A 57193-nucleotide genomic window follows, 5' to 3' on the forward strand; every position below is an offset into this window, starting at 1 on the left:
GCCCGTCCTTTTTGGACGGGCGGGACGCCCATCCCACTTTCAAGAGTGGAAGTTATTTAATTCTCATTCCTTAGAGTAGAACGCTATTAAACTGTAACAGGCTAATTAAAAGCTCAAACTTTGTGTTCCGTTTGGGTTGGTATCCAAATGCCACCTCTCCAGGAAATTTGGCAAGTATATCTACGTCGTTTGGCTATAGAGCATTAGTACCGCGAGTGCGAAACAAACCTGGCATTGGACAATTCCGAAGCTGAGCACTCAGCCAACAGTGTCAACGATGGAGTGATTTGAGGCCATTGCTGACCGGGCAATTATGGTTAGCTAAAAATTTCGTGAGGGAAATTCGTCTACCCAGGCCTTGGCCCCTCCCTGAATTGACCCCGGTCTGGGTTGCACGGTCAATGCTGCCAATTTTAATTAAGATTGGGAGTCCGGCTGTTGCTCCCAAACTAGAAAGGAAATTCTGCCGGATGGCAAACAGGAAAACTTCCCACTCAAAGAGGTCGCTATCCTGTGGTGAAAAAGGGTAAAAGTCGGTTTAAAAAATTGCCAAAATTCATCAGTTAACCTCTCCTGTTCTCTCGCCGATCAACCATTTTTTCCACGAGCGCGTTAGCTGAGTCAAGTTGCGATCCGTCTAAACTCCAGCCTGAACTTTGACCGACTAAATGGACTACTCGAATTTCTGGGACATAGTTTTCGGAACGCCTCTACCATAAAATCGGCGCGAATCGTTCCTAAAAATGTCGAAACTAATAATTATATTTCCTGGCCTACTTGTGCTAAAAATTTGTTAATTAATTTTGTTTTTGGAAAAAGCTCGATTTCCAGCTTCAGCTTGGCATTGTTTGATGGCTGCTGGAGGAACCGCCGCACTCAGCAACAATTGTCGAAGCCGTTGATTGAAGTTTCGTCGAGACGCTCGACTCATTTGACATCTCAATTATCAGTGATATTAAAACATGATGATAGGCAACAGCGAAACAAAACATCTCGCGCTAAACTGCTAAAGAACTGACAAGCTTACCCAGCACGAGTTAAAGTATATTTGATTATGGTCAACCGTCTTGCTCAATCCCAAAGCCTTTACCTGCGGAAACACGCCGAAAATCCGATCGACTGGTGGCCTTGGTGCGACGAAGCCTTAGAAGCGGCCCGGAGCGAAAACAAACCGATTTTCCTGTCAATTGGCTACTCTAGCTGCCACTGGTGTACGGTGATGGAAGGAGAAGCATTTTCCGATCGCGCGATCGCCCAATACATGAATTCGCACTTTATACCGATAAAAGTCGATCGCGAAGAACGCCCAGATATTGACAGCATTTATATGCAAACCTTGCAAATGATGACCGGTCAAGGCGGTTGGCCGCTCAACGTTTTTCTCACTCCCGACGAGCGAGTTCCCTTCTACGGAGGCACTTATTTCCCCGTAGAGCCCCGCTACGGACGGCCTGGATTTTTAGAAGTTCTGCAAGCAATTCGCCGCTTTTACGACACAGAAAAAGGTAAAGTAGAAGCCTTCAAAGCAGAGATTTTAGGCAACCTCCAACAGACGGCAGCGCTGTCTGGAGTAACCGCAGAATTAAATCGCGAGATCTTTCAAAAAGGCTTAGAACTCAACACGGGAATTGTGGCCGGCAACAACCCCGGGCCCAGTTTTCCGATGATACCTTATGCTGAGCTAGCACTGCGGGGAACGCGATTTAATTTTGAATCAAAATACGACAGCAAACAAGTCTGTACTCAGCGGGGATTAGACTTAGCATTGGGTGGCATTTACGACCACGTAGCAGGGGGATTTCACCGCTATACGGTTGATGCGACTTGGACTGTGCCACACTTTGAAAAAATGCTCTACGACAACGGTCAAATTGTTGAGTATTTAGCAAATTTGTGGAGCGCGGGAATACAAGAACCGGCTTTTGAAACTGCTATTGCGGGGACAGTAGAATGGTTGAAGCGAGAAATGACCGCGCCCACAGGCTATTTTTATGCTGCGCAAGATGCTGACAGCTTTACCGCCCCAACTCCCCCTTCCCAAGGGGGGGCAACGGAGGGGTCAGAACCGGAAGAGGGAGCATTTTATGTCTGGACTTACGCCGAACTGGAACCACTATTAACTGCTGAGGAATTGGCGGAAATAAAAGCACAGTTTACTGTTAGCCGTAGTGGCAATTTTGAAGGCAAGAATGTATTGCAGCGCCGCCATCCGGGAAAACTGAGCGACACGGTAGACACGGCTTTGGCTAAACTCTTTCAAGTTCGCTACGGTGGCAATCCCGATACTGTAAAAACCTTTCCGCCAGCCCGCAACAATCAAGAAGCTAAAAACGAGAGTTGGCCGGGTAGAATTCCCGCAGTTACTGACACGAAAATGATTGCTGCTTGGAATAGCTTAATGATTTCGGGTTTAGCCCGCGCTGCGGCTGTTTTTGGGAATTGGGAATATCTGGAATTAGCTGTGAAAGCTGCTAATTTTATTTTAGACAATCAGTGGACGGATGGGCGGTTTCAGCGGTTGAATTATGACGGACAATCTGCTGTTACCGCGCAGTCGGAAGATTATGCTTTGTTTGTGAAAGCTTTGTTGGATTTGCATCAAGCGAGTTTGACTTTAGGAAACGGGGAAGAGGCAAAACAGTTGCCGAATTCTCAGTTTTGGTTGGAGAAAGCTGTGCAGGTGCAAGAAGAGTTTGATGAGTTTTTGTGGAGCGTGGAATTGGGAGGATATTACAATACTGCTAAGGATGCTAGCGGAGATTTGTTGGTGCGGGAACGCAGTTATATAGATAATGCAACTCCGGCGGCTAATGGAATTGCGATCGCCTCTTTGGTTCGCCTCGCACTGCTGGGCCAGAATCTAGAATGTCTCGATCGCGCCCAACAAGGTTTGCAAGCTTTCAGCAGTATTGTACAAGATTCTCCGCAAGCTTGTCCCAGTCTACTTGCTGCTCTGGATTGGTATCAGCATTCTACGCTGATTCGCACGTCGCCGGATCAAATTTCCGGGTTGATTTCGCAGTATTATCCGACTGCTGTTTTTCAGATTGAGGCTGATTTGCCTGAGGGTGTTATCGGGTTAGTTTGTGAGTGTTTGACTTGCAAAGAACCGGCGAAAAGTCAAGAGCGGTTGTTGGCAGAAATCTTGCAAAGTCAAACGCGGGTTTAGCACTAATACTGTCTATATTATTGAACCGCTTTCGACGCGTTAGGCGAAGCCGCGCGTAAGCGCTAGGACGCGAAGGAAGAAGGAGGAAGCAGAAGGAAGAAGTAGATTATCTTCTACCGGGAAGGGATGGCATCTTCAGTCTGCCCCTCCATCTTCCAAAATCTCGACCAAATCTTCCATCGTCACATCGAAAGCGCGGGCGATTTTGTAGACAGCAGAAATATCGGCTGTGTTCAAAGCATCGCGCTGAACGTAGCTTCTAACAGTGTTGTAATTGACTCCCGATCGATCGGCAACTTGCTTTAGAGTCCAACCTTTTTGCTCAGCTAGTTCTCGAATCCGCAGTCTAACGTAGCCCATTAGTGCGATCGCCCCTACTATTCCAAAAACTCGACCAAATCTTCAATCATTACATCAAAAGCAAGGGCGATTTTCTGAACTGCGCTCAGATCGACCATACTCATCCCATCATCCCGTCTAGCGTACCCTTTCAGCGTATTGTAATTAACCCCTGAGCGCTCGGCCACGTCTTGCAGCGTCCAGCCCTTTTCTTCTGCCAACTCTCGAATCTTTAGCCTAACTCGCCCCATTTGTGCGCCCTCAATCTTCCAAAACCTCAACTAAATCTTCCATAGTCACATCGAAGGCGCGGGCGATTTTGTAGACAGCAGACAGATCGACTGTGTTCAAAGCATCCCGCCTCCCGTAGCTTTTTACCGTGTTGTAATTGACTCCCGATTGATCGGCAACTTCTTTGAACGTCCAACCCCTTTGCTCAGCTAGTTCTCGAATTCGCAGTCTAACGTAGCCCATTAGTGCGATCGCCCCTACTATTCTAAAAACTCGACCAAATCTTCAATCATTACGTCAAAAGCAAGGGCGATCTTCTGAACGGCGCTAAGGTCAACCGTACTCAAACCGTCATCCCGTCTAGCATAGCCCTTAACCGTGTTGTAATTAACCCCAGACCGATCTGCCACATCTTGCAGCGTCCAGCCCTTTTCTTCTGCCAATTCTCGAATCTTTAGTCTAACTCGCCCCATTTTGCCCTTGACAACAGGTTGGTATCAACCTTATATATAAGAATAACTTAAAACGATCGCCCTCTTAGCCTCGAAAACTTAAGGGCGATCGCCTTTTCTACCACACCCCGTAAACACGGGGAAGGATTAACCTATGATACCAACATCAAAGCCCAAATTAAACCCTCATCCCTGGTGTATCGTGCGGTAATTGCCAAATATGCAGCGATTGGTAGTTGCTCGGTTCCACCGCCGAGGCGATGCTGAGGGATATCTCCAGATTTTACGGCGGTTGTTGCCGGCGGCCAAACACGCGATCGTATTTGATACGACAGGGGCCGAGAAATTGCCAGAAGTTCGATCGGCTAATTGCCAGCGAATGTTGTAATTGATGGGAGCGAGATCCTTTTTTGTTTTAACTGGAAAACCGATTAATAGAAAAGGGCTCTCGTCCCTTCCTGACAAAAAGCAACTAGGTTGCTCTAATTAAACGTCAAACGTTCTTCTGTTAGATACCCGACTTGTTAAAGAAGTCGGGTATGTGAGGATTCTCTTTTTTTAAGTGGGCTTAATTAGCTTTAAATGCTTAAGAATCTCCATGCAGCTAACAGCAAACCGTTAGCAACTAACAACATAAGCTTTTTTTATCTTGACGGCGCACAATTTATTAACTATAATTACCAGGCCAAAAATAACAAAAATCTTACGGCTAACAGTTTTTCTCAAATAACCGTTAAACTATTCTAACGTTGGCTCGTACCCAACGTCGCAGACAAAACCTATATCTGTTAAGGATTCGTCCTGATTCATAGGAGCAAGATTTTAAAATATGCATCTCAGCGAACTGACTCACCCAAACCAATTACACGGCCTCTCGATTCATCAACTCGAACAAATTGCCCGACAAATTCGAGAAAAGCATTTAGAAACTGTAGCCGCTAGCGGCGGCCACCTCGGGCCCGGATTGGGTGTAGTCGAACTGACCTTAGCACTCTACCAAACACTCGATCTCGATCGCGACAAAGTTACCTGGGATGTCGGCCACCAAGCTTATCCTCACAAATTGATAACCGGCCGCTACAACCAATTCCACACCCTGCGCCAAAAAGACGGCGTTGCAGGCTATCTCAAGCGCTGCGAGAGCAAATTTGACCATTTTGGTGCCGGTCACGCTTCCACAAGCATCTCAGCAGCTTTAGGAATGGCGATGGCCCGCGACCTCAAAGGCGAAAATTTCAAAGTGGCGGCGATCATTGGCGACGGCGCATTGACTGGGGGCATGGCACTAGAAGCGATCAACCACGCGGGCCATATGCCGAAAACCAATCTATTAGTTGTGCTCAACGACAACGAGATGTCAATCTCGCCCAACGTCGGCGCCATTACCCGCTATTTGAACAAAATGCGACTGTCGCCGCCGGTGCAGTTTCTCAAAGATAACTTAGAGGAACAATTCAAGCAAATTCCCTTTGTCGGCGAAACTTTTACCCCAGAAATGGAACGCCTCAAAGAAGGCATGAAACGCTTGGCCGTGCCGAAAGTTGGAGCCGTAATTGAAGAATTGGGCTTTACTTACATGGGCCCGGTAGACGGACACAATTTGGAAGAATTAATTACTACTTTCAAACAAGCTCATACTATTCAAGGGCCCGTGCTAGTTCACGTGGTGACGGTGAAGGGCAAAGGATATGCGATCGCCGAAAAAGACCAAGTAGGATATCACGCCCAAAATCCCTTTAACTTAGCTACCGGCAAAAGCATTCCCTCCACCAAACCCAAACCTCCCGCTTACTCGAAAGTCTTTGCCCACGCCCTAGTAAAGCTAGCAGAAAGTAATCCGAAAGTTGTCGGCATTACCGCTGCTATGGCAACCGGAACAGGTTTGGATAAACTTCAGGAAAAACTGCCGAAACAGTACATTGATGTAGGAATTGCCGAACAGCACGCCGTGACTTTATCCGCTGGTTTAGCCTGCGAAGGAATGCGCCCGGTTGTGGCAATTTACTCGACATTTTTGCAGCGGGGGTACGACCAAATAATTCACGATGTTTGCATCCAAAACTTGCCAGTTTTCTTCTGTTTGGATCGAGCCGGCATTGTCGGTGCTGACGGCCCAACTCACCAAGGAATGTACGACATTTCCTTCTTGCGGTGCCTGCCAAATATGACAATTATGGCACCAAAAGATGAGGCAGAATTGCAGCGGATGGTAGTCACAGGAATCAACCACACCAGCGGCCCGATCGCCATGCGTTACCCGCGCGGCAACGGTTACGGCGTGCCTCTGATGGAAGAAGGTTGGGAAGAGTTGCCGATCGGCAAAGCCGAAATTCTCCGTAACGGCGACGATTTGCTGATATTGGGTTATGGTTCAATGGTTTATCCGGCGATGCAAACCGCCGAGATTCTGAGCGAGCACGGCATTGAAGCAACTGTGATCAATGCGCGTTTTGTCAAGCCTTTGGACACCGAATTAATCTTGCCTTTGGCACAGCGCATCGGCAAAGTTGTCACAATGGAAGAAGGCTGTTTGATGGGAGGCTTTGGTTCAGCCGTAGCCGAAGCTTTGTTGGACAATAATGTTGTTGTTCCAGTGATGCGGTTGGGTGTACCCGATACATTGGTAGATCATGCAAGCCCCGAACAATCCTTTGCAACATTGGGTTTAACTCCGGCGCAAATGTGCGATCGTATTTTGGCAACATTCAGCCGCAAACCGTCCGCCGTCAGCGTGTAAATATCTAGAATCGGGAGCTAATATGGCGTCCGGTCGATGTAAGGTTTGTAGTGAGGACTAAAGTCCTGACTACAAACTGTTGTGAGTGCGGGCGAAGCGAAGCGCGTTGCTGAGGGAACTGACCGGACACTACCTAATACCATGTCCGGTCGAGCGATCGCGATTTTTGTAGGGGCGCGTTCACCAACAGTACCTGCCCACAATCTCTCATCTCAAAAACCCGCCCCGACCGGGATATTATGGTTAATCGATCGGACATGATATAATACCATTTCTTTAAAATCCTGCCGAGCGTATTTAGTGCCGATAGAATGTAATCCCATCCGGTTATCGATGCTATTGTCTACCTTAAAAATTTTTCAATAAAAGCGCCGACTTTTTCTTTAATTTCCTGTAAATTTTCATAAATCTCCCAGCTCAATTCTTGTTTTATATGTTGCCAGACTCTCTCGATCGGATTCAATTCAGGCATAAGGTATAGGCCTCCGTGGGCATACCTCACCACCCTTGAGAACCGCTATATCTTCCACCCAGACCGCAATTTATTTATAACTCTTAAACTCGCAGTTTTCCTCACTAATTTTTGTTGATATTCCGGAGATTACTTCTTGGGTAATTACTCGCTCTCCCGTCGATCCGCGCAGCTTTAATAATTCTAATAAACCGCCATTACTACATTGCTTTAACCATCTTTGGACAGTAATTCTATGTACTGGCAAAAGTTCAGCTACCTGTGTAACGCTCGGGTTAGACCCAGATTTTAACCAATAAAGTGCCAGCACTTTTGTCGGGCGCGTTATTGTTCGCTGTCGCTGTATAATTATTTTTAACTCAGTTACAGTTGCCTCAATTCTTTCTTAGGAGTTTAGTGTCATAAAATCATCTTTAAACTCTCAGGCAATTATAGCATTCATTAGGGGCACTGGTATAATTCGGCTAAAAAATTTTCCTTTCTTGATAATTTTATTGAAATAAAGAAAATATTTTGTTATACTCTCAAGACCGTACTAATTTTAGGTTAGAGGTTTCCGGCTGAAAAAACACCGTCAGCCATACATTCTTATTTTGACAGATGGTGGTCAATTTGACTGCCTCTTAAACTATAAAACCCTGACATCGGGAGTTTAAACATTATCCAGCCGGATTATTGGGTGCAAGCGATCGAAAAAACCTCACGCAGATGTCGGAAAACTCTCTCCCGGCGAGGTTTACAATCAACTACCCCACGATTTTTGACGGCGACTTATGATGAAATTTCCTGGATACCAAATTCTGGCACAAATCTACGAAAGTGCTAATTCCGCAGTCTATCGAGCTAGGCGAGAACAGGACGATCGAGCAGTTATCCTCAAGGTTCTCAAAGAAGACTATCCTACACCTGCGGAACTCACTCGATACAAACAGGAATATGAAATCACTAGCAGCTTAGATTTAGAGGGGATAGTTAAGACTTATGGATTAGAACCATATCAAAGAACATTAGCGATCGTCCTTGAAGATTTTGGTGCACTCTCATTCAGACAATTGCTCGACAATCGTCTCGAATCAATTTATGACTTTTCTGTCCCAGAATTTCTGAAAATTGCTATCAAAATCACTGAAATTTTAGGTCAAATTCACAGCAGCAATATTATCCACAAAGATATCAACCCCTCCAATATCGTCTTCAATCCAGAAACCAGGCAAGTCAAAATCATCGACTTTGGCATTGCCACCCAGTTAACCCGCTCCAATCCTACCCTCAAAAATCCCCATGTTTTAGAAGGCTCTTTAGCCTATATGTCGCCGGAGCAAACGGGACGGATGAACCGTTCTTTGGATTATCGCACGGATTTTTACTCTCTCGGTGTCACCTTCTACGAATTGCTGACAGGAAAGCTACCGTTTGAGACAGATGACGCGCTCTCATTGGTGCATTGTCATATTGCTAAACAACCAGTACCCCCCAATGAGGTTGATGCAAATATTCCTCAAGCAGTTTCATCTATTGTGATGAAACTGATGGCAAAAACGGCAGAAGAACGCTATCAAAGTGCTTGGGGAATTAAAGCGGATTTAGCAGAATGTCTCGATAGATTGCAGGAAACAGGAGAAATTTCCTCTTTTCCTTTGGCGACTCAAGATATTTCAGATAAATTCCAAATTCCCCAAAAACTCTACGGACGCGAGGCAGAAGTTGAAACCTTACTGGCAGCATTCGATCGGGTAGCTGCCGGGGGCGGGGGCGGGAGCGAACTCATGCTGGTAGCAGGTTATTCCGGTATCGGTAAGTCAGCACTGGTACAAGAAATTTATAAACCCATTACCGAAAAACGCGGCTATTTCCTAACTGGGAAATTTGACCAATTTCAGCGCAATATTCCCTATTGGGCCGTAGTTAGCGCCTTTAAGGGATTAGTGCGGCAACTGTTAACGGAAAGCTCTTTAGAACTAAATCTTTGGCGAGAAAAACTCTTAACCGCATTGGGTGCCAACGGTCAGGTAATTATTGATGTAATTCCGGAAGTAGAACTGATTGTAGGGAAACAGCCAGCCGTACCGAAGTTAGGGCCAACTGAGTCGCAAAACCGCTTTAATCTTGTCTTCCAAAACTTCATCCGGACATTTTGTACAAAAGAGCATCCCTCAGTCATATTTCTGGACGATTTACAGTGGGCAGACTCCGCCAGCCTCAAGTTAATTCAACTGATGATGACGGATACAGATATGCAATATCTGTTTCTCATTGGGGCGTATCGGGATAACGAAGTCACCCCCACTCATCCCTTGATGATGACGCTTGAGGGATTGTCCAACAAAGGAGCAACAATTAACCAGATTACCTTAACTCCCTTAGATAGCGAGCATATTAGCCAGCTCATAGCCGACACGTTGCACGGTGACATTACATCAGTAAGACCATTGGCATCCCTGATAGTGCATAAAACAGAGGGGAATCCTTTTTTTGTCAATGAATTTCTCAAAACCCTGCACGCCGAAAACGAACTCACCTTTGATTTTGAACGCCACGCATGGCAATGGGATATTTCAAGTATTGAAGCCAAGGGCATCACCGATAATGTGGTGGAGTTGATGATTGGAAAGCTGAAGAAACTACCTACAAACACACAGCAGGTTTTACGATTAGCGGCTTGTATAGGGGCCCAATTCGACTTAAACACCCTCTCTATCATCTTGGAAAAATCAAGCTCAGATGTTGCTGGTGACCTGACAGTAGCCGTTCAGTCAGGGTTAATCCTGCCCCTATCAGAATTAGACGAGCAACTAATAATTCAAGATTATAAATTCCAGCATGACCGCATTCAACAAGCCGCTTATGCCTCGATCGATGAGGAATTCCAAAAAGTAGTTCATTTACAAATCGGTCGCAATCTGGTGCAAAATACCGCTCCTGAGACCTTATCAGGCGAGATATTTAAAATCGTCGATCATCTCAATCTTGGGGCTGAATTAGTAACCCATCAAGCCGAGCGAGATGAAATCGCCAAACTCAATCTAATGGCAGGTAAAAAAGCAAAGTCAGCAATGGCTTATGAGGCAGCGGTTAATTATTTGAATGCTGGCGTCAATTTCTTAGCAACAGATTCTTGGCATACTCAGTATGACCTGACGCTCAATCTCCATGTAGAAACGGTGGAAGCAGAATACTTAAACACCAACTACGAGAGAACAGAAATACTTTCTAGTGTCGTCCTCCAACAAGCCAAGGCTGTGCTAGATAAAGTCAGAGTGTACCAAATAAAAATTCAGTTTTATATAGCTCAAAATAAAATGCGATCGGCGGTAGATACAGGGCTACAAGTTCTAGAAATGTTGGGCATACCCCTACAGGAATCGCAGCCCACTGATGTGATTATTGAAAACCTCTACAACCAGCCGCCAATGACAGAACCCGATCAACAGGCAGCAATGCGAATATTAATGACAATATCTCCTCCTGCTTATATTGTTAATCCCGCGCTGTGGTCGTCAATTATATTCACAATGGTTGAGCTAAGTATTAAGAATGGGTCCTCGCCCCCAGCCGCTTTCGGCTATGCTTTTTATGGCATGCTCCTGTGTGGTGTGTTGGGAGATATAGAGTTGGGTTATCAATTTGGCAAATTGGCTTTGAGCTTGGTAGAAAACTTTGATATCAGGGAAATAAAATGTCAAGTACAAACCATTTTTTATAGTGGCATCAGGCACTGGAAAGAGGCATTCAGGGAATCCCTACAACCTGTGCGCGAGACAGTTAAAGTAGGTCTAGAAATGGGAAATATAGAATTCACTTCTTATCTTGCTTTTTACTGTTGCTCCTACCCATTTATGAGTGGAGATAATCTAGACGTTGTTTGTCAGCAACAGCAGCAATATATTGAATTAATTCAGCACAAACTCAAACAAGATTTTTCCTTGTATCAAGCCCAGATATGGGGACAATTGGCACTGAATTTAAGTGGCAAAGCAGCGGAGAAAAAACGTTTGCTTGGGGAAGTTTTTAATGAAGATAAAATTTTGCCAATTTTGCGAGATGCAAATAATCTGATATCTCTGTTTGTTGCTTATATGGTAAAATGTATGCTCAGTTATTTATTTCAGGATTACAAGGCAGCGGTTGCCAATGGACAAAGTGCGTCAAGCTACGAACATGGCGCACGAGGAACATTCATGCTTACCCAAAACTATTTGTACTATTCTCTAGCTCTCCTAGCTTTGTATCCTACGAGAGAAAGCAACGAGCAAATAGAAACCTTAGAAAAAGTAGTCGTCAACCAGCAAAAAATGAAAAACTGGGCTAACCATGCCCCGATGAATTTTCAGCATAAGTATGAGCTAGTAGAGGCGGATAAAGCGCGAGTATTGGGTCAAATCGTTGAAGCAGAAGAGCTTTATGAACGAGCGATTAAAGGAGCAAAAGATAACGGATATTTTCAAGAAGAAGCCTTAGCTTATGAGTTGGCAGCAAGGTTTTATTTATCTCGTGGTATGGACAAAATTGCCCAAACTTATATGAAAGAAGCTCACTATGGCTACATCCGCTGGGGAGCTACGGCCAAGGTCGAAAATTTAGAAGCAAAATATCCGCAATTACTGCCAAAATCACCTGCTACCAAAAGCATTACTTCTACTTCCACAACGATCGCCAATTCCACAAGTAGCTCTGGCTCGGGTGAAGCTTTGGACTTAGCTACCATAATGAAAGCCTCTCAAGCCATTTCCGGCGAAATTGTCCTCGATAAGTTACTCGCTTCCTTGATGAAAATTCTCATTCAAAATGCGGGAGCGCAAACAGGCTTTCTAATTTTGGACAAAGCCGGACAATGGGCGATCGAAGCCTCTGGGGAGGTGGATGCCGATCGCATCAACGTATTGCAGTCAATCCCCATTGACAACCGCTTACCCGCATCAATCGTCAACTATGTTGCCCGTACCAGAGAAACAGTTGTCAAGAACGATGCCGCCAATCGAGGTCAATTTACACAAGATCCGTACATTCAAGCGAATCAAATTAAATCTCTTTTGTGCGCGCCACTGCTCGATCGAGGTCAACTCAGGGGCATTGTCTATCTGGAAAATAATTTAACCACAGGAGCCTTTACCCCCGACAGATTGGAAATTATCCAACTATTATCTGGACAAGCCGCGATCGCGATCGCCAATGCCAAACTCTACGCCGAAGTTAAAGAAAGCGAAGGACGGTTGACTCAATTCCTAGAAGCAATGCCTGTGGGTGTCGCTATCCACACACCGACGGGACAACTCCACTATGCCAACCAGACAGCACAACAGTTACTCGGCCTCAACATAGCACCAGAATCCAAAACCGAGCAAATAGCCAAAGCATATCAAATTTATCGTGCTGGTACCCAGGATTTGTACCCCACTGACCAACTGCCGATCGTGCGTTCCCTCGCCGGTGAAACAGCCAAAGCAGACGATTTAGAACTTCACCAACCAGATAAGATAGTTCCCTTAGAAGTTTCCACCACGCCAATTTTTGATGATACAGGCAAGATTGCATACGCGATCGCCGCTTTCTTCGACATCAGCGATCGCAAACAGGCTCAGAAAATTCTCGAAAACTACAACCGAACTTTAGAAAATCAAGTTGCCGATCGGACTCGGGAATTGAAAAACACCCTCGACACTCTCCAAGCCACTCAAAACGAGCTAATTCAATCGGAAAAAATGGCTGCCCTCGGACAACTGGTTGCCGGGGTAGCCCATGAAATTAACACGCCTTTGGGAGCAATTCGCGCCGCCTGTGGCAACACGGATAAAGCCTTAGAAGCCTCGTTGTTTCAACTGCCCCAACTATTGCCCCAACTCACCGAGCAACAGCAAGCCGACTTTTTCAGCGTCCTCAAACAAGCTCTGAGCAATCAATCGGGCCTCAGTACCCGCGAAAAACGCCAAATTAAACGCACGCTGACTCAACAGCTTGAATCTCATAACATTGCCAATGCCAAACAACTGGCTCACCTGCTAACAGAAGGAGGAATACATCAGAGTTTTGACTCTCAACTGTCTTTGCTGCAAACGCCCCAAGCCAATCAAATCGTGCAAATTGCCTACGATATCGCCCGCCTGCAAGCCAACAGCCAAAACATTAACAACGCCGTCGAACGAGCTTCAAAAATAGTCTTCGCCCTCAAGAGCTACGCTCGTTACGACCACACTGGGGAAAAACGATCGATCCAGATTACTGACAACATTGAAACCGTGCTCGAATTGTATCACAATTATCTCAAGAAAGGTGTCGAGGTCACTCGTCACTATCAACCCGTACCAGAGATTCCTTGCTATCCCGACGAACTCGTGCAAGTGTGGACAAACTTAATTCACAATTCAGTTCAAGCTATGGGTGGCAAAGGGACGCTGGAAATCGGCGTGCATCAGAAAGAGCAAAATATTGTAGTAGAAGTCACCGACTCGGGTTGTGGGATTTCTCCAGATATTCAAGAGCGAATTTTTCAACCTTTCTTCACTACCAAACCAGCAGGAGAAGGCAGCGGTTTAGGGCTGGATATTGTCAGGAAGATCGTGGAAAAACATCAGGGAACAATTACTTTTGCCTCTGTCTGTGGCAAAACTACCTTCACGGTGACGCTGCCTATGTCGTAATATAGATGACAACATCAATGATTTTTTTTAATCTCGTCTTTGACGGGCCTTTCATATCATATCCGGTCGAGGAACCGCGATTTTTGTAGGGGAGGGTTAGCCAACAATACCTGCCAACAATCTCCCATCTCAAAAACCCGCCCCCACCGGGATATTATGGTTAATCGATCGGACATGATATGACAGTAACACAAGAGGTTTGTAGTGAGGAATGCGCGTCCGCATTTGGCTCAAATCCGTAACAAAGGACTGAAGTCCTTACTACAAACATATAAGGGTTAGATGACCGGACACGAACTCAATTCGATAACCATAAAAATATGACTGAAGTAGCAATTCTCTGTGTTGATGATGAAATAGTTATCCTAGAAGCTATTCAAGAGCAAATTAGCCGTCACTTTGGCGAGCAATTTTTGTATGAATCTGCCGAAAGTGGTGAGGAAGCTCTAGAAATTATTGAAGAGCTAACTGAGGGGGGAGTCAAGATTCTTGTAATTGTCTCTGATTGGTTGATGCCCGGAATGCGGGGAGACGAGTTTTTAGTTCAAGTCCACCAGCAATTCGGCGATATTACCAAGATTCTGTTAACCGGACAAGCCGATCGGGAAGCTATTGAACGAGCCAAGCGGGAAGCTAATCTGTACTGCTGCATTCATAAACCCTGGCGGCAAGAAGAGTTGCTCGAAACCATCACAACAGCCCTGAAATTAGGATGAACGAACTAGCAATTCTTGTGGTAGATGACGAACCGATGCTGTTGGAAGGTCTTGCTGAGGAATTACAAAGAAACTTCGGTCAAGATTATCAGATTGAAGCGGCCCAAAGCGGTGAAGAAGCCCTAGAACTTCTCGAAGAACTGCAAGCAGAAGGTATCGAAACTGCTGCGGTTGTTTCTGACTATCTGATGCCGGGAATGAAAGGCGACGAACTCCTCTGTCAGATTCATGCCCAATATCCCAATGTATTGAAGATTATGCTCACCGGTCAAGCCGCAGCAGATGCAGTGGGCAATGCTGTGAATTCAGCTAATCTCTACCGTTATATTGCCAAACCCTGGGATGCTACGGATCTCCATCTGACGGTTAAAGAAGCTCTCAGCAAGTATTGGCGAAGTAAAAAACTCGAAGAACAGAATGCTCAACTGCGGGAAAATGAACGTCGCCTGACTCAGATTTTAGAAGCAATGCCCATTGGTGTGACAGTTCACGATAATGGGGGAAAAATAACTTATGCCAATCAGAAAGCCAAGGAATTACTCCAGCTAGACATTTTACCTGAAACCCAAATCGAGCAAAGTTCAACGGATTTCAAAATTTATCAGGGGGGAACTGAGGAATTATATCCGGCAGAGAAATCGCCGATCGTGCGCGCTTTAGCCGGGGAAACAGTTCGTGCTGAGGATATCGAAATTCATTACCCCGATCGGATCGTTCCTTTAGAAGTCTCGGCTACACCCATTCGGGATAAAAAAAGCCAAATTTCTCAGGCGATCGCGGCTTTCCACGATATCACCGATCGCAAACAAGCTGAAGCCGAACGAGAACAGTTTACCCAAGAATTGTTCCAACTTAATGAAGCTTTTTCCCGGTTTGTTCCCCGTCAATTTTTGCAATTCATGGATCGAACAAACATCAACGAAATTAAACTGGGAGAATCTATTGAGAAAAAAATGTCGGTTTTGTTTACCGATATCCGTGCTTTCACAACCCATTCGGAGCAAATGACCCCAGAAGATACGTTTAAGTTTATCAATGGCTATCTCCGGCGCATGGAACCTGCAATTATTGAAAATAGTGGTTTTATTGATAAATATATTGGTGATGAAATCATGGCACTGTTTGAAGTGAGTGCCGATAGTGCGGTGAATGCAGGAGTGACTATGTTGAAAATCCTCGCTGAATACAACCTCAGCCGACAACTACTCAACCGCCAACCCATAGAAATTGGCATTGGCATCAATACAGGAAATTTGAGGCTAGGAACTGTAGGCGGTAACTTTCGCATCGATACCACCGTCATTGGCGATGCAGTTAATCTCGGTTCGCGCCTCGAACAGTTAACAAAAGTCTACCAAGTTCCGTTTCTGATTTCCCACACCACCTTAGCTGCGCTCGAAGAACCGATGAAGTATGCCCTGCGCCTCGTCGCTCAGGTGCAAGTTCGAGGAAAAGCTCAAAAAGTGGGGGTGTTTGAGGTATTTGAGGCCGATCCTCCCGCCCAAAAACAAGCTAAATTGGAAACGAAACCGATTTTTGAATTAGCTTTGATTCGCTACTATCAAGGCTCGATCGAGGATGCCAAATTCCTGTTCGCTAGGTGTTTGGAAACAAATCCCAGCGATTGTGTTGCCCAAAGCTATCTAAAACGGTGTGCTTAACCCAAACTTACTCCCGGCGGGCAATATTTTATCGATCGAAATGATATTTTATTTGCCAAGATAGCCCGTGAAAAATACCTCAAAGCTAAGTTGCACGTCTTTCGGATAGCTCGAACCGGAGCTTGTGGTACAATACGGTAGGAAAAGGTACCATAAGAGAGAAAAAACAAGGAATAACGTGCAACCAAATCGTACCGTGCGGCGGGGAAGATTGTTCCCCGAAATTCAGTGGTCAGAAGAAAAAAAAGCCCAGTGGCGCGCTGAAAGAGCGGCATTTCGCAAGCGTTGCAAAGTAATTTTCGATCGCCATAAACCAGACTTAATTGAAACTCACTACAACTGGTACATGGCGGTTGAACCTGATAGCGGGGAATATTTTATGGACAAGGATGATATGGCGGCTACCAAAATGTGCCGCCAGAAACACCCAAATGCTATCCCCTACCTTTTCCGCATCAACAATACAGGGGCGTGCGGCTCAATATGATTGAAGGAAGATTTGGTGATGAGGACGAGCTATTTTTTGAAGTAGAATTGATTGCTAATAACGGCTTAGAATTACCTGTTGATACTCTGCTAGATACAGGTTTTTGGGACTGGCTAGCGATTGAAGAATTGAAGAATTGAAGAATTGAAGAATGGAAGAATTGAAGAATTAAAGAATTGAAGCAAGCGACTTGACGGATGAATCCGGGGGCTTGTATCCTGGTGGGTGCTGGAGTACCGTCCGCCAGTGGCTGAAAAGTCGGCGGTTAGTAGTTGATATGTCTGCGGGTATTTTGACATTGGAAGCGAGTTAAAAGCAATATGAATTTAAAAAGTTTTGACATAGTAATAGTAGGAGCAGGCCCAGCAGGGGGTCACTGTGCGAGAATCCTAGCCAAATCCGGCCACAAAGTCTTGCTGGCCGAGCAAAACGACAATTTTAATAAAAATGACTTTTCTAGCGCAGCCACGCCTCTAGAAACCCTTTCTAAATTCAATTTACCAGAATCCGTTATCGGCAGTTTTTGGCACAAACTTACTATTGAAACTAGCAAAGTCAGTCAAAGTTGGCAGTCTCCCGAAAGCTTGGGAGTTGTTCTCAACTTTGCTAAATTTAGAGCATTTTTGGCTAGCGAAGCTGAGCGATTTGGCGCTGAAGTTTGGCTTGGTTGTCGCTACACCGGACATTCACAAGCCAAGGGCGAAACAACGGTAGAATTTAAACAGTTATCCGACGGTCAAATTATCAAAGTTACCACGAAAGTATTGGTTGATGCTACTGGCTTTGCTAGGGCGATTATGTACGAAAAAGAGAAGGATAAGCCAGATTTTTTGTCGGGAACCGGAATCGAATATTTAATTGAAGTAGAGCCAGAAGTTTACAATAAATACAGCGGTGATTTAATCTTCTTTTTGGGCGATAAATGGATGCCGAAGGGTTATTCCTGGATATTCCCAATGGAACAAAACAGGCTGAAAGTTGGTGCGGGTCGCATTTTTTTAGATCCGAAAACGGTGAGGCATTTGTCACCTCTGAAAAAATATATTGATTTACTGATTGATGAATATCTGAAGTCTAAAAATTATAAAATTATTGACAAACACGGTTCGACTCTGAAGTACAGTCCTGGTTTGAAGGATATTTATTGCAAGGATAATATAATTGCGATCGGTGATACTGTCTCGACAGTAAATTTTTTGGGCGGTGAAGGGATTAGACACGGGATGGATGGTGCGGAAATAGCGGGGAAATATATTCAAAGCTATTTGGAGGGGAAAATCTCAGATTTTCGGGATTATGAGACCAAAATGCACCACAAGTTTGATAAGAAATGGAATATTTCTGAAAGGTTGGCGGTGAGAAAATATATTGATGATGTTAATGATGAACTGACAGATAAAATGATTTCTTATTTAAAGTATATGAAAACTGAAGATGTGATGGATATTTTATTTGATTATAAGTTTGAGAAGATTTCCCGAGGGTTAGGCGGTTATTTGCAGCGGAAAATTAAGGGATGGATTGAGAAATTTCACTGGTAAGGTGCGTCATATCATGTCCGATCGATCGCCCATAATACATAGCCGGGGCCCGTTTGTGAGATTGTCCGTTTTTGGCAAATATTATTGGCTCACGGGTCCCTACAGGAATCACGGTAATCGACCGGATATGATATCATATCGTTTCCGGTTGCATGGGCACGATCGAGTCAAGGTCAATAATTCCATATTCCCCGACTCCCCACTCCCCATCATTCCGGTGTAACCGGAATTGATATCAGTTGAGAGATTATTAGTTGAGGGAAAATCGCGCTGGCTGACGAACCCTACAATCTTAATTGTAAGGTATTTTCTGCTGTAAGTTGAAAGCGCGGCAGCGACAGTAAAGCATCGTCAAAACTGCTAAAACTTGACCTATATGATACACCAAAAGTATACCCGCTCGCTCCAATTAAATGCGCTACTATTGGATCGAAATCCCCGTAAGGATAGGCAAAACATTTAACAGATTTCTCTAATCCCTGTTCCAAGATAGCACGGGATTTCGCCCCCTCCCGCACAATTTCTGTCGGCGACAATGCAGTCAGGGGTTGATGGGTAGCAGACATAGAACCGAATTCAATCCCTGCATCCCGCAGTTGCAAAATTTCCGGCCATCCCATTACCTGCACTTCTTCAAATTCGGCTTTTTCCCAACTATTTGTCTTTCCTATCGACTCCGCTACTAGAAAAACAGTTGCTGTAAAATCAAAGCGTTTTAGCACAGGCCAAGCATATTGGAAAAAGTCGAGATAGCCGCCGTCAAAAGTCATCAATACAGCTTTACCGGGTAAAGGAGTTTTAGCCTGTTTAGCCCTTTGCCAATCTTCCCAACTCGCACTGTAATAACCATGCTGTTTGATATTTTGTAAGTGCTGTTCAAAAACCTGCGGAGTAATTGCCTCTAAACCGTCAGGAGAAATGCGGCGGTAGGCGAGAATCGGCAGCCTTTCTGTAACCCTATGATTGTCAAAAACTTGAGGTTTCACCGAGTGAGAAACTTCTCTATGCGGCGCTTTTGGCAAAATGATTTCCGGTGCGTAAAATACTTGCTTTGGCAACTCGTTATCTAAGGGAATTTGGATTCTCGGTTCCCCCGCGATTGCGGCGGCTGACTCGATTTCCGGCAGCGCCGCCGCCGGGAGTGCGGCCCGGCGGCTGACACTGGTCCCTGCCGCACCCTCGCGCCTGCCGAACATCACGGCATTTTGGGGGTAAATGCCCCCAGCACCCGGTGCATTCAACGAGTCGTGCAAATCGGACCTTTGTTTAGCAGAAGAGGCTAAGCGCTCGCGCAGGGACATTTTGCCGTTGAGGGGTTTTCCCAGCAAAGCTTCTCGCACGGTGGCGACGCACAACTCAAAACCGCTATTTAGATTAATTGTCGAGCGCAATTTTTGAGCCGAAACAAAATTATTTTCCACCGCAACAGTGACAATATCGATAGCAACGCCGCCTACTTTCACCAGCACGTCAATTTCCGAAAGCTCAACTTTTATATTAGCCAATTCCTCGCTAACTTCTAAGGCTATCAATTTTTTTTCTAGCGTAATTGTTGGGACTTTCTCTGCTATTTCTGGCTTGTAGAAATCCTTCAAATGCCAATGGGGACGCCCCCATAATTCTTGCAAAAATAGCGTCCAGTCATGTTTAGCGTGGAATGGTTCCACCAAAGTTTCCCACAATTTATTGCCTTTTTCCCAGCGATTGCGTTGAAAGAAGCGATCGATAATTTGCCAAGCAAACTGGGCTGCAACCGCATCCGCCAACACCGAAGCCGCAACCATCCCCTCGCAGACTGGCAATTCAATAATACCGAGTTCGATTCCTTCTAATTTGATGGTACAGCAGAGGATATCGCATATTTTCCCAAGAGCGCCAATATCAGAAATTGGTTCGCTCACTTCCACCGCAACTTTCCAGGCAATTTCACCATTTATTCGCTTTATATTATCTAAAATATATCGGATTTCATTTCTATTAAAATTTTTATGATATTTGTGAACCTTACTGGTTTTGATATCTCTCTCAATTCCTTTATGCCAAGGTAGATTTAAACTGAGCTTTGCGGCTTTTTCTTGATAATTAACGAGCATTTTATCGTCATATTCAATGCCCATAAATTTACAAATTTCTCTTAATATTTTTGTTTGGTCGTCTAAAAGCTCCTCATATTTAACTAATATATGATTGGATTTATTAACATATTTGTGGCTAGTTAACATCGCGTGTTCCCAGCGACCGATACAGTGGTTTAAATCCCAACCCGCGCCCCACAACTCGTTAAAACTCTTAGTAGCTTCATACATAGAAGCTATGGTATCCATACCGTTTCGCAAAATATGTATGAATTTTGCATCGGGCAAAAAGCGCTCTATGTCATCAATAAAATACATATGTTCCGGCGTTTTTTCCAACCAAATGCTTTTGTTTTGTTCCGCAGCCAAACCATCCAAAACTCCGACAAACCAACTAACTTTAGTTTCGACAGTTTGACTGTCATCAAAATCTTTTAAAAGTTCAGGACGATTAATTTCATCCTTAAAAAAAGCTTCCATCCTACTTGGCAACTTTCCCGCAAACTGGTCGTACAGCAAATAGTGAAAAAACTTAGATTCAGGAAAAGAAATAACTTCTGGATGAGCGGCTAATAAACTTTGAAGAATTGTTGTGCCACTGCGAGGGGATCCTACTAAAAATATCCGTTTCATTTTTATATTTTATAAGGTGTTTGTAAATGAATTTTTTTAGGACAGAGAGCGCAGAGGGCACAGAGGAAGAGAATAAAGAGGTAGGATTCCTGTTCCTATGTGTCCTCTCTCCGGTTAAAAACTCTTTTCCTAACTCCAAGTAAAATCCTCTTTCAACAAATCAGAAAGCTCCTGATTGTAAGGTTTGAAGTAATTTGTCAATTGTTGTTCGATTTCTGGCGGCATTTTGCTGTAATCCTCGATATTATTAATCTCATATTCTTTAATTGCACTGGCAGTAATGTCCAAGAAATCTAACACTTCTGAAAATACTTTGCGGGGATTTGCCAGAAAATCTTCGCTCTTGAGAATCAACAACTGTTCCCGGGGAAAATAGTCGAGCCAATTTTTGATTTGTTCAACATAAATTCCTCGCGACAAATAGGAATAATGCTGGTGATTGAAACTGTAATAACCTTCATCGGCTTTGATTTTTTCAATTTCACCTTTTAGCCGCTCTGGTTCTGAAGCGATCGCTTTTTCAAATTCCAGCTTTTCGCAGCCGATCGCCACTTCTAAATTATAGTGCATCCACGCTCGTTTTACCGGGTTTCGCAGCATTACAATCAGCTTAACATTTGGGAAACACTTGTAAACCCGCTCTGCCACTAACGGATGATAAATATAGTAAGGAGTCGTCTCCCACAGCAACACCTTCTCACCCGCCACACTGCGCGTCAACTGCTTGCTGTACCACTCAACACCGCGCTCGAAATTTAATTCAAAAAAGTGAATTTCGCGGGAACCTTCTTTAATAATTTGCAAGTGATTTGCTAGATAGCCGGATAGAGGTTCCGTGCCGCACTTTTGAGCGCCAATAATTAAAAAGTCCGGTTGTTGCTTATTTTTCAACTGAGTTGAAATCTTGGCGTAGCCGGGATTATTCTTATTCAAAGCGTGAGTTTGAGTGGCTGGTTCGGGTAAATCCGCCACCTGCATTTTGCCGTCAAATTCCCAGCGGTACGGCGGACAAAGAATCGTTTTTTGGTGTACAGTCGATCGCACGTACAGCGGATAAACGTGCCAGTGATAATCGTAGGCGTAAGCCCAACTCTTCTCGTAAACCCCAGCATTCACGTAATACTGGCCGTTTCCTAAATCCAGCCTGTCTACGTGCAGGCGGATTGTGCCTTTACCGAACGCCAGCGGTAGCAACCGACCCATTTGATTAGTATTAGTCTCAAAACAGCTTTGACCGTCTTCCCGGCTGATTACCACGCCAAAAATAGCAGCACCAATCGCTTTTGGCACCGAATAATGAATTTCAATAGTAATAGCATCACCACTATTTATTTCCTCATCCGGCAACACTTTTACATCCGTAATTTCTACTTCCAAAGAACCAAATCGATTTTCATTAACTCGCAGATGCGCACCCGTACTTGTAACTTCAGGAGGACGCATGGGAGTGCGTTTTTCAGTTTCCGAGCGCATTTCCGACAAATACTGACCTGCCACCACTTCCGGTTCCCCGTAAGCGACGATTTCACCGGATTTTAGCCACAAAGCCCGATCGCACATTTTCTGAATTTGCGCCGCGCTGTGAGAAATCAAAACAATCGCACATCCTTGAGCCTTAAACTCAGCGATTCTGTTCAAACATTTAGTTTGAAAAGCCACATCACCAACCGACAAATATTCATCAATTAACAGCACTTCCGGATCAGTATGAACCGCCACCGAAAAAGCCAGCCGCATTTGCATCCCCGTACTGTAAGTGCGCATCGGGCTGTCAATAAACTGTTTCAACTCTGCAAATTCGACAATATCGTCAAATCGGCGCGCCGCTTCCCGGCGTGTCAAACCGGCCACCACCGCACCCACAAGCACATTTTCTCGGCCAGTTAAATCCGAGTGAAAACCCGCACCCAAATCTAACAAACCGCCAATTCTGCCGTTAACTTTAATAGTTCCTTCCTCAGGGGTGCCGATACCGCCGAGAAGTTGCAGCAGCGTCGATTTTCCCGCGCCATTTTTGCCGAGAATTCCCAGCATTTCCCCGGGAGAAACAGTGAAATTGATATCCCGCAGCGCCCAAAAACGCGCCTGCGGTTTCATCCGCCCCCAACCCGATAAAGCGGCCTCCATAATCGTATAAGGTCGATCGGCACTGTAGCGGTTGAAGCGTTTCCCCAAACCCTTGACAACAATAGCCTGACGCATTTACAATTCCTCCACAAAAGTATTGCTTTGCCGTCTAAAAATTGCCAGTCCGATCGGCAAAATAACAGCCACAACCAAGCTCACAATTAATAGCGCCTGCCAATCCGGCTGCGTACCTTTGAGCAGTATGGCGCGGTAAGCTTCGATCAGTGGCACCATCGGATTTAACTGATATAAAGGCTGAAATTCTTTCGGGACGCTGTTGAGGTCGTAGAAAATCGGAGTTAGGTAAAACAGCATCTGCAAAAGGACGCCCAAAGTGTGCTGAGTATCGCGAAATGTGACATTCAAAGCGGCGAGGGGATAAGCCAAACCGACTGTCAAAACAAACTGAATAACCATCAGCAGCGGTAATACAAACAGCACTGAACTCGGTCGAACGCCATCAACTGCCAGAAAGATAATTAACACCGGCAAAGCTAACAGAAAGTGAATTAGCCCCGTCATCGTCGTGACTACCGGCAAAATAGCCGTGGGGAAATTCGGCTGTCTGATTAGTGCTTTATTGCTGGTAATTAATCCCGTTGCTTGAAATAATGCCGTTTGAGACCAAGTCCAGATTAACAAACCGCTGAAAGCAAAGGAAGAAAATTGCGGAATGTTAATCGGTATAACAGAGCGAAAGACAAAGGAAAATACAGCTAACTGCAACAGCGGATTGATTAAAGTCCAAGCAATCCCCAAAGCCGATCGCTTGTAAAGTAATTTCATATCGCGATCGACCAACACCCGCAGCAAATCGAAGAAATGAGCGATTTGGCGCCTGTAAACCAGCGTTGGAACACTTCTCACCGCGCACCTCCGGCGACTTGCTGCGCTTGGGGCTGTGGCTGCTCGATCGGCTCAATCTCAGCTAACTGCTGCGCCTGCAACTGCGCTTTTCTGTAAGCAAAAGGACTGTCTAGAGCTCCCAGCAACTCGCTGACTACCAACTTGCGCGGCAGCCAACGCGGATACCCCAAGCGGCGCACCAGCCACCAACCGAACCAATTAAGCGTGGCAAATTTCAAAAGTTCCAGGCGCGGCACAGTGCGGTTGCGAGCGCAGGTAAGTAAAAAAGCCCCAAAACCGCGCCCGTTATCCTCCAACTGCTTGCTCAAAGCCTTGTCGCTGCGCCGGTGCAAGTGCCACACAAAAGCGCTCGGCTCATAAAAAGTCGAGTATCCCTTCGCCAAAATCCGGTGAAACATCTCGATATCCCCACCCCCCCGAGTCGGAGTCCCCACATCCAAAGCCGGGTCAAAATTACCAACTTCCGCGAAGACTTGCCGCCGGAAAGCCATATTCGCCCCCACGCCGTAGTCGCTCGCCCACAGCAACTGCTGCACAGAAAGCTCGCTACCGTTGATTTTGCGGCGGTCGAGCTTTTGTAGCATTCCGCCGTATATCAGTTCAAATTGCTGTTGCGCCAAGGTTTCCAGTTCGGCGGCCGCCACTAAACCGCTCACGGCCATAATTTCAGGGTCCGCAAAAGCCGAAGCGATCCCCCGCAGCCAACCCCGATCTGGCCGCACGTCGTCGTCAGTAAAAGCTATAATCTCGTGCCGCGCTTCAGCGATCCCGCGATTGCGCGCCCAGTCTAATCCTGGCCGTTCTTCTTTGACGTAGCGTACCGGCAATCGCGCCACCAATTCAGCGGTGCTGCTGTTTGTAGGAGCGTTGTCTATAACGATTATTTCGCGGTCGGGATAGTCGAGTGCGAGCAGAGCTTCCAGAGCGCCTTTGAGCAAATCCGTGCGATCGCGCGTGCAGATGACAACGCTAATTGACGGCAGGTGGCGATCCGCTACTGCTTCAGAACCAGCGCCGAACTCCTCTCCTAAAGTCGATCGCACCAACTTTTTGCCTAACTGCTCCACAATTGTTTGTCGCACTCGAGCAGCGGAAATTGTTTGTTCCCAGGGATTGTTACTAACATAAGCCCAGCCCAGAGGCCGTCCCCGGTACCGAACTAAAATGCGAACTCCTTCATATTGTTCGAGTTGCCAAATCGGATTAATCTGTTCGGTAAACTCAATTTCCATCACTTTTATTGCCATAAAATGCTCCTGATAATTTTCCAGCGGAAACTAGATAAAAAAGTTTTGAGTTTTGACTTTTAACTTAGGGGTTGCCCTTTCCCAATTTCCCACCTTTTGAGGTTTGAGTTTTTGGTTGAAATTCCCCGACTTAAGTAGAGCGGCAAGAAAAAACAATATATTGTAGGGGCCCGTTTAGCTAATGATTACTAGCTGTAAGCGAGAAGATGAATGCACTCACCCGCCAGACCCCTGTAATGTTTATTTGCACCTACCTACTTAGTCATTAATTGCTAACTCATAACTTTCAACAGCCACTAAAGGCTTTTCCTCAATCCTTTCAGCAGTGCGGGGCATACCGTTAACCCCGATCGCCCGAGCCAGGGGTTCGGCATAGTGAAGCGCCAGAATCGAGCGCAAGTGAGCGCCCCGCAGCGGTTCCATGCCCACTTGCGGAAAAATGTGGCCGACTGTCAGTTGGCCGTAATACAGGTAAACCCCAGCCGGTCGTTCCGCGTCCAGCAGCCTTTCTGCCGCTTCCCAACCTTGCTGCAAATCGATGTTAATTTCATGTCCCCCCAAATCAGCACGGGCCGGGCCTCCTTGCATAAAACTAGAAATTGCCGATCGGCTTTTGAGCTCATCAATGACACCCCGCAAATACCAATAACCGCGCAATTTGGCCCGCAACCACCGCCAAGTTCCCCGCATCCCCAAGCTTTCGAGCAAATCCAGGGATTTCCTCGCGGACACAGCCAGCCCATCCACAACCGTCGGCCACAAAAACGCGATCGCCACCAAAATCTTGTCTACCAAGAAATAAGGAGTTTCGTAGTCTTTTATGTGCAGCGTCGGTCTCAGTTCCGGGTGTCGGCGCCCGATCAAAACATCCGAGCGCCCTTCCTGACGACAGCGCCGGAAAGAGCGATCGAGATTGTTAGTTTCGTGTTCGTAATGATAAGCCAGTGCTTCAGGAGCCAGAACCAAAGACACATCAGCTTTGAGCAACCGCAGCCCAAACTCATAATCTTCCCCGCCGCAGTTGCCGAAAGCCGAATCAAAGCCTTCGAGACGAGCAAACAGTTCTGCATCCAGAGAAAGATTGCCGCTGAGCAAATCTTGATAAGTAAATCGGTGATCCGAGCGACTCATCTGATAAAACTTGTCTTCCCACCACGAGCGCACTTCCACGTCAAAAAATTTAGTTCCTCCCTGCAACTTAGGCGGATAGGGACCCATAACAGCCGAACCCGGACGCTCTCGGTGAACCCGCGCGTGGCTTTCCACCAAAGGCGGCAGCGCTTCGATATCGTCGTCGAGAAACAGCAGCAATTGCCCGGTAGCCGAAGCCGCTCCGGTATTGCGGGCCATGGCCGCGCTCCGGCAATTTACCTCGATCGCCTGGTGTTTAAACGGAGCTTTGTAGTCTTGTAACATTGCCAAAGTATCGTCTATGCAGCTATCTGCCACTACAATAACTTCCATCAGGTCGAGGGGATAAGTCTGCGAGTGCAAAGCATCAAGAGCGCGCCGCAGCGAAGAACTTCGATTGTGGGTCGGAATAATTATGCTAACTGTTTGATTTTCTCTACTCATATTAGATTGGTAATTGGTATTTTGTCTTTTGTCTTTGGTATTTTGTCTTTGGTAATGGGTTTTTGGGGAGTTATAATTGGTGATTAAAATTTCCAACACTCTTACTTTTTCCCCGTCCCCTCCCTATCCATTAAATCCCTTAAATCCATTACACAATCCGTTGCCGGGCTTCCCTCTTCCTCCTGACTTATGACTCCTAACTCATCCAAAAAACTTAGACCTTAGTTTAATTTCCCAGATTCAGTTGTGGAGTAAATCTCAAATCTCAAATCTCAAATTAATTGACTTCCCCTTTAACTTCCTGCAAGCGCTTGCGAGAAGAAAAATAAGCCATCGGCCCGCTAACACACCCCTGCATTTGAGCCAAAAGTAAATAACTAGGAATACAGCCCGGTTGCTTTCGCAAAGAAGCAAATAATTCAGGAATTTGCTTGTACCGCAGCCATTGCCAAGCTAAGAGAGGGACACTGAATTCTCTGTTAACCAGAATCATCCGCGTCCAGAAAGCATAGACTCCGATTCCGTAGCATTTGAGCAAGTTGCGCAGTTCTTCCCAGGTGCGCCGGTGGCGGTGCCAACTCAAGGCCCTCGGTTCGTAGACCATGCGGTAGCCCGAGCGCAAAATGCGGGCAAACATTTCGCAGTCTGAACCGGCCTTAGCGGGCGTACCCACGCCCAAAGCTTCGTCAAACAGCCCGATGCAGTCGATCAAACTTTTCCGCAAAGCCATACTCGCCGAAACCCCCAGTGGATCTACAATCAGCGGATTGCAGGACGCCCCGTCAAAAACTCGGCGCTCGAAGCCCTGCCCGTAGGGGCAGTAGCCCTCAAACAATTCTTGCGCTTCGGTTTCCAGTTCTAGGGGCATCACTAGCCCCGTGACACACATAACTCGCGGATCTGTGAAATTGCGCAGCAGCGATCGCAGCCAGTTCGGATCTGGGGCCGCATCGTCATCTGTAAAGGCTACGAATTCGTGTTTAGCTTCGCGTAAAGCTCGGTTGCGGGCGGCGCTCTCGCCCACTACGTCTTCGCGCACATAGCGGACTTTTGGGTAATTTTTGACCAGTTCCTTGGTAGCGTCCGTGAGGGGCCAATTGTCAATTACTAAGTATTCCTGACCGTCATCTGGCAGCAGCATCAGCGCGTCGAGACAGCGTCGCAAATCTTCCGGTCGATCGTGGGTGCACACTGCTACTGTGGCCAGAGGCATTGCCTCCACCGGCCCCCGCTCATCCCATTCTAGAGTGTCGTAGAGCCAGTTTTTCCACAAGTTGTCACCAGCAGCATCCATAAGTTTTTCCCGTAATTCGTCACCGCCAATGCGACCTCCGACTACGGGCAAAAGAGCTTGACCGAGCGGTTTTCCGTGCAGTCGAATTAAAATCAAGGCTTTGCTGTAACGCTCCTCAACCCTAATTTCGGGCGGGAGTTTGGAGATTTCCAGGTCAAGAATAGCTGTTGCCATTTTAGATTTTTGATTTGAGATTGTAGATGCCGAAAAAAGCCTAAATACTCCGTACATTACCGGATGTATTTTAGCCGAAATTGTTTTAGGGGATAGCAACTTCTCAATGCCATACTTGACGATTGCCGCTCGCGAATCAAAAATCAAGCCTCATTTTTGTTATTGCTTTTATTTATTTTTACTTTCAATGACCTACTGATGTCAAGTTTTTTTACAAGCGAATTTTTACCGCCGACAAAGAGCGATCGTCGAGGCTTGTGTCAATTGCAGGTGTTATTGGCACTCTGCCGCCACCGGGCTTCGCCATTAATGTCACATCTAAAAACCCGATTTTTTGAGAAAACCAGGTTTGTGCGATCGCTCCTCATTTTAGCTTTAATTGCGATCGCGTACTATTCAAGGAAAACATACCCAACAATTCAACACTCTCGCCCTTCTAACTTTCACTCCTAGTAGTTCTCTAGCAATCCCAAGCCATTTGTGAGAATATAGATCCAGCCCCTGAAATACTCTTTTTTTATAATAAAGCCAAATGCTAAATATAACGGCACAAAAAACAATAATATCTTGTAGGGTCAAGTAGGGGCTCCTTTAGCTAAGAATCACTCCTATACAAGCCACTTTATTAGTGATCTCACCCGCCTGACGCACATTTTCCCGATAGCCCAAATCAGCAGGAACCGGGCCTCCTTTCATAAAACTAGAAATTGCCGATCGACTTTGGAGCTCATCAATTACACCCCGCAAAGACCAATAACCGCGCAATTTTGCCCGCAACCACCGCCAAGAAACCCGCATCCCAAGCTTTCGAGCAAATCCAGGGATTTCCTCGCGGACACAGCCAGCCCATCCACAACCGTCGGCCACAAAAACGCGATCGGGATCCATAACAGCCGAGCCCGGACGCTCTCGGTAAACCTGCGCGTGGCTTTCCACCAAAGGCGGCAGCGCTTCGATATCGTCGTCGAGAAACAGCAGCAATTGCCCGATAGCCGAAGCCGCTCCGGTATTGCGGGCTATGGCAGCGCTCCGGCAATTTACGTCGATCGCCTGCTGTTTAAACGGAGCTTTGTAGTCTTGTAAAATTGCCAAAGTATCGTTTATGCAGCTATCTGCCACTACAATGACTTCGATCGGGTCGAGGGAATAAGTCTGCGAGTGCAAAGCATCAAGACCGCGACGCAGCGAAGAACTTCGATTGTGGCTGGGAATAATTATGCTAACTGTTGGATTTTCCCTGTTCCTATTAGATTGGTAATTAGTAATTGGTAATTGGTAATTGGTATTGGGTATTTGGAAATTTATAATTGCTGATTAAAATTTTCAACACTCTTACTTCTTTCCAGTTCCCTCAATATCCACCTGTTAAATCCCTTAAATCCATTACACAATCCGTTGCCGGCTTCCCTCTTCCTCCTGACTAATGACTCTTGACTAATCCAAAGAACTTAGACCTTAGTTTAATTTCCCAGATTCAGTTGTGGAGTAAATCTCAAATCTCAAATCTCAAATCGATTGACTTCCCCTTTAACTTCCTGCAACCACTTGCGAGAAGAAAAATAAGCCATCGGCCCGAAGCAGCAACCCCGCAGTTGAGCTAAAAGTAAATTACTAGGAATACAGCCCGGTTGCTTTCGCAAAGAAGCAAATAATTCAGGAATTTGCTTATAGCGCAGCCATCCCCAAGCTAAGAGAGGCACACTGAATTCTCTGTTGACCACAAATATCCGCGTCCAGAAAGCATAGACTGCGATTCCGTAGCCTTGGAGAATTTTTTGCAATTCTTCCCAAGTGCGCCGATGGCGGTGCCAGCTCAAGGCTCTAGGATCGTAGACAATTCGGTAGCCCGAGCGCAAAATGCGGGCAAACAGTTCGCAGTCTTCGCCACCGACAGCGGGCGTTCCCGCCCCCAAAGCCTCGTCAAACAAGCCGATAAAGTCGATCGAACTTTTGCGCAAAGCCATGTTCGCCGAAACCCCCACTGGATAGACTATCAGCGGGTTGCAGTGCGCCCCGTCAAAAATTCGGCGCTCGAAGCCCCGCCCGTGGGGGCTGTAGCACTCGAACCATTCTTGCGCTTCGGTTTCCAGTTCCAAGGGCATCACCAGCCCCGTAACGCATATAACTCGAGGATCTGTGAAATTGCGCAACAGCGATCGCAGCCAGTTCGGATCCGGGGCCGCATCGTCATCTGTAAAGGCTACGAATTCGTGTTTAGCTTCGCGTAAAGCTCGGTTGCGGGCAGCGCTCGATCCCGGTACGTCTTCGCGCACATAGCGGACTTTTGGGTAATTTTTGACCAATTCCTTGGTAGCGTCCGTGGCGGGACAATTGTCAATTACTAAGTATTCCTGACCGTCGTCGGGCAGCCGCATAAACGCTTCAAGAGTGCGCCGCAAATCTTCGGGTCGATCGCGCGTAGAAACCGCTACTGTGGCCAGAGGCATTGCCTCCACCGGCCCCCGCTCATCCCATTCTAGAATGTCGTAGAGCCAGCTTTTCCACAAGTTGTCACCAGCAGCATTCCTTAGTGTTTCCTGTAATTGGTCACCACCAATGCGACCTCCGACTACGGGCAAAAGAGCTTGACCGAGCGGTTTTCCGTCCAGCCGAATTAAAATCAAGGCTTTGCTGTAACGCTCCTCAACCCTAATTTCGGGCGGGAGTTCGGAGAGTTCCAGGTCAAGAATAGCTGTTGCCATTTTAGATTTTATATTTGAATATTTTAGATTACGAAAAAATTCTCGATAATCCGTATATTAACGGAGGTATTTTAGCCGACATAGTTTTAGGGGATAGCAACTTCTCAATCCCATACTTGCCGAGCGCCCGCGCATCAAAAATCTCGCCTCATTTTTGTTATTGCTTTTATTTATTTTTGCTATCAATGACCCGCTGATGTCAAGTTTTTTTACAACCGAATTTTTACCGCCGACAAAGAGCGAGCGTCGAGGCTTGTGTCAATTGCAGGTGTTATTGGCACTCTGTCGTCACCGGGCCTCGCCATTAATGCCACATCTAAAAACCCGATTTTTTGAGAAAACCCGGTTTGTGCGATCGCTCGTCATTTTAGCTTGAATGGCGATCGGGTACTATTCTCTACAACATACCCAACAATTCAACACTCTCGCCCTTCTAACTTTCGCCCCTAGTAGTTCTCTAGTAATCCCAAGCCATTTGTGAGAATATAGAGCCAGCCCCTGAAATACTCTTTTTTTATAATAAAGCCAAATGGTAAATATATACGGCACAAAAAACAATAATATCTTGTCGGCTTAAGTAGGGGCCCCTTTAGCTAAGAATCACTCCTATACAAGCCACTTTATTCGTGCTCTCACCCGCTCGCTCCACATTATGGTTATTTGTACCTACTTAGTTAACCGACCTCAAAGAATTGAGCTAGTCCAATCCATACCCACGTGAAGTGAAGCGAGCTTCTTGAGTTCAAATGTTTCTCAAAGGCTATAAACACCGAGATATTCAGGAGGTTCTAGAAGTCAGTCCCGGGTTCATTGGCAAGGGAGACTAAACTCTATAAACTACTGGTATATCTAGGTTAAAACTGGCAGAGCGACCAGGGTCAGTCGGTTATCTAGAATTTGCGCAAAGCGCAGCAGTCATTTGCTGGCTGCCGTCAAAAAACAGGAATCTTGCAGAACAGCAAGGATACATATTCGAGAACTAGGATGTGATGTTTGACTCCAAACAGAGCTATTACACACTGTTTAACCAGGCACGGATTAGGTGAAAAAAAAAAAAATAAAAACGCAACCCTAAATAAGACCCAGCAATGCTCAAAAGAAAATAGGAGATTACAGACTGGTTGGACATTCATCGAGCTGAGATTACTTCTGGCAAGTTAGTGGTATTTTTACAGCATGAATATCATGTATGGTCCGGGGATTGATGTGGCTATGTTTGGGGTAAAACAAAAGAACGCATCGTGTTCCTCGTCAATGAGCCGAGTAAACAAACCTATTATGGGGCAGTCAGTCGATTTTAGATGTGAGGTTTGAGAGGGGGCCGTGAGACGGGGGTGAGGCGTTGGGCGAAACGTCGAGCCGCGCTCAGAAGTTCGGCGAGCCCGAGCCGTCGAACTATTTGACATTTACTCCACAGATGAATCTGGGAGCTTGAACAACAGTCTAAAACTTTGGGCGGCTGGCGAGTCCTGTGGAAAACTTGTATCCGTTTTTCGGCGACGTCAAAAAGCCATTTAAACTCACTCCCGGATAGCCACAAGGTTTGCTGAGAAGAATGTATCAAACTTTTACAAAGAAACCGCTCAAACTCATAAAGTCTCTCTCTGCCCTGACAAAAGCAGTGAGCTAGCACGATTGTGGTTTTCCAAGTTTTTCAGATGGGACTATACACCGCCCTCAATACCCTAAAAATGAAGATTTGTAAAGTTTTATCAAGATCTTGGGGCATCTGAATTAAAATCTTCTCATAAAAAAGACTAGCTTTTAGCAGGCACAAATTGTGGAAAAAGGTTTAAAACTCAGAATATGAGATCGAGTTCGCTGCTCTTACATGGTGCAATAAAATGTAACTTTTGATGCCAGAACCAGTAGCATGAACTTTGTCGAAGGCCGAATGCCCGGAGCGGCCAATGCCTTCGGAAAATCGCTTTCCAGGCGCTGCATCAAATCTTAAGTATAATTACTTTCGTTGCACGGGAGCCGGAGCCTTCGAGCAAACATTTAACTCCAGGGCTTACGCACCAAAACTTTGATAAACCGGGTTTTTTTACCAGGAGCGAGGGCGGCAACAAAGTGTTTTCGTCCATCTTTCCCCGGTTTCTGCGTCCGGGACTGAACTCGATCGAATGAATGCAGTCGCAACCAATGTTTAAATGTGGCGATACTGCAAGTTGCGTGCAAAGCAGGGAGCTAACCGCAGTGATGGATCTCGATTGTTTACCTTACGGCGCAGGCCACGCACAGGAAGGGGTCTGTCTGCTAGTCCGAATGGGGCCGCACCGCATTTTACTAGACTGCGGTGTAGAGGATATTGCACCCCTGTCAGCGACACTAAATCGATCGCTGCCTGCCGATTTCGTGGTCTGCAGCCACGCCCACTCCGACCACGCCAGAGGTTTGCTAGCACTCCATCAATCTTTCCCCCACCTGCCAATTTACGCCAGCGAAGTGACAGCGCGACTGCTACCACTCAACTGGCCGGGACGGTCTCAGCAGCCAGAAACCAGGTTCTGTCAGGCACTGCCCTGGCAGTCGCCGATCGAACTGCGCCCGGGATTGAGCGTGCAGTTATTCCCGTCGGGCCATTTGCCCGGAGCGGCTACTGTGCTGCTGACTTATGCCGCCCCCCACCGCACCTACACCCTGGTGTACACCGGCGACTTTTTCCTGTCCAATTCTCGTTTGGTGGAAGGTTTGCCCTTGGGAGAACTCAGGGGCATGAAGCCGGATGTGTTAATTTTGGAAGGAAGTTACGGCACGGCGCGCCACCCTCACCGCCGACAACTGGAAAATCAGTTAGCCGATCGCATCCACCGCGCCATCGCCGACGGGTACTCGGTACTGCTGCCCGCGCCGGCCCTGGGTTTGGGTCAAGAACTGCTGATGCTGCTCCGCAGTCACCACTACTTTACTGGCCGCGACTTGGATATTTGGGTGGACGGCACTGTCGCCGACGGGTGCGACGCTTATCTGGAACTGCTGCCCCAATTTCCCACCGCGGTCCAAAATTTTGCTCTGCACCAACCTTTGTTTTGGGACGAAAGGGTGAAACCCCGCGTCCGCCGGTTGTCTGCCGAAGGGCGCCCCGGATTGAGTTCCACGCCGTGTATTGTAATTACAGACAAGTTTGCTGATTTGGCTTTGTATGTTGGCGAAAGCACAAATCCTTGGATTTTGCTCGCACCTCAAAAACCCGGATATCCCCTCAGCAACTGGCCAGAATCTGGAGTCAGAAGCGTCGAAACTTATCTGCTACCCGAACACTGCGACGGTCCGGGGACTACCCAGCTCATCCACAATTTGCGTCCCCAGCACGTAATTTTGATCCACGGTTCCCCTGCATATTTGGCTGACTTGGCTAACTTGGACGAGCTGCGAAACCGCTACCAGTTGCACACTCCGGCGGCCGGAACACTTGTAGAACTGCCGATCGGCGAAATGTTTTTGCAGCCCGCTATCCCGGAAACTAACTATGAGGGAGAACTCAGCGAATTGGGGAAAGAGGTAGCAATTAGCTTACCGAGTCCGATTACAGCCGATCCTCGGTGGGCTAATTTTGCCGATACCGGTTTGGTAGAAGCGCGGTGGCAAGGCGAAGAACTGGTAGTGCGCGGCATCTCCCAGCGGGAACTGCTTTTTCAAAGCAGCGCCGTTCAGGCCAACCTCGAATGCTGCGGCAATTGCCAGCACTACCGCGGCCAGCGCTGCTGGAACCAATTATCTGCTTTGTTTGGCTTTAAAGTTACCCCCGACGGTTACTGTCCGGTGTTTAAAGCGATACCCGAGTCCGAACTTTTCCTAGATGAGGAAACAGACGGCGAATAAGCTGTCGGGCACCTCGAAACTAACCCGCAGGCAAAGAAAACAAAAAACACTCCTGGATCCACCCAGACAAAAAACCCCTTTTAACTTCCTAGCGGTTCGTCCCGCGCTCGATCGGATCGAGGATGAGCCTCGGGATAAAAGCAGGTTTGTTGACGACACTCCCCTGACCTATGGGCGAGGGCGCGAGGTTCTCTCTCGATGGAATAAACAGCCAATTACTTAGTAAAACAACCCTTTACCATCAGTAACCTATTGTGGTAAACTCGACTTATGCTGCTATTGCCCAAACTTTTTCGATCGTGAATCTTTCTACCTGGCTGAGACAGGTTTTTTGTGTCGTTTTTTGCCAAGAACCGAAAACAACACCTGTTGACGGGTTTGTGATTACCAAAAGTTATAATTTAGTAAATCTCAGACAAGCTTAACTTGTGTTCCCCTCAGCTTGAATAGATGGTCAATCCCGATCGGGATTTTCCCTTACTTATTCAGCAAGCCCTAGATAAGTGCCGTGGGGCAGGAATATCCAAGAGCTCACCAGGGTGCGCCCGCGCTGTACTCGTAGAGTCAGCGTTGGCACGAGGTCACGCAGTGGTAAGCTGTCGCCCATTGAATTTTTAAACTACTGTGTACTTACGCTCTTGTGGGGTGGGCAGGAGATCCCGCCATCAAGCTTAAATTTCAAGGCAAAATAGCTTATTTGCTCCCAACCCAAAATATTTTTGGCCTAAACGGGGTTTTTTGCATAATTCCTCCACAAAAAAAGGGAGAAAAGTCGTTTTCTTTTCCCCCAAGTCTTCCTGGTGCCTCAAGCGCGAGCTCAAAACTATTCCAAATTCGAGTCGGGGTAGTGATTGCGAATTTGTTCGGCTTCGGGACAATCGTCAGAAACTAGGGGTTCGCAGTTAGTTCGGGACACCGAAGCCAACTTCTGGGACACAGATCCAATACTTTCGAGACGCACCATTTCTTCCCAGGAGCTGATTTCGTCTTCTTCGTCGGTTTCGTAGCGCAGCGTGACTAGATCCCCTTCAATATCTAGGATACGAGCGCGCTCTATCCAACGTTGCTGATCTCGAAGAAAAATAGAAACCTCACGACCATCACAACAGAGTTGATAGATTTTGCGCTGTAGCATTTGTCAGTTCTCCTGCGCAGTTTAAGTTGCTTAAAATATAGCCTGTTTACCGTAACGTACTTTGGGTTTTACATCGGAAGGCACAGCCGTATGGACGGGCCATTTTCACGTTTTCCGAAACTTTGGTACCGATGGGAGTTACCAAATTTCATTTTACCACCAAATCTATCTAGTACGCCATTTATCTAATTACAGATTTTGCAACCAGTGGCATCCCTCGCGGGAGGCATTTGCCAGCATAGATCCGAGCATTAGAACTTTCCTTTGGCGATCGCGATTAACAGCCACAATAAAAACAGACTCTGCCTCAGAAATCTCGCTCTTTTCTGGCTCAAGTCCCCCAGAAACCTCTTGTTTCGACCTTGGTTCTAGCCCAATAACCTCTCTTGACCCAATCTCAAATCTCAAAGCGAAAGCTCCTTTCGCCACACTCAAACAGTGACCATAAAAACAGACTCTGCCTCAGAAATCTCGCTCTTTTCTGGCTCAAGTCCCCCAGAAACCTCTTGTTTCGACCTTGGTTCTAGCCCAATAACCTCTCTTGACTCAATCTCAAATCTCAAATCTCAAATCTCAAAGCCCAAAGCGACACTCAAACAGCGACAATAAAAACAGACTCTGCCTCAGAAATCTCGCTCTCTTGTGCCTCAAGTCCCTCAGAAACCTCTTGTTTCGAAGTTGGTTCTAGCCCCCACTATCCCCTGTGAACTCAATCTAAAATCTAAAATCTAAAATTTAAAATTGATTGACCAGAGTGTGATAAAAATCACTGACAGTAGGCAGCGACTAAATGTAGAAAATGGTGGCGGCCAACAACTAGCTTCAAAACGGGCAGCGGAACCTGTGGCGGTTAAGCTAAAAGAATTGCGGTTCCGTTCAAAATAAATTGGAGTCATCGCGAGTGCGTATTAAGGAGGCTAATTGATGGTGTACGCAGAAAATTGGTCGCAGCCGTCTATCTTGGAGCTAGCGCGATCGGGCAACTTTCAAGCCCTGAATTACTGGATTGACAGCTTGCTGCGACCCGAAGGGATTTATGCCCGCGTCGAACAGGCTCAGGCTGGCTGCGTCCAAATCCTCGTAGAATTTCAGCGCGAATTTGCGCCAGATACTAGATTACTGGGGAGCACTCTCCGGGAAGGCTTAGTCAAGTTTATTTGCCACCAACTCTGGAGACTCAACTCGCCAGCAGTAGAAGGGGTGCGAATTCACGCGCGCTTGGCTGGGGAACCCGACATTCTCTGGAAACAGTCAGTGCGAATAGTCACTCCGGCAAACCGCCAGCGGCGGCGTTACCGTTCCCTACTGGTCGTCGATTGGGTTAAATTTAAAACGTATCGTTCTCTGCTGCTAGTAGGATCGGCGCTTGCCTCATTTATTTTAGGGTGTTGGGTGAGCTACCACGAAGCTCTGACCCTGCGGTTAGTATCCCCAGTATCCGGGTACCAGCAAGCTGCGGTAATTTCGGGGCCGCCTGCCAAACGTGCGGATACGGTACAAGCGGCCTTAGAAGTGGTACCAGTAGTACAGCAAAAGCAAGTTGCTAATCCTTACGACCCAACCGTAACGCTGATGTTCGGAGGAAATGTGAATCTATCGGATGCGCTCGGAGCATCTGCGGGCAACGATTACCATTGGGCTTTTGCCAATATGGACGAGTACCGGCAAGCAGATGTGGCGATGGTTAACCTAGAAAACCCCCTGACTCGCTCTAAATTGGGCTCTGGCAAAAAACAATTAAATTTTAAAGCCGATCCAGAATCGGTGAAAGTATTAACAGCAGGAGGAGTGGATATTGTCAATCTGGCAAATAGCCACGCTATGGATTACGCGGAACCGGGGCTGGTGGAGACTATGAATACTCTAGATAATAGTGGGATTCAACACCAGGGAGCCGGCCGAGATATAAAAGAAGCGAGGCGTCCAGATATTATTGAGGTTAAGGGTCAGCGGATCGCCTACCTCGGTTATTACGATGCCGACCTTCACGCCGCCGACCAAGGGAAAGCGGGCATTAACCCCCGCCGCAACAATCGCGTGGCAGAGGATATTCGAGCTCTCAGGGGTCAGGTAGACTGGATTATTGTTAATTACCACTGGGGAGTGGAATTGGCAGATTATCCGGGGGACTGGCAGATTGATTTGGCTCGGTTCACGATCGACCAAGGAGCAGATTTGGTAGTGGGACACCACCCCCAGGTCCTGCAAGGTGCAGAAATTTACAAAGGCCGCCCGATAGTTTACTCGCTGGGTAATTTTATATTCGGCGGGAATGCTCTCCGTGATTACGATACCGCAGTCCTGAAAGTATCGCTCAAAGACAGGAATATGAAGGTAGAGTTTCTGCCTGTGGAGGTGAAAAAGTTTCAGCCGAAGGTGGTGAAGGGAGCCGCTGCAGATCGCATCCTCAAACACGTTGAGCAAATTTCTAGTATTTTCGATCGGCCGATGCGATCTTCTGTAGTTCTCGAAGCCCCACTCAACCTAGGAACGGCACCAAAAACTCCTTATTCTCCATTGCCAGGAGCAGCAAAGAGCGGTACCCGAGGGCCAGGATCCGGTTCCGGGGCCAGCGACGGTGAAAGCAATGTGCAAGGCCCCGGACAAACCAAACCAACTTTGATTTTGCCGGCTTTGCCACCTGCGCCCAAACAGCCGGACAACTCCTCATTTTTCCCGAACGGGGCGGGACCTGCAATTGAGTCAAACCCGCCTCCGAATCTAAATTTGCCGCCGCGCATCTACCGTACTCAACCTCAAAATCCCAGCGGGGAAGCAGATCCGTTTACGAAAGAGCCATTCATCAAAGAACCGTTTATTTCGCCCCCATCTCCCAGTCAAGGAGCAGTGCCGAGTCCCCAAAGCTATATTCCCCCCACTCGGGCTGTATCTTTTGAAGTGGCACTCAAAGAGCAGCGGACCTCCACGATCGTTCCAGGTACAAGCAGCGACCGCTCCGGGCCGCGGATCGCCCTGCCTCCTATAGCTGGGAGCATTAGTTAGCCAATGGGGGCCGGAGCGAGGATTCAGGGGGAGGATAGGGGCGGTAATGGGTGAACATCAACATAGCAGCGACCAATTATTAACGACCAATTTACTGACAACCAATGATCAATGACCTACTACCGATGACAAATGTGTTTGCGATCACGCTCAAGCAAAAGCAGTACAAAACCTATATCCTCTCCGACGAAACCGCTAACTCTGCTCTAGAAGTTGTGCCGGAACGGGGCGGTATTGCCACTAGCTGGCTGGTTGAAGGCAAAGAAATCTTCTACTTGGACGCGGAACGGTTCGCCAATCCCGATCTGACAGTACGCGGCGGGATACCCATCCTGTTTCCTATCTGCAGCAATCTTCCTGACAATACTTACACCCACAAGGGAGTGCAGCATAAGCTCAAACAGCACGGCTTTGCGCGAGACTTGCCTTGGAGAATCGGCGAACCAGTTACGGAGGGTTGCGCCGCTCTGACCCTGATTCTCGACAGCAGCGACAAGACGCTGGCTGTTTATCCGTTTGATTTCCAACTAGCCTTTACTTATCAGATTAAAGGCAATTCTTTGGAAATTTTTCAGCGATACACCAATCTGTCTGACGAACCCATGCCTTTTTCTAGTGGTTTCCACCCCTACTTTTTGGCGAGGGACAAATCTAAGCTCCGGTTTGAGATTCCCGGGATGCAGTACAGAGATCAGAACACCCACACCAAGGGTTACTTCACCGGGGTTTTTGACCCGACGCTGGATGAAATTGATGTTTCCTTTGACGAGCTCACTGGTCTTGCTGCTACTGTCACTGACTCGGCCCAGAACTTGCGGCTCACACTCAGTTACAACTCCAGCTATGGGAAGTTGGTTTTCTGGATGGTGAAGGGCAAGGATTTTTACTGTTTGGAGCCTTGGACGGCTCCTAGAAATGCGCTCAACACTGGCGAACACTTGATTTATTTGCAGCCGGGAGCGACTTGCGAGATGCTGATTCGCCTGAGTGCAACTTTTTTTTAAAAAACACTTGCTATTTCACATCAGGGGTGCTACTATTAGAAATTGTGTGCGGTAACAATGTTTTCGCGGGTCGCTAGCTCAGCGGTAGAGCATTCGGCTTTTAACCGATTGGTCTCGGGTTCAAATCCCGGGCGACCCATAAAAAATTAGTGAGTGAAAAATTTTGAGTTTTGAGTGGAATGCTCGGAACTCAAAATTTTGTTTGTTGAACTTTTAAGTAAATCTGGAAAGATAGTGCGCGATCGGTGGCAAATTGTCTTAATATTATCGTAAGAATTGAGCTTGTCCAAAATTCACTGCCCAAAAATCACAAATAATTAGGAGGAATATCTATGGCGCTTGTACCTATGCGATTGCTGCTCGACCACGCGGCTGAAAATGGTTACGGCTTACCGGCTTACAACGTCAACAACATGGAGCAAATCCAAGCGATCATGCGCGCTGCTGACGAAACCAACAGCCCTGTGATTCTGCAAGCTTCTCGCGGCGCTCGCTCCTACGCTGGCGAAAATTTCCTGCGCCACTTGATTTTGGCAGCAGTTGAAACCTATCCTCACATTCCCATTTCCATGCACCAAGACCACGGCAATGCCCCCGGCACTTGCTATTCTGCCATGCGCCAAGGTTTCACGAGCGTGATGATGGACGGTTCTCTGGAAGCGGATGCTAAGACTCCCGCCAGCTACGAGTACAACGTTGAAGTTACTCGCGAAGTGGTGAAGGTGGCTCATTCGATCGGCGTTAGCGTTGAAGGTGAACTGGGTTGTTTGGGTTCTCTGGAAACAGGAATGGGCGAAGCAGAAGACGGTCACGGCTTTGAAGGTGCGCTTTCTCACGATCAGTTGCTGACAGATCCCGAACAAGCTGTTGATTTCGTCGAGCAAACCGGCGTTGATGCTCTAGCAGTCGCGATCGGCACTTCTCACGGCGCTTACAAGTTTACTCGCAAGCCGACTGGCGAAATTTTGGCAATCAGCCGCATTGAAGAAATTCACCGCCGCTTGCCAAATACTCACTTGGTAATGCACGGTTCTTCTTCTGTACCTCAAGAATTGCTGGAAATCATCAACAACAACGGCGGCAAAATCCGCGAAACCTACGGCGTACCTGTGGAAGAAATCCAAAAGGGCATCAAGTGCGGTGTTCGCAAGATCAATATCGATACTGACAACCGTTTGGCGATTACTGCTGCGGTGCGCGAAGCTTTGTTTGCGAAGCCCGATGAGTTTGACCCCCGCCACTTCTTGAAGCCGTCGATCAAGTATATGCAGAAGGTTTGTAGCGATCGCTATAACTCTTTTGGTTGCGCTGGTAACGGTACAAAGATTAAGCAAGTGTCTTTGGACGATTTTGCAGCTAAGTATGCTAAGGGCGAATTGAGCTCTTCTGCTAAGAAGACTGTGGCTGTTTAAGAATTTTAGGTTTTAGATTGTAGATTTGTCTGAAGTCTAAAGTTAGGATTGCCGGGTAGCTTTGAAGTTGCCCGGTTTTTGTTTTTGGACAGAAACCCATAGAAGTAAATTCGTTGGAATTCCTGTGAAGCAAGAATCCCCACGCCTTTAGGCCCGGGAGTGTCTATTTTGCTTACAATGAAGCTAATTTTGCTGGGAAATTGAACCGTTTGAATCAAAGGTGAACGAATGGCAAAGGTTATTGCAGTTACAGAAGCTATTAAAAGTCTTGCTGAGGCTGAATCAAGGTTGAATTTGAGCAGAACTGAGGATGAGGCTTTTTTTACAGAGTGGCAAGCCCAATTGCCAAGTCCCAGCGATTCTGAACAGACTGCTTTGGATACGCTACGACGTAGATTGCTATATCATAGGGCCGATGGAGAATTGTTAGAAGGGGCAGTGACTTTGCTGGTGGCATCACCTTTGTTAGAACTGGCGGGATTCTACGATCCACCTTTCAGGATGAAGGCTGAAGCTGCAATCGAAATTGCGATCGATGATGGGGAAGAAACCCTCCGCGGACGAATTGATATCTTGATTTTGCAGAATCAGCTTTGGGTAATAGTTTTGGAGTGTAAGAAGACTACGATTTCGACGCGATCGGCATTACCCCAAGCATTGGCGTACATGATGGCAAATCCTGATTTGGATAAACCGAGATTTGGTATGTTGACGAATGGCGATGATGTGTTGTTTGTGAAACTCAGGGCTCAACCTACACCCGAATACGGCTTATCGCGGGCATTTTCGATTTATACTGTGCCAAGTGAATTGCGATCGGCTTTTCAAGTCTTGAAGCATTTAGGGCAAGGCATCACTACCGTCTAAGTTACGGTGAAGGGCGCACAACACGAATCAGTTTACCTTGCAAAGATTCTTCTGCTTTAATAGCCGCGTTGATGCGGTTAGCCAGTGCTTCCCAATTGCGATCGTTCGTACAGGCAATAATACCAGCATGATCTGGCTGTATGCGGTGCAACCGAAAGAAATCTTTACGGTTTTCGGTAAGGACAGCACGTTTTTCGCTACTAGCAAAAGCTAAAACATCCGGGTCAGGAATTTTTTGATTCGCTCTGCCTGCTTCTTGGACAGTCAAAACATCGTGTCCTAAAGCTCTTAGTAATTCTACAACAGGATAGGGGTATTGCTCATCGGCATAGAGACGTGCCATCGGCTACAAATCCTCGTCCATCACTTCATCGTTTTCCCGAATTTCTGTTTCAATTTCATCGGAGAAAGCTTCAGCATAGGCCCAAGCGTTAGCAATATCAGTAGCAGATAGCAATCGATAGCTTGTGAGTAAGTCTGCTTCGCTATAGCCAATACGACGAGCTTCTACAAGTCCCCAAACGGTGATGCGAGTTCCAGCAATACAAGCACTCCCGCCACAGACATCAGGCGTTTTTTCAATACCGCGCCAAGGAGTGATTTTGCCTTGAGTGAGGAGTTGAACGACTTGAGCTTTTTCTTCGTCAGAGAGTGCCAGGAGTTGAGGCTCTAATTCTTTCAGCGTCATGACAAACAATGGAATTGCGACTACCGATCATTCTATCGAACCGATCGCCCTATTTACCCGATCGCCCATTGCCACTCCTAGTAATTGGGGTGAAGCGCGAGAATTCCAGCAATGGTTGTATCGATTATACCGCCTGGGCGATCGCATATTGCCTAAGTACAGGTGAAATCGTGTAAAAATTTGCTTGTTGTTCTATCAAGCAGCGCCGCGATAGAGATTGCAGCGCATTTAGCAAATCTGAAGCCGGAATAATCTCATTTTCTAGCAATTTTGCCCGGTTGATTGGCTGGCTTTCTTTCGCTAATAAGGAGATTACTTGTTTTTCTAGTTCGGATAGGCGATCGAACTGCTGCTGTAAAACATCTTTCACATCTTCCGGCAACAATATGGTATCATTTGGTAATAACTCAGTCACGCCTCCTCCCAAGTCTTGAATCAGATTCGCCACGCTTTTTAACCATAGGGGGTTGCCTTGGTAGCGATGAATGAGTGTTTCACTGTTGTCGATTTCTTCTAACCCATAATCTCTCAATATTTCCCGTCCGGCGGCGATGTCTAAACCTTTGAGTTGTAAGCTACGAATGGGAGTATTTGGGTTTTTAAGTTGAGTGACTTCTCTCGGTTGTTCCCAACCGATTAACATCAAGCAGCTTTGATGGGATAATTTTTCTATTTGTTTGAATAAAGAGCGATATTCTTCGCATTCAGGTTTGTATTTTCCTGCCAATTCGCCGCTACATAAAAGGTTGTGAGCGTCATCTAAGACGATTAAACAGCGATGGTTTTGTAAATACTTAATCAGCGGTAAGCGTTTCTGGTTGGTTGGGGATAAATCTTGTTTTTCGGAATGGGAAAAAAGCTGTATTAGGTTAGATTTAAATTTTTCTATGGTGGGGAATTCGTCTAGTGTGTACCAAACTGCGTACTCAAACTCGTCTTTAATTTGTTGTACGAGTTGCACTGCTAGGGTGGTTTTGCCGATACCGCTGATGCCGGTGAGGGTTATGAGGCGGCTGTGTTGTTGTAAAATCCATGTGGTGAGGGTGTGGAGTTCGAGGGGGCGATCGAAGAAATCACCCAACTCCGGCATTTCGCTTAAATCTTGATGTAGAGTTTTGGTTTGTTTTGGGTTAGCTGTTTCCTGATTTGGTGGGTGTGAGTTTGGGATATTTGGCGGGTGTCTAGCTTCTCCACAGATGTTAAAACTACCGCTCACTACAACGTCTTGTGCAAAGTTTACAACATTAGAGTTTTGTAACCTCTCTATTGCTGAGCGAACATTCGATTTACTAACATCTTCTCCTAACTCCTGTGAAAGGATCTGCCATAATTCCGATCCGATTTCCCTGATGCGACTTTCAGAACAGCCAAAGTCTTTCGCTATTTCTTTGTATGTCTCGCGTTGTAGAGTTCCCCGCAGTACCGCTGCTTGTAAATCGTCAAGGTGCTGACCTGTTTTCTCGAAAACTATGCGATCGGCGACATTTAACATTTCTTTAAGATTCATCTGGCAGGGAGATGCGAGAGTTTTGTGTATTGTAGCTCACAACTGCCAACATTTTCGTACATTTTCGTACATTGTTGTACAAACTTAGATTAAAGTTAAAGTAAAAGCGAGGGACCAGTGGCGGCAAAATAGAACATTTTTTGCCTAGACAAACCTTGAATTTGTTAAGGATAATGGAACAAGTATTAAAAGGATGAATTGATTTATGAATTGGGAAGATTTTGCCAGTCAAGCCGGTGACGAAGTTGTAGAAAATGTTGTTGAAAAAACTATGGGCATTGATGGAAATACAGTTAAAACAGCCAAAGCGGTTGTAGAATCTGGCGCTGCGCTAGGCGCGGCTGCTAGTGCTGCTACAGGGTTGAGTGTTGCAGCAACTTCAGGAGCAGGAATTACTTCAGGCCTAGCCGCAGCAGGTGGTGTGGTTGGTGGTGGTATGGCGGCGGCTCCTGCGGTATTAGCAGCAGGCCCTGCTTATCTGGGGGCAAAAATAATGAATGAAACTTTGTTCAAAGAGCAATCGAACTTGTCTCAGGAAGAGAATAAGGCTCGTGCACGGGCAAGAACAGCTACAAACGTTGGGGCTGCTGCTGGTCTAGTTGGTGCTGGTGCTGTAACGGTAGCTGGCGGTGCCTCTGGTGCTGCAATTATGGGTACCCTTGCGGGTATCGGTGGCGTTGTCGGGGGAGGTGCAATTGCTGGTACTGCCATAGTTGCTGCTGCACCTGTTGCTGCGGCGGCTGCTGTTGGATACGGAATATATAAACTGTTTGGAGGTAAAGGGTAAAGATAGTTAGTTCAGTTTGACTTTGAAGGTCTAATTAATCTGAAGTTTAGCGGAGCACTTAATTATTATGGATGAGATAGTCAATAAGTTAGCTGGTCTAGGAGTTGCTGGTTTAGTCTTAGTTGGGCTTGTTGCAACCTCTTCTTATGCAGGAGCCGTAGCAATTACAACTTCGTTAGCTTTTTTAGGTGGTCCTTTTGGCATGATTGGGGGCGCAGTTGCTCTCACCTTGATTGCAGGCGTTTCAAGCATGATTGCAAAGGTTGGGGTTGAGACTCTAGCAAAGGCTGTAGTTCAACAGCTTAAGGAGAGTGGCAGATCGGAGAGTTCTATCATTCAAGAAATCAATAATTTTCCAATGATTACTCAAGGTCTACGTTCCCAACTACGTGAATATGTCCGCCTAGTATAAAAGGAATAAGTGTGATTGCTGCTCTCCATTAGTGCGATCGCCTTTTTTTGTAGGTTGGGTTGACGCTTGTGTCATCCCAACCTCTTTTTCTACGTACAATCTTATCCATTGCCACCATTTAAAAGTGCGCTGATTGCACGGAGGGCGATGCTTGAGTTAAAAAAAGATCGATCGCCCTATGGACAAAGATTTCTGCTAAAGTATAGCGCGTACTTAAATCAAACAGCCTACACTTGTGGAAAGAATTCCAAACGAGGCCTTAGTAGTTCGTGGCGGTCGTAATCGCCCAGAAGATATTAAACGCAGTACGGCAACTCACCCCAGCGGCATCACGGGAATTTCTGTAGAATGTGCAGTAGGATTATCTGTAGCAGAGTTAGCAGTGACAATCCCTCATGGACAAGTTGGTGTGACGACAGTAGGCGAGGTTCGATCGTCCGATGGAGATGTCATCCGTACTTCTGGCCGAAGTCCAAATCATGCAACATTAACTGGCTTAACACCAGAAAAAGCAAGTCTTCTGCTGACACCCACGATTCCTAATCCATCACAACAATCATCCTGAGTAAAGTAAAAATATGAAATATCCCAGAATCTTTGCAGATTTTCATAATGCGGATGAACAAGGTCGCCTTCGCCTAAATTGCGTTGGTACGATTGAAGATTTGAGTCGCCAAAATATTAAGTTGGAAGATGGTCAATTGCTAGCATTGTATGACGAAGAGTTAGAAGTAGATGGTACGGTGCAATATTCCCAAGAGGAAAGTCTTTGGGTTGCAGTAATTGATTGGAAGCAAATTAGGCAGGTAGATGATATGCTTGTTCAAGCAACAGTCTAGTGTGATCGCTAGCTAAATGTGGGTATCCAGTAAAAGTCTCATTCTAAAACTTCCCACAGTTCGGCGACAGGAGCAATTAAATCTCCTAATATTTCACCGCTTCCTTTCATTGTGCCAAACGCGGGGCGTGGGGTTTGGGTAGTGGCAGGATAGATAATCACTAATGGTTTCCCTTCATGGATGATGGTGAGGGGGATTTTAGTACGTTCGACCTCTATAAATAGAGTCTGGAGGGTTTGGGGTAATTCAGTCGTGGTAATTTGTGCCATTTGTTGACCGTTCACAATCTTATTTTATTTCTACTATGATAAGGCCAGGATTAGACGGAAACCGATGCTTGAGTTAAAAAAAGAGCGATCGCCCCTCGCACCAAATACCAAACACTGCGATGATTCTACAAGTGGCGATCGCCCCATAACACATAAAGAGCGATCGATGTCTGCAACCAAAAGCATCAACGTTAGTTTTAACTCACTGCAAATTCTGTAAACTGACGCATATAAGGTGGATGAAACCCAACCACAATGTCCGACTTCGGCACACCTATATTAACCAGCTCTTGTCCTAAATCGATTTCTGTTCCATTCTGCTGAATCCAGATTTTGCCATCCTTAATATCGAGATGTATAGGACAGCCGTAAACTCGCTGTTTGTTATCCCAACCCACTCGAACAACTTGATAATGATTGTGTTCTGTGTCAAAAACAACTTGCACCTCCACTTCTCCATAAGAAGGCTTGTATGCAGCATATTTCGTTAGAATTTGTTTGATACAATCCCGATATTTTTCTATTTTTTCCATAAAGCTATCACCTCTTCTTCTACGTCATAGACCAATAATTTTAACTGGTAATCTTCCACAACAGCGGTTGTAAATTCCCGCTTGAAGAAATCGTTATACGCCGTCAAAGGAATTGCCAAAAATAGCTGACGTTGGGGGTCTTTAAACTTGAGTGCTGTACGGTAGTTGATAAATTGTCCAACCGCTAAATGAAAATCTGTTATCGCTGAAGTATTCAAAAAGCTCTTGATTTCTACAGCAATTTTCTCGCCCTCCCGTTCTGCTGCCAGCAGACGTTCCGCCCCCAAATCGATTAACATATCAACTCCACCCACACTGATGGAAAGTGGGTCATCTGTAATCTGCCAACCATCCTTTTGCAAAGCAATCTTCACAACATCATGAAATTTATCCTTTGCTGACATAAAGCCCTGATGACAAACAATTATAATTATACTGGCATTAATTGAGGTGTGTGAGTCCAATTCAGGTTGTTGACTCACCGAATCAAGTCTCGCGTGCGATCGCGCTCTCGTAAGGCTTGTCCAAGGGAGTGCGAGATTCCTTCACAGCAAATACCAAACAATCCGATGATTGTACGGATAGCGAGGCTTGAGTTAAACAAAAGATCGATCGCCCCCAATCTAACTCACCACCAACAAACCCGACATATTCAGCACTTTTCCAGACCAAATCCTTCCCTGTTCTCCCACCCTCATTTGTTGTTGGGCATCCTCCCAAATCCCAGCCCAAGAATACTGCCAGCAAGCTAACTGAATCTGCCACTCAACTAACTCAGCAGGTATTTCTATCTCTGCATCTTGAGCAGTCCATTCAATAAACAGCTTACTTTCTTGCAGCAGACTTTCAATTATTTCGCCATTAGCTGCATTTTGATAGCCCGATTTAATTCGTGCTAAATTCGATGCTAAATATCCCAGACGAATCGGTAGCTAGCCTTGCAAATAGCGTTACTTTAAAGTATACCATTCTCTCATAATCCGCCTAATAACTGTTCAACGATCTGAGCAACTTGTTGTATAATACTCCGATCTTGACTTTCCATCGAACGATTGTTCTGACGGGGGGTGATATTGGTTAAAAATTCATAGCCTACATCTTGTTTAAGTGGATACCAATCTGCTCGCCAAATATCTACCGACTTGCTGCCATGTTCGAGCAACACAGCTTCGCAATCAGCGTGATGTTCTCCACCACCTGCCAAAACTCCCCGTTCGATATCCACTGCTACTTTAATATAACTCCTAAGGTTTTCTAACATTTCTTCTAGTTGCTCTTTAGTAGCGCGCTCCTGAATCAGATTAACCATCTTTCTCTATGTTTTCGATAGTATTTTTAAACTCAGCGGGCATTGGGAGAAGCAATATGCCATCACATCCAATAGGCGAGATCAGTTTCATTGTTTCCTAGCCCGACTCCAGAAACTTGGAGCAATTCTAGTTTACCTTAAAGCCGCTCACCAATACCTGTATCTTGACCGATCGCACAGATACTATTGAAGGGCGAAGGGTCTCGCCCCTCACACCAAATACCAAATAGTGTGATTATTCTACGGAGTGCGATCGCCCACTAAAAGCTATCCCCTAGGTTGGCTTTCGTCTTTCTAACCAACATACAAAACTTGACAGGGCTGGCAATGTCCACCCCCTTTACCCGTAAGATATCATAAACGAGTTTCTAGGAGGTAGCCCAGCGATGGGGAGTCAAACTATGCAAACCATCCTTTTAAGTCGTGAAGAAGTGGCACGGGGTGCAAGATAGTTCTACAAAAACAGCATCCGTCAACCAGTGGAGACGGACGAAAACATCCGCAAGATGGTCATCATCGACTTTGAATCAGGAGATTACAAAGTTGATGAAACGGGGTTAAAAGCAGCCCGCAAGGTCAGTACAAAACATCCACATTCCCGTCTATTCGGCATTCGCATAGGATATAATGTAGCTGTATTATTTGGTGGAGTAATCGAGCGTGTCTACAAGTGATTTTCGGCATGGTAATTGATAGACACGCAACCGTCACGTTGATATGAATGCTGCCCAACGGCTCAACTCTAGCGATCGAACTTGTCATCGATACAGGATTTACTGGATCTCTTTGCTTCCCTCCAGAAGCCGTTTCATTATTGAGGTTCCGTTTCATATACGATGTCCCGGCAAACTTGGGAGACAACCTCAAAGCGATTTGTTTCTAACACAAATACCCAATCCAAGCCGGCAAAACCTCCGGCGAACCGTACCACTTCCCCGGAGAACGAGGCGAATGCCAAACTCCCTCCAACACCAAATTTTCGGCCCCGTCCAAAACAGCAGCTTCCACCGGCGTAATTCCATCTCCCCAAGTTTCGCCCTTCCCCACAGTCAACTCGTAGCTTTTATACGCCAGCCAAGTCCCTAAACCCCGCTTGCCAAAAACAGCCTTCCCAGCAGCGCACACGTAGCGCACTTGCGGGTGAAAAGCCCCCGGATAGTGAATTTTGACAAAATCTAGATTTTTGCGCGTCCAGCGCTCTTGAGAGACGTGCGGCGTGCCTAAAGTGATTAAAGTATTCACACAGGGGTGAGCTTTCCACAAACCCGCGTCCTCCAGCACGTCGCCGTGAATCGTGTAAGGCTTTTCGCCCAAATAAATGCGAGAAATCCAGCCGCCGGCGGAATGACCGACGAGATTGATCTGGGGAACGCCGTATTGCTGTAACATTTGTTTGACCGTGCGATCGAGCTGTCGCAAAATTGGCACCATCGACCGCCCGCCAAAAGTCGGCAACCAATCTCCCTTGCCCAGAGGCACTGTTACTGCTGGGAAGCCTCGATCGACCATAGCTGTTTCTAATTCGCGATAGTCGGAAGCAGCAGCAAAATATCCGGGTAAAATCACGGTTGGTAATGGCATTGTCAATTTTAGATTTGAGATTTTAGATTTTGCGGCCGGAGTGCTACGATCTATTTTTCAAGTTCAAAGACGCTTGCCCAAGCATCCTTTGGATTACTAACATCTGCCACTCGTTAAACTTTTTGCTTAGGGAATATCTACTTCTATGGCTCGCGAGCCGATTCAAACATGGTATTTTACCCTAGTTGTGGTTCACTTAGAAGACCGTTTTCTACTGGTACAAGAGCGCAAGTACGAGCAGCAGTGGTATCTCCCAGCAGGGCGAGTGGAAAAAGGGGAGACTTTGCTGGAGGCTGCTATGCGCAATACCGTCGAGGAAGCGGGGATTTCCGTCATCATTGAGGGAATTCTCAGGGTAGAGCACACAGTGATGCCTAGGGGCAATGTACGCCTCCGAGTCATTTTTGTGGCTCGTCCAGAAGATAAGACGCCGCCCAAGAGCAAGCCGGATGAGCATACTTTGTGCGCTGGCTGGTATTCTCTCAAGGAATTAGACCAGTTGTCTCTACGGGGAGAGGAAGTTCGGGAAATGTTTCAATATATGGCAAGCGGGGCTCCTATTTATCCCATGGACTTGCTCACCGTCGAGGGAGCTCCTTTTAAAAATTACCGCTATCGCTGGTGAATCAAGGGAGTTTTGAGATTGCCGCCACAGTCGGTGCCTACAACGCGCAGCCACTCGGTCGGTTTTGAGTTTTTTGAACTCGTAACCGAATTGGAAACGCCGATCGATCCGTTCGAGCGATCGTGTGTAATGAATTAGTAGGGCCGCAGAACCCGGAAAAAGACGGTATGGCAGCGGCTCGTCTGTTTTTACGTTCGCCCCAGTCCTGCCCGCTTGATGCCGGGAACACGATTATCAACAATAATTGAGAAACCGGGTATAACAGAGGGCATTTGGGAATAAAGCCAAAGGCATTCGGCAAGAAAAACAATGCTTTCAGCAATTAACTAACGTCCTAACCGTATGGGCGGTGCTACAACAGATCCGAAAAATCTCGGTTCTCTGGTTGAATGCGTCAAGAAACCCGGTTTCTGGGCTTGAGTGCTTGAGTGGAGGGTCGGGGAATCTAAATAAAAGTCGATCGGGCTATTTCGATACCGACCGTGCTAAAATTATACCTTTGATTTCCCAGCAGCAACCTTTTACACCGCTCAAAATAAAAAAATATCAATTAATAACTATTAACTGCCAATTCCCAATTAGCAATTACCAATTACCAATTACCAATTCCCCATTCCCCACAGTCATGACTGACTCTTCCTCCCTAGCCAACACCCTTTCCGAACCGCTGCGCCAGCCTTTTTGGTGGGCAGCCCTAGCTTCTATCAGCCTTCACGGAGCCTTCGGAGCAAGCGCCCCAACAATCTCAAAGATAATTTATGGTGGTGGAAATTCCTCAAAAAATATCCCTGGTTCTGTCGGCTTGGTAGAACTAACTCCCGCAGAGGCCGGCCGCCTGCCACAAACCATACCACTGCGCCCGTCCAACAAGCCGTTTTCGATCGCACCTGTTCCCCTTCGGCCCTCGCCCAAGTTAGCGGCGCCCTTGCCCCCCGCACCTCCAACTATCAACTTGCCCGCCCTACCGCCGGGAATGCCCCCTCCTGGATTCTTTTCCCCTGTCCCTTATTCCGCTCTCGAGCCCTCTCCCGCCCCAACAGCCCCGCCGCCTCCGAAACCTCCATCCCCAAGTCTCAAAACGCCCCCGCAGAAACAACCGACTGTCATCCCGCAACGGCCACCGGACCAGCAATCTCTTAATTTGAGTCCCAATATCCCGCCGCCGCCGCCACTGGGGTCGGTTCCGTCACCGCTCCCGATTCGTGAGGGACTGCCAACATTTGACCAGGCGACGCCAGTCGAAGAGAGAAGAACTCTATCCGGAGAGTCCGAGCTTTCAGATCCAAACGACATCGCTTCCCCAGAGGACTTCCGACGAGGTGGCAGGTATTGGACGGGAGCCGATGGAGTAGCAAATTTACCTCAAGAAAATCCCAGTCCAAGGAATCAAACCCCAGAACCCCCCGGAACAACAGCGACGGGGCAACCAATTAATGAGAAGGATCCCTCGGGTTCAAAGTTACCCCCCGACCAAGAGAAACAGCTTGCGGCTGCAAATACGTATTTTGCTTTGTATGAGAGATTCAGAAAGGCTTATCCTGACTTGGAAATGACGGCGCCGACTCCTGTGAGTGTCCCTTATCCCCGAGCAGCTTGCTCGCAAAAACTCGAAGGAAAAGCAGTTTTCGGAGCAGTTGTCACTCCTCAAGGCTTGCTCCGCGCAGTGCCTGAGCCGATAGGTTCCACGGGTTACCGTATTCTCGACGATGCGGCTCAAACCGCGATTATTGACCCTAATTATCTAACATTTGTAGCAGCCAGCACGCACAAGCTTTACCAACTCGCTGTCGAGTTTAAGTACGACGAAAAAGTTTGCAGTGGCATTCCGGGCACCCCATCCCCCGCCCCAACCAGGCCCAACCAGGCACGCCCGCAGCCGACACCGATAGCCCCGACAGGGCCCAGACCAACAGCCCAGCCACCCTCCTCAGCGCCTTCTGAAGAGAAGCAGCCGGCTCCATCAACAAAACTGCAGCCAGGGGCCCAACCGTCGCCGCCCGCACCTCAAAAGCCTGCGGCCCAACCGTCGTCGCCCGCACCTCAAAAGCCTGCGGCCCAACCGTCGCCCTCATCTCAACCGAAACCAGCCGCAAAACAGTCGCCAGAACCTGGGCCGCAACCCGCCGAAGCTCCCCCGCAGCAGGAAGCTGCGCCATCTCCGGCCCCGGAAGTGCCACGTGAACCTAAAGCTGCGCCATCTCCCGCCCAAGAGTCCGTGCCGCCGGAAGCTGCACCACCTCCCGCCACTGAAGGGTCGCCGCTGCCGGAACCTGCGCCATCTCCCACCACTGAAGGGTCGCCTGCGCCTTCGCCTTCTCCTGCTGCTACTACCGAAAATTAATTGCTAATGGGTAATGGCTCATGGGGAATCGGGAATTGCTAATATCAAATTTGCTTGCTTCGCTATTTTGAGTATGATCTCATTGTTCGCGAGGCGTCGCAAGCGCAGGGTTTTTTAAGGGCTAGAAGTATCAACACTTTGGACAGTTTCAGGTCTTGGGCGTGGGTGCTAGAAGCCCGGTTTCTACGAGTTTTGCCAACAGAAACGAGAAATATAGCAAGAAACCGGGTTTCATCAGTCAGCGTGCGATCGCCCCCCTGGCGTTTTTGGATCGTCGCAGTCTAAAACCCTTGATTTTCCGGTGGAATATCCTGTGCGTCGTAACCCACATTCCGCAGTTCTGGCTTTGATGACTAAGGATTTTCATACATTCACTGTAGGAAAAATATCTCTGGCTACCTTTTTTAATTTTAGTATCATTATTTTGCGATTTTGGCGAGATATAATAAATTTAAATCCACAGATATTTCCTAATATTTTTTTCGACCATACCTGAATTAATTTTCCATAAATTAGACATCAAAGTTCCGGCAACATGATTGTTATGTTGCCAATTATTTGAATTTATTCAACAATATTCCCCGGTTTGTTGTCCGAGTTACCCATCTTCAACTATTAAATAATATTGACTGCAAACCTTTCCTAAATAATTTAATATCGACCGACGTTATTTTGTTAACTTGCTGATTTGTTCGGCTCCATTTATGTTGACTAAATGTAGGGCTTGGAACATCTGAAATACCCACCGCATTGTCGGTTTATTTGTCAATTTTTTCACCTGCTTTCTGATGCTGGCATTGGCTGATTCTAATTCTTGCCTCAGCTTTCTCTGGGCGAGACTATATACTAATAAACATACTCCCATTATCATGGCAATTGCTTCTACTCTCTCGGTTTTTTTCACGAAGACGCTTGAGGTGAAAAATAATGGATCTTTTAAGAATCTAAATCCTCTTTCGTTACTTTGTTGGTCTTTGTATTCTTCTAATATTTGCTGGTTGGTTATTTCGTTTTTATATAAGATGTTTGTTGCCAGTATAAATCTCCATGCTTTGATTTTTTCGGCTTATATTATTTCGGGTTTCGTTTCTATTTTACCGCTTATTTGATAGGATACTGTGTCTATATTACTAGCTTGGTTGGTGGTTAGTTGGGGTTTTTTATGGCTTTTTTCTTGACATTCACTTTCGGTAGTTTGGTGATATTTTTATGTGTTTGATAGATTTTTTAGGGCGGTTTATGCGTCGGCAACACAAGCAAATATTTGCCGGGATAGGTTGCGTAGTGAGGCTTGGGCGCTTGATTCTTGTTTGTTTACCTGTTTGTCTATTTGTTTGATGCTTGCTTGTTTCCTGAGTTCACTTTCTCTGACTAACCATCTTTGTTGGATGTTTCCATAATCGCTATTCTTTTCTGCTATTTATATCCTTTTTTGAGCTTAATTGCCATTCGCTTTCTTGGATGTTTAAGATTTTATTTGGGGCTAATTTTAGGCTTAATGGGACTCTTGTTATCCATTTGATTCCTCTCATTGCTGATAGGTTGTCCCTGGTGTATAAGGCGCTGTCTGCTACGCAGATTCCTTCAAATGTCCCCTGTTTTTTGAATTCTTTTAGTCTTGATACGAATACGCTTTTGTCGTCGATGTTTCCTGAATTTATTTTTAAATATAGTGGTATGTCTCCGTCTCCTGTTACAATCATGTCTATGATAAATTGTTTGAGGTCTGGTCGATGGTCTCTGGAATATCCGTGAACTATTTCTATTGGTTTGATTTCGGATGTTTCTGGTTCGCGTTCTTTTTCTGTTTGGTCGCTGTTTTCAACTTGGGTTTTATATTCTCCTTGTACGTACATTGAACTTCCATCTAAGTGGATGCTGTTCATTTTTACTTGGAAATTATGGGCGGCTTTCCAATACTTCTCGGTTAAGGTCTAAGCGGTACTGAGAATAAAAAAATGAAGCTCCTGGCGCTGATTACCAATACCTCGATGAACAGGTTTTTTGGACAAAAACTTGGAGCGAGGTTTTTTAACAACGCGGGGATTATTTCGACGCTGACGTTTTGGGAGCTTTTCATCTAAAATCTCGTGGCTTAGCCATTGAAAAAAAAGGGAGTTGAGATGCCTCAATATCTTGAAAATTAGGAATGGTCCGCCTCATCACATTCAGAGTACCAGTAAAGCCAATCCATAATGGTGAAATTCCCGCTGTTTCTGCCGCTTGAAACGTTAAATAACGGATGCACCAATGTCCGAGTAGCCAGCCATAAATTTCTTGAACAACTTCGCGAGGCTTGAGAGAACGAATGGGAGTTTTGCGAGCTAAAAGATGAGTTTTAAGTTCATCAATAGGACTTTCTATTTCCCATCTTTGGTGGTATTTTGCTGCTAATAATAAAGCTGTCAAGACAGTTAAATCCATCAAACTCGTAATCAGACGATAAGTTTTTGGCTCTGAATCCGAGTCCATTGTGTACTCAATGATTCTGACTTTAATCTTTATTGCACCTTATTTACGAGATTTACCATCGGGATTTATCCAACTTAAATAAGGCTCTACCGAACTTAGGATGTGAAAAAGTTAATAACTTTTATAAAAATTAACTATAAACTATAAAAATTAGGTACTGGGAAAGCAAGTATATATTGACTTACAGGTATTTTTGTGATCTAATAGAGTTAGAGTTTACAGAAATTAAAATAAAAATTATACTTATGGCCTCTAATCCTCAACTTCATCTAATGACCAAACTCCTTAATATTGAGGGAGTGACCGTCAAAAGTTATCAGATTATTGAAAATATAGGAATCACGATTTACTTAGATAATAACAACAAAAAAGCCATTGACCCCGACTGTGGGAAGAAAACTGATAAACTCCATCAAAATCATTATTATGTAGTGAGGGATTTGCCGTTTGGAGAGCAAAAAGTATATTTACAAGTAAATCGCCGTCAAATGAGGTGTGAAGCTTGCCCCAAAAAATTTAGTGAAGACTTAGAATTTGTTAAAAAAACTAGAACTTATACAGAGAGGTTGAAAAAAAAGATTTTTTCAGAATTATTAGAAAGCGATCTGAAAAATGTGGCTCAAAGGAATGGAGTCAGCGAACAAGAAATAGAAACCATGTTAAAAGAATGGGGCAAGGAATTGAGCGGACAAAAACCATCAGGATTAAAAAAGCTAGAAATTGATGAAATTGCTCTCGTTAAAGGACAGAAAAATTATTGTGTAGTTTTAGTAGATATCGATAAAAAAATTATAGTAGGAATGCTCAAAAACCGAACTCAAGTATAACTCAAAAAATACCTAGAAGCCTGGGGAGAAGAGGTTTTAGAATAAATATAGCAAGTCTATTTGAGTCATGAATGTAGAACCACCGGAAACGCTTGCGATCCTGGAATCGATTGTTTACCAATCAAATGGTTTTGCTATAGAAGAAGTCAGTAGAGATATGTGGAAGCCTTATAAAAATGTCTCAGAAGCTTTAATACCACAAGCAGAAGTTGTGGCCGATAGATTTCATGTTATGAAGCAAGTAAATGAAGAATTAGATGGAGCTATAAAAAAGATTAAGAAAGCCGCAGAAGCCTCAAAAAATAACTCGGAAAAAGCGCGAATACTCTCCGGAATAAAAAAAGTAAATATGTCTTACTAAAAAATGAAGATACTCTCACTGAAATCGAAAAAGAGAAGTTAGAATCAGTCAAAAAAGTGGCTCCTACCTTACACAAAATGCATCAATTGAAAGAAGAGTTTATCCAAACCTTTGAACCCAAAAAAGATTGGGTAGAAGGATTATTTAGTTTAAGTGATTTGTTAAAGGATGCAATTTCCGTTTTCCCCCAAAAGCTGTAGGACAATTATTAGGTGGATTGGACAAATTATTGCGTATTTTGATCGGAGGACTACTCAAGGAG

General features: G+C 46.2%; 52 protein-coding genes, 1 tRNA gene and 2 pseudogenes. 28 read left to right on the forward strand and 27 right to left on the reverse strand.

Annotation, left to right across the window (positions count from 1 at the left end):
- Positions 1–793 precede the first annotated feature (793 nt).
- Entirely contained in the window at positions 794–931 is a 138-nt protein-coding gene (locus QUB56_RS22310) for a hypothetical protein (RefSeq protein ID WP_332958203.1), read from the reverse strand.
- A 123-nt stretch (positions 932–1054) separates the two neighbouring features.
- Here QUB56_RS22310 and QUB56_RS22315 point away from each other — a divergent pair, with 123 nt between their 5' ends.
- Positions 1055–3169 (forward strand): thioredoxin domain-containing protein, encoded by a 2115-nt coding sequence (locus QUB56_RS22315; RefSeq protein ID WP_332958204.1) that lies wholly within the window; start codon positions 1055–1057, stop codon positions 3167–3169.
- Positions 3170–3304: 135 nt separating this feature from the next.
- Here QUB56_RS22315 and QUB56_RS22320 read toward each other — a convergent pair whose 3' ends face one another.
- Genes QUB56_RS22320 through QUB56_RS22335 form a run of 4 tightly spaced genes read right to left on the reverse strand, consistent with a single transcriptional unit; the run spans position 3305 to position 4212 of the window.
- Positions 3305–3529 (reverse strand): helix-turn-helix transcriptional regulator, encoded by a 225-nt coding sequence (locus QUB56_RS22320; RefSeq protein ID WP_332958206.1) that lies wholly within the window; start codon positions 3527–3529, stop codon positions 3305–3307.
- Positions 3530–3546: 17 nt separating this feature from the next.
- Entirely contained in the window at positions 3547–3759 is a 213-nt protein-coding gene (locus QUB56_RS22325) for a helix-turn-helix transcriptional regulator (RefSeq protein ID WP_332958208.1), read from the reverse strand.
- 10 nt (positions 3760–3769) lie between these two features.
- Positions 3770–3982, reverse strand: a complete 213-nt coding sequence (locus tag QUB56_RS22330) for a helix-turn-helix transcriptional regulator (RefSeq protein ID WP_332958210.1) — start codon at positions 3980–3982, stop codon at positions 3770–3772.
- A 17-nt stretch (positions 3983–3999) separates the two neighbouring features.
- A complete protein-coding gene (locus tag QUB56_RS22335; RefSeq protein ID WP_332958212.1) occupies positions 4000–4212 on the reverse strand; it encodes a helix-turn-helix transcriptional regulator in 213 nt (70 codons plus the stop codon).
- Between the two features lie 199 nt (positions 4213–4411).
- Between QUB56_RS22335 and QUB56_RS22340 the strand changes: the two genes are divergently transcribed.
- Complete coding sequence (locus tag QUB56_RS22340) at positions 4412–4579, forward strand: hypothetical protein (protein ID WP_332958214.1); 168 nt, start codon at positions 4412–4414, stop codon at positions 4577–4579.
- A 441-nt stretch (positions 4580–5020) separates the two neighbouring features.
- Positions 5021–6928, forward strand: a complete 1908-nt coding sequence (dxs, locus tag QUB56_RS22345; protein ID WP_332958215.1) for a 1-deoxy-D-xylulose-5-phosphate synthase — start codon at positions 5021–5023, stop codon at positions 6926–6928.
- A gap of 343 nt (positions 6929–7271) precedes the next feature.
- Here the strand turns inward: dxs and QUB56_RS22350 are convergent, their stop codons facing one another.
- Positions 7272–7400, reverse strand: coding sequence for a hypothetical protein (locus tag QUB56_RS22350; RefSeq protein ID WP_332958217.1), 129 nt, complete (start codon positions 7398–7400; stop codon positions 7272–7274).
- 773 nt (positions 7401–8173) lie between these two features.
- Between QUB56_RS22350 and QUB56_RS22355 the strand changes: the two genes are divergently transcribed.
- The 6 genes from QUB56_RS22355 (at position 8174) to QUB56_RS22380 (ending at position 18440) form a co-directional block, all read left to right on the forward strand.
- Positions 8174–14035, forward strand: coding sequence for an AAA family ATPase (locus QUB56_RS22355; RefSeq protein ID WP_332958218.1), 5862 nt, complete (start codon positions 8174–8176; stop codon positions 14033–14035).
- 320 nt (positions 14036–14355) lie between these two features.
- Positions 14356–14751, forward strand: a complete 396-nt coding sequence (locus QUB56_RS22360) for a response regulator (RefSeq protein WP_332958219.1) — start codon at positions 14356–14358, stop codon at positions 14749–14751.
- Positions 14748–16412, forward strand: coding sequence for a response regulator (locus tag QUB56_RS22365; RefSeq protein ID WP_332958222.1), 1665 nt, complete (start codon positions 14748–14750; stop codon positions 16410–16412). The genes QUB56_RS22360 and QUB56_RS22365 overlap by 4 nt, the downstream gene beginning before the upstream one ends.
- Before the next feature lie 178 nt (positions 16413–16590).
- Positions 16591–16899 (forward strand): hypothetical protein, encoded by a 309-nt coding sequence (locus QUB56_RS22370; RefSeq protein ID WP_332958223.1) that lies wholly within the window; start codon positions 16591–16593, stop codon positions 16897–16899.
- On the forward strand, positions 16896–17039 hold the full coding sequence (locus tag QUB56_RS22375; protein WP_332958224.1) for a hypothetical protein: 144 nt from the start codon (positions 16896–16898) through the stop codon (positions 17037–17039). Before QUB56_RS22370 ends, QUB56_RS22375 begins: the two co-directional genes overlap by 4 nt.
- Before the next feature lie 180 nt (positions 17040–17219).
- A complete protein-coding gene (locus tag QUB56_RS22380; RefSeq protein ID WP_332958226.1) occupies positions 17220–18440 on the forward strand; it encodes an NAD(P)/FAD-dependent oxidoreductase in 1221 nt (406 codons plus the stop codon).
- A gap of 284 nt (positions 18441–18724) precedes the next feature.
- Here QUB56_RS22380 and QUB56_RS22385 read toward each other — a convergent pair whose 3' ends face one another.
- The 6 genes from QUB56_RS22385 to QUB56_RS22410 form a co-directional block, all read right to left on the reverse strand.
- Entirely contained in the window at positions 18725–21148 is a 2424-nt protein-coding gene (locus QUB56_RS22385) for a sulfotransferase (RefSeq protein WP_332958228.1), read from the reverse strand.
- A gap of 129 nt (positions 21149–21277) precedes the next feature.
- Entirely contained in the window at positions 21278–23350 is a 2073-nt protein-coding gene (locus QUB56_RS22390) for an ATP-binding cassette domain-containing protein (protein WP_332958230.1), read from the reverse strand.
- Entirely contained in the window at positions 23351–24142 is a 792-nt protein-coding gene (locus tag QUB56_RS22395) for an ABC transporter permease (protein ID WP_332958233.1), read from the reverse strand.
- Complete coding sequence (locus QUB56_RS22400; protein WP_332958234.1) at positions 24139–25389, reverse strand: glycosyltransferase; 1251 nt, start codon at positions 25387–25389, stop codon at positions 24139–24141. Before QUB56_RS22400 ends, QUB56_RS22395 begins: the two co-directional genes overlap by 4 nt.
- 258 nt (positions 25390–25647) lie before the next feature.
- A complete protein-coding gene (locus tag QUB56_RS22405; RefSeq protein ID WP_332958236.1) occupies positions 25648–26964 on the reverse strand; it encodes a glycosyltransferase family 2 protein in 1317 nt (438 codons plus the stop codon).
- Positions 26965–27241: 277 nt separating this feature from the next.
- Positions 27242–28432, reverse strand: a complete 1191-nt coding sequence (locus QUB56_RS22410; RefSeq protein WP_332958237.1) for a glycosyltransferase — start codon at positions 28430–28432, stop codon at positions 27242–27244.
- A 198-nt stretch (positions 28433–28630) separates the two neighbouring features.
- On the opposite strand from QUB56_RS22410, the gene QUB56_RS22415 reads away from it, so the two are divergent.
- Positions 28631–28885, forward strand: a complete 255-nt coding sequence (locus QUB56_RS22415) for a hypothetical protein (protein ID WP_332958238.1) — start codon at positions 28631–28633, stop codon at positions 28883–28885.
- A gap of 138 nt (positions 28886–29023) precedes the next feature.
- Here QUB56_RS22415 and QUB56_RS22420 read toward each other — a convergent pair whose 3' ends face one another.
- Both QUB56_RS22420 and QUB56_RS22425 read right to left on the reverse strand, forming a co-directional pair.
- Positions 29024–29740, reverse strand: coding sequence for a glycosyltransferase family A protein (locus QUB56_RS22420; protein WP_332958284.1), 717 nt, complete (start codon positions 29738–29740; stop codon positions 29024–29026).
- A 191-nt stretch (positions 29741–29931) separates the two neighbouring features.
- Positions 29932–31134 carry a glycosyltransferase gene (locus tag QUB56_RS22425; protein ID WP_332958239.1) on the reverse strand — a complete coding sequence of 401 codons (1203 nt, stop codon included), beginning with the start codon at positions 31132–31134 and terminating at the stop codon, positions 29932–29934.
- A 2202-nt stretch (positions 31135–33336) separates the two neighbouring features.
- Between QUB56_RS22425 and QUB56_RS22430 the strand changes: the two genes are divergently transcribed.
- Entirely contained in the window at positions 33337–34959 is a 1623-nt protein-coding gene (locus tag QUB56_RS22430) for an MBL fold metallo-hydrolase (protein ID WP_332958286.1), read from the forward strand.
- Positions 34960–35213: 254 nt separating this feature from the next.
- On the forward strand, positions 35214–35384 hold the full coding sequence (locus tag QUB56_RS22435) for a hypothetical protein (protein WP_332958242.1): 171 nt from the start codon (positions 35214–35216) through the stop codon (positions 35382–35384).
- A gap of 398 nt (positions 35385–35782) precedes the next feature.
- On the opposite strand, the gene QUB56_RS22440 is transcribed toward QUB56_RS22435, so the two are convergent.
- Entirely contained in the window at positions 35783–36094 is a 312-nt protein-coding gene (locus QUB56_RS22440; RefSeq protein ID WP_015177146.1) for a DUF6679 family protein, read from the reverse strand.
- Between the two features lie 189 nt (positions 36095–36283).
- The gene (locus QUB56_RS22445) at positions 36284–36502 is read right to left on the reverse strand and encodes a hypothetical protein (protein WP_332958247.1); all 219 of its coding nucleotides are present in this window, start codon (positions 36500–36502) and stop codon (positions 36284–36286) included.
- A gap of 516 nt (positions 36503–37018) precedes the next feature.
- Between QUB56_RS22445 and QUB56_RS22450 the strand changes: the two genes are divergently transcribed.
- The 5 genes from QUB56_RS22450 to QUB56_RS22470 all read left to right on the forward strand — a co-directional run bounded on the left by QUB56_RS22450 (position 37019) and on the right by QUB56_RS22470 (position 42380).
- Positions 37019–39097 (forward strand): CapA family protein, encoded by a 2079-nt coding sequence (locus tag QUB56_RS22450; RefSeq protein WP_332958249.1) that lies wholly within the window; start codon positions 37019–37021, stop codon positions 39095–39097.
- A gap of 134 nt (positions 39098–39231) precedes the next feature.
- Positions 39232–40101, forward strand: coding sequence for an aldose epimerase family protein (locus QUB56_RS22455; protein ID WP_445243386.1), 870 nt, complete (start codon positions 39232–39234; stop codon positions 40099–40101).
- Between the two features lie 67 nt (positions 40102–40168).
- A tRNA-Lys gene (locus QUB56_RS22460) sits at positions 40169–40240 on the forward strand.
- A gap of 193 nt (positions 40241–40433) precedes the next feature.
- On the forward strand, positions 40434–41513 hold the full coding sequence (gene fba / locus QUB56_RS22465) for a class II fructose-bisphosphate aldolase (RefSeq protein WP_332958252.1): 1080 nt from the start codon (positions 40434–40436) through the stop codon (positions 41511–41513).
- A 228-nt stretch (positions 41514–41741) separates the two neighbouring features.
- A complete protein-coding gene (locus QUB56_RS22470) occupies positions 41742–42380 on the forward strand; it encodes a type I restriction enzyme HsdR N-terminal domain-containing protein (protein WP_332958254.1) in 639 nt (212 codons plus the stop codon).
- A 1-nt stretch (position 42381) separates the two neighbouring features.
- Here the strand turns inward: QUB56_RS22470 and QUB56_RS22475 are convergent, their stop codons facing one another.
- From QUB56_RS22475 to QUB56_RS22485, 3 genes are all read right to left on the reverse strand, one after another.
- Positions 42382–42723, reverse strand: coding sequence for a DUF5615 family PIN-like protein (locus QUB56_RS22475; RefSeq protein WP_332958256.1), 342 nt, complete (start codon positions 42721–42723; stop codon positions 42382–42384).
- A 3-nt stretch (positions 42724–42726) separates the two neighbouring features.
- A complete protein-coding gene (locus QUB56_RS22480) occupies positions 42727–43068 on the reverse strand; it encodes a DUF433 domain-containing protein (protein ID WP_332958258.1) in 342 nt (113 codons plus the stop codon).
- Between the two features lie 124 nt (positions 43069–43192).
- Positions 43193–44575, reverse strand: a complete 1383-nt coding sequence (locus tag QUB56_RS22485) for an NB-ARC domain-containing protein (RefSeq protein WP_332958260.1) — start codon at positions 44573–44575, stop codon at positions 43193–43195.
- A 205-nt stretch (positions 44576–44780) separates the two neighbouring features.
- Between QUB56_RS22485 and QUB56_RS22490 the strand changes: the two genes are divergently transcribed.
- The 4 genes from QUB56_RS22490 (at position 44781) to QUB56_RS22505 (ending at position 46613) form a co-directional block, all read left to right on the forward strand.
- Positions 44781–45362, forward strand: a complete 582-nt coding sequence (locus QUB56_RS22490) for an RNA polymerase subunit sigma-24 (RefSeq protein WP_332958262.1) — start codon at positions 44781–44783, stop codon at positions 45360–45362.
- 67 nt (positions 45363–45429) lie between these two features.
- Positions 45430–45774 (forward strand): hypothetical protein, encoded by a 345-nt coding sequence (locus QUB56_RS22495; protein ID WP_332958263.1) that lies wholly within the window; start codon positions 45430–45432, stop codon positions 45772–45774.
- 235 nt (positions 45775–46009) lie between these two features.
- Entirely contained in the window at positions 46010–46339 is a 330-nt protein-coding gene (locus QUB56_RS22500; RefSeq protein WP_190741369.1) for a flavoredoxin, read from the forward strand.
- Positions 46340–46352: 13 nt separating this feature from the next.
- Positions 46353–46613 (forward strand): hypothetical protein, encoded by a 261-nt coding sequence (locus QUB56_RS22505; protein ID WP_332958265.1) that lies wholly within the window; start codon positions 46353–46355, stop codon positions 46611–46613.
- A 38-nt stretch (positions 46614–46651) separates the two neighbouring features.
- Here QUB56_RS22505 and QUB56_RS22510 read toward each other — a convergent pair whose 3' ends face one another.
- On the reverse strand, positions 46652–46897 hold the full coding sequence (locus QUB56_RS22510; RefSeq protein ID WP_332958266.1) for a type II toxin-antitoxin system Phd/YefM family antitoxin: 246 nt from the start codon (positions 46895–46897) through the stop codon (positions 46652–46654).
- A gap of 49 nt (positions 46898–46946) precedes the next feature.
- Here QUB56_RS22510 and QUB56_RS22515 point away from each other — a divergent pair, with 49 nt between their 5' ends.
- Positions 46947–47102: a hypothetical protein gene (locus tag QUB56_RS22515; protein ID WP_332958267.1), complete on the forward strand. Its 156-nt coding sequence runs from the start codon at positions 46947–46949 to the stop codon at positions 47100–47102.
- Here the strand turns inward: QUB56_RS22515 and QUB56_RS22520 are convergent.
- From QUB56_RS22520 to QUB56_RS22535, 4 genes are all read right to left on the reverse strand, one after another.
- Positions 47080–47415 (reverse strand): XisI protein, encoded by a 336-nt coding sequence (locus tag QUB56_RS22520; protein ID WP_332958269.1) that lies wholly within the window; start codon positions 47413–47415, stop codon positions 47080–47082. The two genes, QUB56_RS22515 and QUB56_RS22520, sit on opposite strands and share 23 nt — an antisense overlap.
- Positions 47403–47819 carry a XisH family protein gene (locus QUB56_RS22525; protein WP_332958288.1) on the reverse strand — a complete coding sequence of 139 codons (417 nt, stop codon included), beginning with the start codon at positions 47817–47819 and terminating at the stop codon, positions 47403–47405. The genes QUB56_RS22520 and QUB56_RS22525 overlap by 13 nt, the downstream gene beginning before the upstream one ends.
- Before the next feature lie 82 nt (positions 47820–47901).
- Positions 47902–48180, reverse strand: a complete 279-nt coding sequence (locus QUB56_RS22530) for a hypothetical protein (RefSeq protein WP_332958270.1) — start codon at positions 48178–48180, stop codon at positions 47902–47904.
- Between the two features lie 208 nt (positions 48181–48388).
- Positions 48389–48724 (reverse strand): DUF5674 family protein, encoded by a 336-nt coding sequence (locus tag QUB56_RS22535; protein ID WP_332958271.1) that lies wholly within the window; start codon positions 48722–48724, stop codon positions 48389–48391.
- Between the two features lie 479 nt (positions 48725–49203).
- Between QUB56_RS22535 and QUB56_RS22540 the strand changes: the two genes are divergently transcribed.
- Complete coding sequence (locus QUB56_RS22540; RefSeq protein ID WP_332958272.1) at positions 49204–49398, forward strand: hypothetical protein; 195 nt, start codon at positions 49204–49206, stop codon at positions 49396–49398.
- A gap of 205 nt (positions 49399–49603) precedes the next feature.
- Here the strand turns inward: QUB56_RS22540 and QUB56_RS22545 are convergent, their stop codons facing one another.
- Positions 49604–50305: an alpha/beta fold hydrolase gene (locus QUB56_RS22545; protein ID WP_332958273.1), complete on the reverse strand. Its 702-nt coding sequence runs from the start codon at positions 50303–50305 to the stop codon at positions 49604–49606.
- A gap of 145 nt (positions 50306–50450) precedes the next feature.
- On the opposite strand from QUB56_RS22545, the gene QUB56_RS22550 reads away from it, so the two are divergent.
- On the forward strand, positions 50451–50930 hold the full coding sequence (locus QUB56_RS22550; protein WP_332958274.1) for an NUDIX domain-containing protein: 480 nt from the start codon (positions 50451–50453) through the stop codon (positions 50928–50930).
- Between the two features lie 625 nt (positions 50931–51555).
- The gene (locus tag QUB56_RS22555) at positions 51556–53271 is read left to right on the forward strand and encodes a hypothetical protein (RefSeq protein ID WP_332958276.1); all 1716 of its coding nucleotides are present in this window, start codon (positions 51556–51558) and stop codon (positions 53269–53271) included.
- 598 nt (positions 53272–53869) lie between these two features.
- Here the strand turns inward: QUB56_RS22555 and QUB56_RS37365 are convergent.
- Together QUB56_RS37365 and QUB56_RS22570 are read right to left on the reverse strand one after the other, a co-directional pair.
- A pseudogene (locus tag QUB56_RS37365) lies at positions 53870–55184 on the reverse strand (IS1634 family transposase); the annotation flags it as partial.
- Between the two features lie 163 nt (positions 55185–55347).
- Positions 55348–55824 (reverse strand): annotated as a pseudogene (locus QUB56_RS22570) (transposase); the annotation flags it as partial.
- Between the two features lie 164 nt (positions 55825–55988).
- Between QUB56_RS22570 and QUB56_RS22575 the strand changes: the two are divergent.
- The 3 genes from QUB56_RS22575 to QUB56_RS37370 all read left to right on the forward strand — a co-directional run bounded on the left by QUB56_RS22575 (position 55989) and on the right by QUB56_RS37370 (position 57131).
- A complete protein-coding gene (locus QUB56_RS22575) occupies positions 55989–56570 on the forward strand; it encodes a transposase family protein (protein WP_332958280.1) in 582 nt (193 codons plus the stop codon).
- Positions 56571–56637: 67 nt separating this feature from the next.
- Positions 56638–56931 carry a transposase gene (locus QUB56_RS22580; RefSeq protein WP_332958281.1) on the forward strand — a complete coding sequence of 98 codons (294 nt, stop codon included), beginning with the start codon at positions 56638–56640 and terminating at the stop codon, positions 56929–56931.
- Positions 56932–56954: 23 nt separating this feature from the next.
- On the forward strand, positions 56955–57131 hold the full coding sequence (locus QUB56_RS37370) for a hypothetical protein (protein ID WP_445243387.1): 177 nt from the start codon (positions 56955–56957) through the stop codon (positions 57129–57131).
- Positions 57132–57193: the final 62 nt, after the last annotated feature.

It is taken from the genome of Microcoleus sp. AR_TQ3_B6 (assembly GCF_036702785.1).
GTDB lineage: Bacteria > Cyanobacteriota > Cyanobacteriia > Cyanobacteriales > Microcoleaceae > Microcoleus.

Excerpts from the sequence above, each read along its gene's own strand:
- QUB56_RS22380 (WP_332958226.1), top strand. The coding sequence starts at position 17,220 with ATGAATTTAAAAAGTTTTGACATAGTAATAGTAGGAGCAGGCCCAGCA.
- QUB56_RS22315 (WP_332958204.1), top strand. The coding sequence starts at position 1,055 with ATGGTCAACCGTCTTGCTCAATCCCAAAGCCTTTACCTGCGGAAACAC.
- QUB56_RS22480 (WP_332958258.1), bottom strand. The coding sequence starts at position 43,068 with ATGACGCTGAAAGAATTAGAGCCTCAACTCCTGGCACTCTCTGACGAA.
- QUB56_RS22550 (WP_332958274.1), top strand. The coding sequence starts at position 50,451 with ATGGCTCGCGAGCCGATTCAAACATGGTATTTTACCCTAGTTGTGGTT.
- QUB56_RS22515 (WP_332958267.1), top strand. The coding sequence starts at position 46,947 with ATGCTTGAGTTAAAAAAAGAGCGATCGCCCCTCGCACCAAATACCAAA.
- QUB56_RS22415 (WP_332958238.1), top strand. The coding sequence starts at position 28,631 with ATGTCAAGTTTTTTTACAAGCGAATTTTTACCGCCGACAAAGAGCGAT.
- QUB56_RS22440 (WP_015177146.1), bottom strand. The coding sequence starts at position 36,094 with ATGCTACAGCGCAAAATCTATCAACTCTGTTGTGATGGTCGTGAGGTT.
- QUB56_RS22400 (WP_332958234.1), bottom strand. The coding sequence starts at position 25,389 with ATGGCAATAAAAGTGATGGAAATTGAGTTTACCGAACAGATTAATCCG.
- QUB56_RS22405 (WP_332958236.1), bottom strand. The coding sequence starts at position 26,964 with ATGAGTAGAGAAAATCAAACAGTTAGCATAATTATTCCGACCCACAAT.
- QUB56_RS22470 (WP_332958254.1), top strand. The coding sequence starts at position 41,742 with ATGGCAAAGGTTATTGCAGTTACAGAAGCTATTAAAAGTCTTGCTGAG.
- QUB56_RS22520 (WP_332958269.1), bottom strand. The coding sequence starts at position 47,415 with ATGGAAAAAATAGAAAAATATCGGGATTGTATCAAACAAATTCTAACG.
- QUB56_RS22485 (WP_332958260.1), bottom strand. The coding sequence starts at position 44,575 with ATGAATCTTAAAGAAATGTTAAATGTCGCCGATCGCATAGTTTTCGAG.
- QUB56_RS22330 (WP_332958210.1), bottom strand. The coding sequence starts at position 3,982 with ATGGGCTACGTTAGACTGCGAATTCGAGAACTAGCTGAGCAAAGGGGT.
- QUB56_RS22430 (WP_332958286.1), top strand. The coding sequence starts at position 33,337 with ATGGATCTCGATTGTTTACCTTACGGCGCAGGCCACGCACAGGAAGGG.
- QUB56_RS22390 (WP_332958230.1), bottom strand. The coding sequence starts at position 23,350 with ATGCGTCAGGCTATTGTTGTCAAGGGTTTGGGGAAACGCTTCAACCGC.
- QUB56_RS22490 (WP_332958262.1), top strand. The coding sequence starts at position 44,781 with ATGAATTGGGAAGATTTTGCCAGTCAAGCCGGTGACGAAGTTGTAGAA.
- dxs (WP_332958215.1), top strand. The coding sequence starts at position 5,021 with ATGCATCTCAGCGAACTGACTCACCCAAACCAATTACACGGCCTCTCG.
- QUB56_RS22580 (WP_332958281.1), top strand. The coding sequence starts at position 56,638 with ATGAATGTAGAACCACCGGAAACGCTTGCGATCCTGGAATCGATTGTT.
- QUB56_RS22425 (WP_332958239.1), bottom strand. The coding sequence starts at position 31,134 with ATGGCAACAGCTATTCTTGACCTGGAACTCTCCGAACTCCCGCCCGAA.
- QUB56_RS22340 (WP_332958214.1), top strand. The coding sequence starts at position 4,412 with ATGCAGCGATTGGTAGTTGCTCGGTTCCACCGCCGAGGCGATGCTGAG.
- fba (WP_332958252.1), top strand. The coding sequence starts at position 40,434 with ATGGCGCTTGTACCTATGCGATTGCTGCTCGACCACGCGGCTGAAAAT.
- QUB56_RS22365 (WP_332958222.1), top strand. The coding sequence starts at position 14,748 with ATGAACGAACTAGCAATTCTTGTGGTAGATGACGAACCGATGCTGTTG.
- QUB56_RS22350 (WP_332958217.1), bottom strand. The coding sequence starts at position 7,400 with ATGCCTGAATTGAATCCGATCGAGAGAGTCTGGCAACATATAAAACAA.
- QUB56_RS22535 (WP_332958271.1), bottom strand. The coding sequence starts at position 48,724 with ATGGTTAATCTGATTCAGGAGCGCGCTACTAAAGAGCAACTAGAAGAA.
- QUB56_RS22475 (WP_332958256.1), bottom strand. The coding sequence starts at position 42,723 with ATGGCACGTCTCTATGCCGATGAGCAATACCCCTATCCTGTTGTAGAA.
- QUB56_RS22325 (WP_332958208.1), bottom strand. The coding sequence starts at position 3,759 with ATGGGGCGAGTTAGGCTAAAGATTCGAGAGTTGGCAGAAGAAAAGGGC.
- QUB56_RS22525 (WP_332958288.1), bottom strand. The coding sequence starts at position 47,819 with ATGTCAGCAAAGGATAAATTTCATGATGTTGTGAAGATTGCTTTGCAA.
- QUB56_RS22450 (WP_332958249.1), top strand. The coding sequence starts at position 37,019 with ATGGTGTACGCAGAAAATTGGTCGCAGCCGTCTATCTTGGAGCTAGCG.
- QUB56_RS22360 (WP_332958219.1), top strand. The coding sequence starts at position 14,356 with ATGACTGAAGTAGCAATTCTCTGTGTTGATGATGAAATAGTTATCCTA.
- QUB56_RS22555 (WP_332958276.1), top strand. The coding sequence starts at position 51,556 with ATGACTGACTCTTCCTCCCTAGCCAACACCCTTTCCGAACCGCTGCGC.
- QUB56_RS22375 (WP_332958224.1), top strand. The coding sequence starts at position 16,896 with ATGATTGAAGGAAGATTTGGTGATGAGGACGAGCTATTTTTTGAAGTA.
- QUB56_RS22575 (WP_332958280.1), top strand. The coding sequence starts at position 55,989 with ATGGCCTCTAATCCTCAACTTCATCTAATGACCAAACTCCTTAATATT.
- QUB56_RS22320 (WP_332958206.1), bottom strand. The coding sequence starts at position 3,529 with ATGGGCTACGTTAGACTGCGGATTCGAGAACTAGCTGAGCAAAAAGGT.
- QUB56_RS22335 (WP_332958212.1), bottom strand. The coding sequence starts at position 4,212 with ATGGGGCGAGTTAGACTAAAGATTCGAGAATTGGCAGAAGAAAAGGGC.
- QUB56_RS22545 (WP_332958273.1), bottom strand. The coding sequence starts at position 50,305 with ATGCCATTACCAACCGTGATTTTACCCGGATATTTTGCTGCTGCTTCC.
- QUB56_RS22310 (WP_332958203.1), bottom strand. The coding sequence starts at position 931 with ATGAGTCGAGCGTCTCGACGAAACTTCAATCAACGGCTTCGACAATTG.
- QUB56_RS22385 (WP_332958228.1), bottom strand. The coding sequence starts at position 21,148 with ATGAAACGGATATTTTTAGTAGGATCCCCTCGCAGTGGCACAACAATT.
- QUB56_RS22495 (WP_332958263.1), top strand. The coding sequence starts at position 45,430 with ATGGATGAGATAGTCAATAAGTTAGCTGGTCTAGGAGTTGCTGGTTTA.
- QUB56_RS22505 (WP_332958265.1), top strand. The coding sequence starts at position 46,353 with ATGAAATATCCCAGAATCTTTGCAGATTTTCATAATGCGGATGAACAA.
- QUB56_RS22410 (WP_332958237.1), bottom strand. The coding sequence starts at position 28,432 with ATGGCAACAGCTATTCTTGACCTGGAAATCTCCAAACTCCCGCCCGAA.
- QUB56_RS22355 (WP_332958218.1), top strand. The coding sequence starts at position 8,174 with ATGATGAAATTTCCTGGATACCAAATTCTGGCACAAATCTACGAAAGT.